The 57,671-nt window shown below is 54.8% G+C and carries 57 protein-coding genes, 1 tRNA gene and 1 other annotated feature (1 of these 59 running past the window's edge); of the genes, 40 read left to right on the forward strand and 18 right to left on the reverse strand.

From position 1 onward, the window contains the following. Positions 1-183: 183 nt before the first annotated feature. From ychF to B2U90_RS08265, 5 genes are all read right to left on the reverse strand, one after another. Positions 184-1,290, reverse strand: a complete 1,107-nt coding sequence (gene ychF / locus B2U90_RS08245; RefSeq protein WP_292017563.1) for a redox-regulated ATPase YchF — start codon at positions 1,288-1,290, stop codon at positions 184-186. 25 nt (positions 1,291-1,315) lie between these two features. Beyond that, a complete protein-coding gene (locus B2U90_RS08250) occupies positions 1,316-2,557 on the reverse strand; it encodes an LL-diaminopimelate aminotransferase (protein WP_113855364.1) in 1,242 nt (413 codons plus the stop codon). A 251-nt stretch (positions 2,558-2,808) separates the two neighbouring features. Beyond that, positions 2,809-4,026, reverse strand: coding sequence for an ABC transporter permease (locus tag B2U90_RS08255; protein WP_059076037.1), 1,218 nt, complete (start codon positions 4,024-4,026; stop codon positions 2,809-2,811). Then, the gene (locus B2U90_RS08260; protein ID WP_059076038.1) at positions 4,016-4,720 is read right to left on the reverse strand and encodes an ABC transporter ATP-binding protein; all 705 of its coding nucleotides are present in this window, start codon (positions 4,718-4,720) and stop codon (positions 4,016-4,018) included. The genes B2U90_RS08255 and B2U90_RS08260 overlap by 11 nt, the downstream gene beginning before the upstream one ends. Before the next feature lie 15 nt (positions 4,721-4,735). Continuing rightward, positions 4,736-5,872, reverse strand: coding sequence for an efflux RND transporter periplasmic adaptor subunit (locus tag B2U90_RS08265; protein ID WP_292017564.1), 1,137 nt, complete (start codon positions 5,870-5,872; stop codon positions 4,736-4,738). 229 nt (positions 5,873-6,101) lie between these two features. On the opposite strand from B2U90_RS08265, the gene B2U90_RS08270 reads away from it, so the two are divergent. The 7 genes from B2U90_RS08270 to B2U90_RS08300 all read left to right on the forward strand — a co-directional run bounded on the left by B2U90_RS08270 (position 6,102) and on the right by B2U90_RS08300 (position 13,094). Beyond that, complete coding sequence (locus B2U90_RS08270; protein WP_292017565.1) at positions 6,102-7,802, forward strand: subtype B tannase; 1,701 nt, start codon at positions 6,102-6,104, stop codon at positions 7,800-7,802. A 277-nt stretch (positions 7,803-8,079) separates the two neighbouring features. After that, positions 8,080-9,102 (forward strand): anaerobic sulfite reductase subunit AsrA, encoded by a 1,023-nt coding sequence (gene asrA / locus B2U90_RS08275; RefSeq protein WP_113855368.1) that lies wholly within the window; start codon positions 8,080-8,082, stop codon positions 9,100-9,102. Then, complete coding sequence (gene asrB, locus B2U90_RS08280) at positions 9,092-9,901, forward strand: anaerobic sulfite reductase subunit AsrB (protein ID WP_075581915.1); 810 nt, start codon at positions 9,092-9,094, stop codon at positions 9,899-9,901. Before asrA ends, asrB begins: the two co-directional genes overlap by 11 nt. 13 nt (positions 9,902-9,914) lie before the next feature. Beyond that, positions 9,915-10,964 carry a sulfite reductase subunit C gene (gene asrC, locus B2U90_RS08285; RefSeq protein WP_075581916.1) on the forward strand — a complete coding sequence of 350 codons (1,050 nt, stop codon included), beginning with the start codon at positions 9,915-9,917 and terminating at the stop codon, positions 10,962-10,964. A gap of 10 nt (positions 10,965-10,974) precedes the next feature. Continuing rightward, positions 10,975-11,736, forward strand: coding sequence for a formate/nitrite transporter family protein (locus tag B2U90_RS08290; RefSeq protein WP_059076044.1), 762 nt, complete (start codon positions 10,975-10,977; stop codon positions 11,734-11,736). A 105-nt stretch (positions 11,737-11,841) separates the two neighbouring features. Beyond that, positions 11,842-12,585: a hypothetical protein gene (locus tag B2U90_RS08295; RefSeq protein WP_292017566.1), complete on the forward strand. Its 744-nt coding sequence runs from the start codon at positions 11,842-11,844 to the stop codon at positions 12,583-12,585. 179 nt (positions 12,586-12,764) lie between these two features. Next, positions 12,765-13,094 (forward strand): ArsR/SmtB family transcription factor, encoded by a 330-nt coding sequence (locus tag B2U90_RS08300; RefSeq protein WP_292017567.1) that lies wholly within the window; start codon positions 12,765-12,767, stop codon positions 13,092-13,094. A 108-nt stretch (positions 13,095-13,202) separates the two neighbouring features. Here B2U90_RS08300 and B2U90_RS08305 read toward each other — a convergent pair whose 3' ends face one another. From B2U90_RS08305 to cysK, 4 genes are all read right to left on the reverse strand, one after another. Beyond that, positions 13,203-13,862: a Crp/Fnr family transcriptional regulator gene (locus B2U90_RS08305; RefSeq protein WP_075581919.1), complete on the reverse strand. Its 660-nt coding sequence runs from the start codon at positions 13,860-13,862 to the stop codon at positions 13,203-13,205. Positions 13,863-13,867: 5 nt separating this feature from the next. Continuing rightward, positions 13,868-15,178 carry a glutamate-1-semialdehyde 2,1-aminomutase gene (hemL, locus tag B2U90_RS08310; protein ID WP_292017568.1) on the reverse strand — a complete coding sequence of 437 codons (1,311 nt, stop codon included), beginning with the start codon at positions 15,176-15,178 and terminating at the stop codon, positions 13,868-13,870. 21 nt (positions 15,179-15,199) lie between these two features. Then, positions 15,200-16,456 carry a glutamyl-tRNA reductase gene (gene hemA, locus B2U90_RS08315; protein WP_292017570.1) on the reverse strand — a complete coding sequence of 419 codons (1,257 nt, stop codon included), beginning with the start codon at positions 16,454-16,456 and terminating at the stop codon, positions 15,200-15,202. 143 nt (positions 16,457-16,599) lie between these two features. Then, the gene (cysK, locus tag B2U90_RS08320; protein WP_113855373.1) at positions 16,600-17,532 is read right to left on the reverse strand and encodes a cysteine synthase A; all 933 of its coding nucleotides are present in this window, start codon (positions 17,530-17,532) and stop codon (positions 16,600-16,602) included. Between the two features lie 305 nt (positions 17,533-17,837). Here cysK and B2U90_RS08325 point away from each other — a divergent pair, with 305 nt between their 5' ends. The 7 genes from B2U90_RS08325 to B2U90_RS08355 are packed head-to-tail and all read left to right on the forward strand — an operon-like array spanning position 17,838 to position 22,144. After that, a complete protein-coding gene (locus B2U90_RS08325) occupies positions 17,838-19,316 on the forward strand; it encodes a putative sulfate exporter family transporter (RefSeq protein WP_075581922.1) in 1,479 nt (492 codons plus the stop codon). A gap of 52 nt (positions 19,317-19,368) precedes the next feature. Continuing rightward, a complete protein-coding gene (locus tag B2U90_RS08330; protein WP_075581923.1) occupies positions 19,369-19,590 on the forward strand; it encodes a hypothetical protein in 222 nt (73 codons plus the stop codon). An 11-nt stretch (positions 19,591-19,601) separates the two neighbouring features. Then, positions 19,602-19,811, forward strand: a complete 210-nt coding sequence (gene thiS, locus B2U90_RS08335) for a sulfur carrier protein ThiS (RefSeq protein WP_059076053.1) — start codon at positions 19,602-19,604, stop codon at positions 19,809-19,811. Beyond that, positions 19,808-20,629, forward strand: a complete 822-nt coding sequence (locus tag B2U90_RS08340) for a HesA/MoeB/ThiF family protein (RefSeq protein WP_059076054.1) — start codon at positions 19,808-19,810, stop codon at positions 20,627-20,629. Before thiS ends, B2U90_RS08340 begins: the two co-directional genes overlap by 4 nt. Continuing rightward, positions 20,626-21,072, forward strand: a complete 447-nt coding sequence (locus B2U90_RS08345; protein ID WP_059076055.1) for a M67 family metallopeptidase — start codon at positions 20,626-20,628, stop codon at positions 21,070-21,072. The genes B2U90_RS08340 and B2U90_RS08345 overlap by 4 nt, the downstream gene beginning before the upstream one ends. Beyond that, a complete protein-coding gene (locus B2U90_RS08350) occupies positions 21,045-21,908 on the forward strand; it encodes a 4Fe-4S dicluster domain-containing protein (protein WP_059076056.1) in 864 nt (287 codons plus the stop codon). Before B2U90_RS08345 ends, B2U90_RS08350 begins: the two co-directional genes overlap by 28 nt. Beyond that, positions 21,905-22,144, forward strand: coding sequence for a sulfurtransferase TusA family protein (locus tag B2U90_RS08355; RefSeq protein ID WP_292017571.1), 240 nt, complete (start codon positions 21,905-21,907; stop codon positions 22,142-22,144). The genes B2U90_RS08350 and B2U90_RS08355 overlap by 4 nt, the downstream gene beginning before the upstream one ends. 61 nt (positions 22,145-22,205) lie before the next feature. Here the strand turns inward: B2U90_RS08355 and hemB are convergent, their stop codons facing one another. Genes hemB through B2U90_RS08375 form a run of 4 tightly spaced genes read right to left on the reverse strand, consistent with a single transcriptional unit; the run spans position 22,206 to position 26,310 of the window. Further along, positions 22,206-23,204, reverse strand: a complete 999-nt coding sequence (gene hemB / locus B2U90_RS08360) for a porphobilinogen synthase (RefSeq protein WP_292017572.1) — start codon at positions 23,202-23,204, stop codon at positions 22,206-22,208. After that, positions 23,194-24,720 carry a uroporphyrinogen-III C-methyltransferase gene (gene cobA / locus B2U90_RS08365; RefSeq protein WP_292017573.1) on the reverse strand — a complete coding sequence of 509 codons (1,527 nt, stop codon included), beginning with the start codon at positions 24,718-24,720 and terminating at the stop codon, positions 23,194-23,196. Before cobA ends, hemB begins: the two co-directional genes overlap by 11 nt. Then, a complete protein-coding gene (gene hemC / locus B2U90_RS08370) occupies positions 24,717-25,664 on the reverse strand; it encodes a hydroxymethylbilane synthase (RefSeq protein WP_292017574.1) in 948 nt (315 codons plus the stop codon). The genes cobA and hemC overlap by 4 nt, the downstream gene beginning before the upstream one ends. Next, a complete protein-coding gene (locus B2U90_RS08375) occupies positions 25,654-26,310 on the reverse strand; it encodes a precorrin-2 dehydrogenase/sirohydrochlorin ferrochelatase family protein (protein ID WP_292017575.1) in 657 nt (218 codons plus the stop codon). Before B2U90_RS08375 ends, hemC begins: the two co-directional genes overlap by 11 nt. A gap of 313 nt (positions 26,311-26,623) precedes the next feature. Here B2U90_RS08375 and B2U90_RS08380 point away from each other — a divergent pair, with 313 nt between their 5' ends. From B2U90_RS08380 to B2U90_RS08390, 3 genes are read left to right on the forward strand one after another with little or no spacing between them, the layout of a single operon-like run. Next, positions 26,624-27,463, forward strand: coding sequence for a D-alanyl-D-alanine carboxypeptidase family protein (locus B2U90_RS08380; protein WP_292017576.1), 840 nt, complete (start codon positions 26,624-26,626; stop codon positions 27,461-27,463). 26 nt (positions 27,464-27,489) lie between these two features. Continuing rightward, positions 27,490-28,197, forward strand: coding sequence for a response regulator transcription factor (locus tag B2U90_RS08385; protein ID WP_059076063.1), 708 nt, complete (start codon positions 27,490-27,492; stop codon positions 28,195-28,197). Positions 28,198-28,221: 24 nt separating this feature from the next. Further along, positions 28,222-29,091 carry a DMT family transporter gene (locus B2U90_RS08390; protein WP_292017577.1) on the forward strand — a complete coding sequence of 290 codons (870 nt, stop codon included), beginning with the start codon at positions 28,222-28,224 and terminating at the stop codon, positions 29,089-29,091. Positions 29,092-29,334: 243 nt separating this feature from the next. Here the strand turns inward: B2U90_RS08390 and B2U90_RS08395 are convergent, their stop codons facing one another. From B2U90_RS08395 to B2U90_RS08405, 3 genes are read right to left on the reverse strand one after another with little or no spacing between them, the layout of a single operon-like run. Then, complete coding sequence (locus tag B2U90_RS08395; protein ID WP_292017578.1) at positions 29,335-29,778, reverse strand: hypothetical protein; 444 nt, start codon at positions 29,776-29,778, stop codon at positions 29,335-29,337. Positions 29,779-29,781: 3 nt separating this feature from the next. Beyond that, positions 29,782-30,570, reverse strand: a complete 789-nt coding sequence (locus B2U90_RS08400) for a DUF1700 domain-containing protein (RefSeq protein ID WP_292017579.1) — start codon at positions 30,568-30,570, stop codon at positions 29,782-29,784. Between the two features lie 7 nt (positions 30,571-30,577). Continuing rightward, complete coding sequence (locus B2U90_RS08405) at positions 30,578-30,859, reverse strand: hypothetical protein (protein WP_059076067.1); 282 nt, start codon at positions 30,857-30,859, stop codon at positions 30,578-30,580. A gap of 232 nt (positions 30,860-31,091) precedes the next feature. Between B2U90_RS08405 and B2U90_RS08410 the strand changes: the two genes are divergently transcribed. From B2U90_RS08410 to ilvD, 22 genes are all read left to right on the forward strand, one after another. Then, a complete protein-coding gene (locus tag B2U90_RS08410) occupies positions 31,092-31,304 on the forward strand; it encodes a DUF951 domain-containing protein (protein WP_059076068.1) in 213 nt (70 codons plus the stop codon). Between the two features lie 131 nt (positions 31,305-31,435). Beyond that, a complete protein-coding gene (locus B2U90_RS08415) occupies positions 31,436-32,653 on the forward strand; it encodes an ATP phosphoribosyltransferase regulatory subunit (RefSeq protein ID WP_059076069.1) in 1,218 nt (405 codons plus the stop codon). 1 nt (position 32,654) lies between these two features. Next, positions 32,655-33,287 (forward strand): ATP phosphoribosyltransferase, encoded by a 633-nt coding sequence (gene hisG / locus B2U90_RS08420; RefSeq protein WP_059076070.1) that lies wholly within the window; start codon positions 32,655-32,657, stop codon positions 33,285-33,287. 26 nt (positions 33,288-33,313) lie between these two features. Then, complete coding sequence (hisD, locus tag B2U90_RS08425) at positions 33,314-34,606, forward strand: histidinol dehydrogenase (RefSeq protein WP_292017580.1); 1,293 nt, start codon at positions 33,314-33,316, stop codon at positions 34,604-34,606. Next, entirely contained in the window at positions 34,596-35,681 is a 1,086-nt protein-coding gene (hisC, locus tag B2U90_RS08430; protein WP_075581933.1) for a histidinol-phosphate transaminase, read from the forward strand. Before hisD ends, hisC begins: the two co-directional genes overlap by 11 nt. Beyond that, positions 35,617-36,258: an imidazoleglycerol-phosphate dehydratase HisB gene (hisB, locus tag B2U90_RS08435; RefSeq protein WP_372237432.1), complete on the forward strand. Its 642-nt coding sequence runs from the start codon at positions 35,617-35,619 to the stop codon at positions 36,256-36,258. Before hisC ends, hisB begins: the two co-directional genes overlap by 65 nt. A 1-nt stretch (position 36,259) precedes the next feature. Continuing rightward, entirely contained in the window at positions 36,260-36,874 is a 615-nt protein-coding gene (hisH, locus tag B2U90_RS08440; RefSeq protein ID WP_075581934.1) for an imidazole glycerol phosphate synthase subunit HisH, read from the forward strand. A 4-nt stretch (positions 36,875-36,878) separates the two neighbouring features. Continuing rightward, positions 36,879-37,595 (forward strand): 1-(5-phosphoribosyl)-5-[(5-phosphoribosylamino)methylideneamino]imidazole-4-carboxamide isomerase, encoded by a 717-nt coding sequence (gene hisA / locus B2U90_RS08445; RefSeq protein WP_150824779.1) that lies wholly within the window; start codon positions 36,879-36,881, stop codon positions 37,593-37,595. Beyond that, positions 37,596-38,360: an imidazole glycerol phosphate synthase subunit HisF gene (gene hisF / locus B2U90_RS08450; protein WP_059076076.1), complete on the forward strand. Its 765-nt coding sequence runs from the start codon at positions 37,596-37,598 to the stop codon at positions 38,358-38,360. Continuing rightward, on the forward strand, positions 38,360-39,076 hold the full coding sequence (hisIE, locus tag B2U90_RS08455; RefSeq protein ID WP_059076077.1) for a bifunctional phosphoribosyl-AMP cyclohydrolase/phosphoribosyl-ATP diphosphatase HisIE: 717 nt from the start codon (positions 38,360-38,362) through the stop codon (positions 39,074-39,076). The genes hisF and hisIE overlap by 1 nt, the downstream gene beginning before the upstream one ends. 17 nt (positions 39,077-39,093) lie before the next feature. Beyond that, positions 39,094-40,218 (forward strand): HAD family hydrolase, encoded by a 1,125-nt coding sequence (locus B2U90_RS08460; RefSeq protein ID WP_292017581.1) that lies wholly within the window; start codon positions 39,094-39,096, stop codon positions 40,216-40,218. A 310-nt stretch (positions 40,219-40,528) separates the two neighbouring features. Then, positions 40,529-41,710: an amidohydrolase gene (locus tag B2U90_RS08465; RefSeq protein WP_292017582.1), complete on the forward strand. Its 1,182-nt coding sequence runs from the start codon at positions 40,529-40,531 to the stop codon at positions 41,708-41,710. A 198-nt stretch (positions 41,711-41,908) separates the two neighbouring features. Beyond that, positions 41,909-42,152: a binding site (T-box leader), on the forward strand. A gap of 37 nt (positions 42,153-42,189) precedes the next feature. Further along, positions 42,190-43,044 (forward strand): 4Fe-4S dicluster domain-containing protein, encoded by an 855-nt coding sequence (locus B2U90_RS08470; protein WP_059076080.1) that lies wholly within the window; start codon positions 42,190-42,192, stop codon positions 43,042-43,044. 87 nt (positions 43,045-43,131) lie between these two features. Further along, entirely contained in the window at positions 43,132-43,956 is an 825-nt protein-coding gene (locus B2U90_RS08475) for a MetQ/NlpA family ABC transporter substrate-binding protein (protein ID WP_292017583.1), read from the forward strand. Positions 43,957-44,393: 437 nt separating this feature from the next. After that, positions 44,394-44,732 (forward strand): hypothetical protein, encoded by a 339-nt coding sequence (locus B2U90_RS08480; protein WP_150824640.1) that lies wholly within the window; start codon positions 44,394-44,396, stop codon positions 44,730-44,732. A gap of 325 nt (positions 44,733-45,057) precedes the next feature. Then, positions 45,058-45,732, forward strand: coding sequence for a tRNA (guanosine(46)-N7)-methyltransferase TrmB (gene trmB / locus B2U90_RS08485; protein WP_170087251.1), 675 nt, complete (start codon positions 45,058-45,060; stop codon positions 45,730-45,732). Next, the gene (locus B2U90_RS08490) at positions 45,716-46,972 is read left to right on the forward strand and encodes an FtsW/RodA/SpoVE family cell cycle protein (RefSeq protein WP_292017584.1); all 1,257 of its coding nucleotides are present in this window, start codon (positions 45,716-45,718) and stop codon (positions 46,970-46,972) included. Before trmB ends, B2U90_RS08490 begins: the two co-directional genes overlap by 17 nt. A 21-nt stretch (positions 46,973-46,993) precedes the next feature. Beyond that, positions 46,994-48,259, forward strand: a complete 1,266-nt coding sequence (uraA, locus tag B2U90_RS08495) for a uracil permease (protein WP_059076641.1) — start codon at positions 46,994-46,996, stop codon at positions 48,257-48,259. Positions 48,260-48,271: 12 nt separating this feature from the next. Further along, the gene (hydE, locus tag B2U90_RS08500) at positions 48,272-49,381 is read left to right on the forward strand and encodes a [FeFe] hydrogenase H-cluster radical SAM maturase HydE (protein WP_292017585.1); all 1,110 of its coding nucleotides are present in this window, start codon (positions 48,272-48,274) and stop codon (positions 49,379-49,381) included. Between the two features lie 443 nt (positions 49,382-49,824). Then, positions 49,825-49,913, forward strand: a tRNA-Ser gene (locus tag B2U90_RS08505). Between the two features lie 449 nt (positions 49,914-50,362). Beyond that, positions 50,363-51,868, forward strand: coding sequence for an IMP dehydrogenase (locus B2U90_RS08510; protein WP_059076649.1), 1,506 nt, complete (start codon positions 50,363-50,365; stop codon positions 51,866-51,868). A 224-nt stretch (positions 51,869-52,092) separates the two neighbouring features. Next, positions 52,093-53,817, forward strand: a complete 1,725-nt coding sequence (gene ilvD, locus B2U90_RS08515; RefSeq protein ID WP_292017586.1) for a dihydroxy-acid dehydratase — start codon at positions 52,093-52,095, stop codon at positions 53,815-53,817. 67 nt (positions 53,818-53,884) lie between these two features. Here the strand turns inward: ilvD and B2U90_RS08520 are convergent, their stop codons facing one another. Together B2U90_RS08520 and B2U90_RS08525 are read right to left on the reverse strand one after the other, a co-directional pair. Next, a complete protein-coding gene (locus B2U90_RS08520; protein ID WP_292017587.1) occupies positions 53,885-54,982 on the reverse strand; it encodes a metallophosphoesterase in 1,098 nt (365 codons plus the stop codon). A 157-nt stretch (positions 54,983-55,139) separates the two neighbouring features. Continuing rightward, positions 55,140-57,155, reverse strand: a complete 2,016-nt coding sequence (locus B2U90_RS08525; protein WP_292017588.1) for a transglycosylase domain-containing protein — start codon at positions 57,153-57,155, stop codon at positions 55,140-55,142. A 376-nt stretch (positions 57,156-57,531) separates the two neighbouring features. Here B2U90_RS08525 and ppsA point away from each other — a divergent pair, with 376 nt between their 5' ends. Beyond that, positions 57,532-57,671, forward strand: the 5' portion of a protein-coding gene (gene ppsA, locus B2U90_RS08530) for a phosphoenolpyruvate synthase (protein WP_292017589.1). The gene runs 2,260 nt beyond the window's last position; the window shows 140 of its 2,400 coding nt (coding positions 1-140); its start codon is at positions 57,532-57,534; its stop codon lies off the right edge, out of view.

The raw sequence follows: 57,671 nt of genomic DNA on the forward strand, positions 1-57,671 counted from the left end.
ATCCCCCACCTAAGAGGTGGAGGATGAAGGCGGATTAGGTTAAATCATTTTCTATAAACTACAAACTATACAGTAAAAGGGACTTACGTATGATAGTAGAAACCTTCATGCGTAAGTCCCTTGCTGTTGGTGTTGACGCAGGACAGGAATATTCTGCCTGCCGGAGCAGGCAGGGATGACCTATCAGACGTTAAACCGGAAGTAGGTGACATCGCCATCCTGCATGACGTAGTCCTTGCCTTCCAGGCGGACGAGGCCTTTTTCCTTGGCGGCCTGTTCACTGCCGCAGGCAATGAGGTCATCGTAGGAAACGATTTCAGCGCGGATAAAGCCCCGTTCGATATCGGTATGGATCTTACCGGCTGCTTTCTGGGCTTTCGTGCCGTTGACGATGGTCCAGGCGCGGACTTCGTCGGCACCGGCCGTAAAGAAATTGATAAGGCCCAGCATGGCGTAGCTTGCTTTGATTAGTTTATCGAGACCGGCTTCGGGAAGTCCCAGTTCTTCCAGGAAGACCTGGGCTTCATCATCGGGCAGTTCGGCGATTTCCGCTTCGATTTTAGCAGAGACGGCGACGACTTCCGACCCTTCTTTTTCGGCAAAAGCCCGCAGTGCCTGTACGTGGGGATTGGAATCGGGATCCGATGCTTCGTCTTCGGCCACGTTGGCGATATAGAGAATCGGCTTGAGCGTCAGCAGGTTGAGATCGTGGACCTGTGGCAGTTCATCCTTGGTGAGTCCTGCCTTACGGGCCGGTTCGCCATTTTCCAGGCAGGCCAGTACTTTTTTCAGTACGTCGTATTCGGCTTTGGCCGTTTTATCGCCGCACTGGGCGACTTTGGCGATGCGGTCGGCCCGTTTCTGTGTCGTTTCGATATCGGCCAGGCACAGTTCCGTGTTGATGACATCGACGTCGCGTACAGGATCAATGGAACCCGATACGTGGGTGATATTGCTGTCTTCAAAGCAGCGGACAACTTCGGCAATGGCATCGGTTTCGCGGATGTGGCTGAGGAATTTGTTCCCCAGACCTTCACCTTTGGATGCCCCGGCGACGAGGCCGGCAATATCGACGAAACGGGTGACGGCCGGAATGGTGCGTTTGGGATGGTACATGTCGGTCAGAACCTGGATGCGGTTATCCGGGACTTCGACGACGCCGACGTTCGGTTCAATCGTGCAGAATGGATAATTAGCCGCTTCTGCGCCGGCTTTGGTAATGGCATTGAACAAGGTGCTCTTGCCTACGTTCGGCAGTCCGACAATGCCTATTTCCAGATTGGTACTCATGAGTGAGCAGTCCTTTCTCTATTTCTTATTTTATGATGTGCAGATCGGCAATGCGTTTTACGGCAGCGATAGTGTTTTCCCGTGTGCCGAATGCCGTAAGGCGGAGGTAGCCTTCACCGTGGGGACCGAATCCGGAACCCGGCGTGGTGACGACGTGGGCTTTTTCCAGCAGGAGGTCGAAGAAATCCCAGCTCTTCATGCCGTTAGGTGTCTGTACCCAGGCATAAGGGGAGTTGGTCGCGCCATATACGGTGTAGCCGGCTTCGGTCAGGCCGTCGCGGATGATATGGGCGTTTTCCATGTAGTAATCGACATCAGCCAGGCACTGTTTCTGGCCTTCCGGGCTGTAGTATGCTTCGGCTGCGCGCTGTACGACGTACGGTGTGCCGTTGAAGAAGGTGCACTGGCGGCGATTCCAGAGTGGATTCAGTTCGACAGCGGAACCATCGGCTTTATAGGCTTTGCAGGCATGGGGAACGACGACATAGGAGCAGCGCGTACCGGTGAAGCCGGCGCATTTGGAGTAGGAGCGCAGTTCGATGGCTACGTCTTTGGCGCCTTCCACTTCGAAAATGCTGTGGGGAACGTCCGGTTCGGTGATATACGTTTCATAGGCCGAATCGTAGATGATGACAAAATTGTTTTCCTTAGCAGCCCGGACCCAGTTTTCCAGTTCTGCTTTGCTCATGGCTGTACCGGTCGGGTTGGACGGGTTGCAGAGGTAGACAATATCGACCTTTTCTTTCGGCGGCTGGGCTTTGAAGCCGTTTTCCGGCGTGCAGGGCAGATAGACGACGCCATCGTATCTGCCTGTTTCGGCATGGTATACACCGGTGTGACCGCACATGACGTTGGAGTCAAGGTATACGGGGTAGACCGGATCGGCTACGGCAAAGGTCAGGTCGCTGCCAAAGATTTCCTGGATGCAGGCAACGTCGGTCTTGGAACCGTCACCGACGAAGACTTCGTCCAGTTCCAGGTCGATGCCGCGCGTTTTATAATCTCCGTCAATGATGGCCTGACGGAGAAAATCATAGCCTTGTTCGGGACCATAGCCGCGGAACGTTTCGGCTTTTCCCATTTCATCGACAGCTTTATGCATCGCTTCGATAATGGCCGGAGCCAGCGGGCGGGTTACGTCGCCGATACCGAGACGGATGATGTCCGCGTCGGGATGGGCCTTGGAATAGGCTGCAACTTTTTTGGCAATGGTAGCAAAGAGATAATTGCCAGGAAGTTTTAAGTAATTTTCATTTACGTGAGCCATAAAATGACCTCCTTTTATATGCGATAATGAGTATATATTGGCTATACAACACTATTCATTGTACTACATTCGCCATCGCTTGAAAAGGACAGAGGGTACTTCCGGATGATGAGAAATTAAAATCACTGTAATTTGTCTCAGTGTTCAATGAAAAACGCTGCCACACAAAGAAATCTCTGTTTCGTGTGGCAGCGCTCTTTGCTGCTTGGCGTTCGTCGTGGTTAAGGCCGGGGCCGTCGTACTCTCCTTCACTATTCGTAGCGCAGGGCTTCGATGGGATCGAGGCGGGCCGCTTTCCGCGCCGGATAGATGCCGAAGAACAGGCCGATGCCGACGGAGAAGCTGAAGGAAATGATGATCGGTGCCGCCGTGATGACCGTCTGGAAGAGTCCGGCTTTTGCAATGGTAAGGGCGATGCCGACGCCGCAGGCGATGCCCAGCAGGCCGCCGATGACACCGATGACGACCGATTCGATGAGGAACTGCATCATGATATTCTGGAAGGTGGCGCCCAGGGCCTTGCGGATGCCGATTTCCCGCGTCCGTTCTGTGACCGATACCATCATGATGTTCATGATGCCGATGCCACCGACGATAAGGGAGATAGCGGCAATGCTTCCCAGAAACAGGGTCAGCATAGTCGTCGTGCTGGTCATGGTTTCCATGAGGCTGGTCAGGTTGCGGACGGTGAAGTCATCTTCCTTGTCCCCTGTGATGTGGTGGCGCTGGCGCAGCAGTGTTTCCACTTCACTTTGCACCTGTTCGATTTTATCAGAGCGGGAGACCTGGATATTGATGGAACGCACGTAGGTGATGCCCAGAAGACGTTCCTGAGCAGTCGTGAGAGGCACGATGACCATGTCGTCCTGGTCCTGGCCCATGGAAGACTGGCCCTTGCTTTCCAGTACGCCGATGATACGGTAAGGCTGGTTGTTGATGCGGATTGTCTTGCCGACGGGATTGGATGTATCGAACAGATTGGATGCGACCGTCGTCCCGATGACGGCAACGCGGTTGCGCGATTTCAAATCATTGTTGGTGATAAAGGAACCGCTCTGGACGTTGAGAGAGCGGATGTGGAGGTATTCCGGTGTCACGCCGTATACGGAGGTGTTCCAGTTCTGATTGCCGTTTACGACCTGATAGGAACTGTTGACGGTCGGCGAAACATAGTCGATATTTTTGATTTTCTTTTTGATGGCTTCGGCGTCGTCGTATTTCAGTTTCTGGCCGGAACCGGCGGCCGATCGGACGCCCCCCTTATTGGTCGAGCCCGGTGTGACGATGAGCATATTGCTGCCCAGGCTGGCAATGGAATTGGTGACGTTCTGGCGCACGCCCATGCCGATGGAAATCATGGCGATGACGGCGCCGACACCGATGATGATGCCCAGCATGGTCAGGATGGAGCGCAGTTTATTGGACAAGAGTGCCGTAACGGCAATCTGTACGCTTTCACTAAACAACATCCATGACGACCCCCTTTCCGGCATCTTTGGTAATCATGCCATCACACAAGAGGAGCTGCCGGTTGGCACAGGCGGCGATTTCCGGTTCGTGCGTGACCAGGATGATGGTCTTGTGTTCTTCATGAAGGGCTTCGAAAAGACCCATGATGTCCCGTGTCGATTTCGTATCGAGGTTGCCTGTCGGTTCGTCGGCCATGATGATATGGGGATTGTTCACCAGTGCTCTGGCAATGGCGACGCGCTGACGCTGGCCGCCGGAGAGTTCGTTGGGTTTATGATGGGCCCAGGTTTCCAGGCCGACTGCTTTTAACTTTTCCATGGCCCGCTGGGTCCGTTCTTTGTGGCCTACGCCGGCATAGACCAGGGGCAGGGCCACGTTGTCGAGAGCGGAGATGCGGGAGAGGAGATTGAAATTCTGGAAGACAAAGCCGATATGCTGGTTGCGGACGGAGGCCAGTTCGTCGTCGCTCAGGTTGGCTACTTCTTTGCCGCCCAGCCGGTACGAGCCGGACGTCGGCCTGTCGAGACAGCCGAGGATATTCATGAGTGTCGATTTACCGGAACCCGACGGTCCCATGAGGGCGGCAAATTCCCCCTCTTCGATATTCAGGGTAATGCCGGCCAGGGCGGCAAAATCTTCCCCGCCGATGTGATAAATCTTTTTGATGTCGGTTAATTCAATGACATGATTCATGGTGATGCCTCCTGATTACATGGGCGGCGGTCCCTGTCGTCTGTTGGAATTGGATGACTGGGAAGAAGATTTGGATGGGGCATTATAGGAAACGGAAACGTTGTCTCCCTCAGAAAGGCCCGACAGGATTTCCACGTATTCATCGCTGTAGATCCCCGTCGTGACCGGAACCTGTTCGGTCTGGCCGCTGGTATTGACGCGCAATACGTAGGATCCGTTGTCGTTGGTCTTGAGGGCGGCGATGGGGACGACCAGAGCATCCTCTTTTTCGGCCGTGTTGATTTCTACCCGGGCGGTCATGCCGAGGCGCAGTACGTCATCGGGGTCATCCACGTCGAGGGTGACATAGTAATAAATGACGCTGGCCGATGAAGAAGACGAACTGGATGAGGTACTCGTGCCATTCGTATCCCACGTATTGCTCGTATCAGTCTGGGAAATCTTGGACACGTGAGCCGTAAAAGTCTGATTGGTATAGGTATCGACGGTGAAGGTGGCATCCTGGCCGACTTTGATATTGCCGATATCCGTTTCATCTATTTTAGCCATGATCTGCTTTTTGCTCGTATCGGCGATGCGCATGATGACCGTCGGGTTGCTGTTTCCCTGTACGGCCATGGTACCGGCTGGCTTGGGTTCCCCGACGACGACGCCGCTCATGGGGGCGGTGATCGTCGTTTCTGCCAGATCCGATTCGGCGGCGCTCAGATTGGAAAGGGCCGTTTTGTATTCATATTCGGCATTATCCAGTGTCTGTTTGGTACCGGCACCCTGGTCATAGAGCATCTTATACCGTTCGTAGTCGAGGCGCGTATTGGTGACTTTATACTGGGCCTGATCGTATTTGGCCTGATAATCCTTGCCATCCAGTGTGGCTACGGTCTGGCCGGCTGTGACCTGATCGTTTTCTTTGACCAGGACCTGACTGATACGGGCTGTGATTTTCGGTGAGACTTCGACAGAATCGACAGGGCGGATCGTACCGGTCGCAGAGACTTTGGATGTGAGATTCATGCGTTCTACCTGGGCCGTTTCGACGGCGGATGCCTGCTGGGCCTTCTGTTGTGTCTGGTAGTAATACCAGCCGCCGCCGGCACAGGCGGCAATGATAATGACAGCGATGGCGGCTGTGATTTTTTTATTCAGCTTCATGGGATCACCTTTTGAAAATAGGAATGAGTTACAATATAACGGAAACATACGTGGGGTACTGTATGTTTTATTAAGTATATCATAGAAAAAAGCAGTAAAAAAGACAGAACAGGCTGTATGGAAAAGATTACTAAAAATTGTGACAAATCTGTCTTTTTTCTATGGTATACTACATCATGGAACGAATTAAATATAATTCTCAATATATAAAATATCCGGAGGGATAGGTATGAAGAAGCAGCTCACGACAGCCGTGGTGGCAGCGATGTTGTGCACCGGGGCCGTATATGCAGCCGATACGACCGGGACCACTGCCGTTCCGGCACAGCAGACAAGGCAGCAATTACAGCAGACACAACAGACAACGCAGCAATCGCAGCAGACCTATAGTCTGGATCTGGATGTGTCGGATTATGCTGTCGATACGATGCAGTACGAGGGGAAACACATCGTGTTCCGGGCCTATGAAAATAAAGTCTACGTCGCACACCCCGTCGATACGACATATCAGTCCATGAATATCTACGTGCCGGAAGAATACTTTGAAGGAAAATCCGTCCATGGGTATACGGCGCAGACGGCCCCCATATTCCTGCCCAATACCGTCGGCGGTTATATGCCGGGCAAGGCAGGACAGCCGTCAGAATACGATCAGCGGCAGGGCGGTCCTAACGCCATACTGGCCGCCCTGGCACGGGGCTGCGTCGTAGCGGCTCCCGGTGCCAGAGGCAGGACGAATCAGGCTGCCGATGGCACCTATACAGGCAAGGCCCCGGCGCTTCTGGTCGATATGAAAGCTGCCATCCGCTACCTGCGCCACAATAAAGGGGTCCTTCCCGGCGATACAGAAAAAATCATTTCCAATGGTACCAGTGCCGGCGGCGCCCTTTCGGCCCTCATCGGGGCGACGGGGAACAGCAAAGAGTACGAACCGTATCTCAAAGCCATGGGGGCAGCAGAGGAACGGGACGATATCTTTGCCTCCAGTGATTATTGCCCTATTACCGATCTGGAACATGCCGATATGGCCTATGAATGGGTCTTTGGAGACGTGACGGACTATCATCAGAATAATGCCATAGGGGCGATGCCTGCATTTCTCCAGGCCGGCGGTCAGACGATTCCCATGGGGCCGGGACCGGTCGTTGCCAGCCCGGGCAGTACGGACAGCAACAATCAGAATATGCTCGTCCTGGACCGGCCTGCCGATGCACCGGCAGAAGAACAGAAAGGCACGGAAATGAGCGACCAGCAGAAAGTCGTTTCCGCCGTCCTGCGCAAGGCCTTTCCTGCCTATGTGAACAGACTGCACCTTACGGCTCCTGACGGAACAGCTCTGACTCTGGACAAGAACGGCGAAGGGACGTTTAAGGAATATATCAAGAAATTATACATGAAATCGGCCCAGACGGCTCTAGATTCAGGAACGGACCTGTCCGGTATGGACTGGCTGACCATCCACAATGGCGTTGTAACCGATATGGATCTGGGAAAATACGCCGTGTATGCAACCCGTCTCAAGGCAGCTCCTGCCTTCGACTCGCTGGACCTTTCATCAGGGGAAAACAGTGAATTCGGTAGTGCAACCATCAATGCCCGTCATTTCACTCCCTGGGGGAAGAAATATAATACAGCCGGTAAAGCATACCAGGCGGATAGTAAACTCATTCATCTCCTGAATCCGCTTTATTTCATCGGCAAACGGGATGTCACCACTGCTCCCCACTGGCGGATCCGCCATGGCAGCAAAGACCGTGACACGTCTCTGGTCGTACCGGCTATTCTGGCCCTGTGCCTGCAGCAGACCGGCCATGACGTAGATTTTGCCGTTCCCTGGGGACGGGGCCACGCCGGAGACTATGATCTGGACGAACTCTTTGCCTGGATCGACACCATTTGCGGGAACACACAGATTGTAAATAAATCGTAAAATAATGTAACATGTCTGCCAGATAAATCAATAAGAAATAAAGATTACCTATGTGCAAATTAAAATGATTAAGAATGAAATATAGATATAGGTAAACAGCAAAATGAGCTCTTTTCGTTGCCATAGCAACAGAAGGAACTCATTTTTTCTGATAGCATACACTTGTCAATACGATACCGTACTATTACGACATAGTATGTGAAATTTTTCTTTTGGTTATAAATTACAGTTTTTTTGTTATGGTTTCTTGTGAATACAAGAGAAAGAAGGTAACAGAATGGGGTATCAATTGAGCAGACGGGCTCTGGCCGACGCCTTTAAATCCTGGTCCGGGACGTACGATGTGTACGCTCCTACCGTATTTGCCGGTACGGGCCGGTTTTCCGAAACCGATGTCATCCGTTATGGCAAAGTGACCGATCCCGCCGATATCGTCTGGGACGCACGGTCTGATTATTCCTTTAAAGAAATCCTGATTCCTGTATGTCAGGTATTGTTCTACTTTACGGAACACAGCGTGCAGGAATCGGAATTTCCCAAAAAAGGAGCCATCATTTTCCTGCGCAGCTGCGATCTGCATGCCGTGAAACGACTCGATTATATGTTCCTCCAGAACGGGCCGGAAGATTACTACTATAAGACTCTGCGGGACAAGGTGAAATTCGTCGTCATGGGCTGTGACCATACCTTTGACGGCTGCTTCTGCGTGTCTATGGGTACCAACGTGAGCACCAATTATGATGCGGCTGTCAATTTTAAAGATGGCATGTATTATGTGGACTGTCCTGATGAAATCCTGGCGGCTGCCCTGAAAAATCATGCCGAAGGAACTTGCGACGTGACAGCCGATCACGTGGAAAAAGACGATGTGGAAGTCCATATCCCGGACAACCTGACATCGGCCATCGCCAAGAGTTCTATCTGGGATGAATACGACAAACGCTGCATCAAATGCGGCCGCTGCACCCTGGCCTGCCCGACCTGTACCTGCTGGTCTATGCAGGATATCTTCTACACGGAAAACGGCAAGGCCGGTGAACGGCGCCGTGTACAGACGAGCTGCATGTTCGACGACTATACGCTCGTCGCCGGCGGGGGCTGTTTCCGGCAGAAAGCGGGCGAACGGATGCGCTTCAAGGTACTGCACAAAGTCCTCGATTTCAAGAAGAGAGCCGGTTTTCAGATGTGCGTAGGCTGCGGCCGCTGTGATGCCATCTGTCCGGAATACATTTCGCTCACTCACTGCATTAATGAAAAGCTGCCCCAGGGCATGAAGGAGGTACTGGAAAATGGTCAATAATGAATATCTGCCTTTCCGTTCGGAAATTCTGGAAGTCATCAAACATGCCGAACTGGAATATACATTCCGCATGTCCTATGACCGCGGCGACGAACATCCGGTCAAGCCGGGCCAGTTTTTTGAAATTTCCATCCCGAAATACGGGGAAGCGCCTATTTCCGTCAGCGGTATTACGGACCATTCCCTCGATTTCACCATCCGCCGCGTCGGCTCGCTGACGGACGAAATCTTCGAAAACTACGTCGGCGATTATTTCTTCATGCGCGGACCCTATGGCAACGGCTTCGATGTCAATATGTTCAAGGGAAAGGAAATCATCCTCGTCGCCGGCGGGTCGGGCCTGTCGCCTATCCACGGCGTCATCGATTACTTTGCCGACCACATGGATGAATGCAAGAAGCTGACAGTCATTGTCGGCTTTAAATCGCCGGACGACATTCTCTTTAAGGAAGATCAGAAACGTTGGGCTGAAAAAGGAATTTCCCTCATCACTACCGTCGACCGGGCTCCCGAAGGCTATACGGGCCACGTCGGCATGGTTACCAAATACATTCCTGACCTGACTTTTGAAGACATGCCCAATGCCATCTCCGTCGTCGTAGGTCCACCGCCGATGATTAAATTCTCCATCCTGGAGTTGAAGAAAATCGGCTTCGACGTGGAAAATATCTGGCTGTCCGAATCGCGCAAGATGTGCTGCGGCCTGGGAAAATGCGGTCACTGCCGCATCGGCGACATCTATATCTGCCAGGACGGACCGGTGTTCAAATATACGAAAATCAGTTCGATGATTGACTAGGAGGGATATAGCCATGGATATGAATTGTGGTAAGTTAAAGAAATACGCTTTCCGGGTAACGAAGCATCGCGATGTGGCTTCGGCCCGTGTACGTGTCCCCGGTGGCTCCCTGAATGCCAAGATATTGGGCCAGATTCAGTATATTGCAGAAACGTATGGCAATGGCGACGTCCATCTGACCATCCGTCAGGGCTTTGAAATCCTGGGGATTCCCTTTGACAAGGTGGAAGAAGTCAAGAAAGCACTGCAACCGATCATTGATGAACTCGACATCAATCAGAGTGAACGGGGCGCTGGTTTTGAAGCGTCCGGTACGCGGAACGTCATGGCCTGCATCGGCAATCGCGTCTGCCCCTTTGGCAACTACGATACGACGGCACTGGCAAAACGCATCGAAAAGGCTATTTTCCCTAACGATCTTCACGTCAAGGTCGCTCTTACGGGATGTCCCAACGATTGTGATAAAGTGCGTATGCATGACTTCGGCATCATGGGCATGACTGAACCCCAGTTCGACCCCACGCGGTGTGTCAGCTGCGGCATGTGCGTCCGCAAGTGCAAACAGCTTTCCGTAGAAGCCCTGCATATGAAGAATTTCCGTCCGGTCCGCAATGTGGAAAAATGCATCGGCTGCGGCGTATGCGTCTGGGCCTGCCCGAACCGCGCCTGGACGCGCAGCAAGGAACAGTATTTCCGCATTACCCTCCTGGGCCGCTCCGGCAAAAAGAATCCGCGCATGGGCGTCGATTTCATTAAATGGGCCGATGCGGACAGCGTCGTAAAAATCGTTTCCAACGTATATGCCTTTGCCAAGAAATATATCGATCCGACGGCTCCCGGCGGCAAGGAACATATCGGCTACATGGTAGACCGTACCGGTCCGGAAGAATTCATCAAATTCATCCTTCAGGACGTACATCTGCCGAAGAAAGCAGAAATTTACCGTCCTCTCAACTGGTCCGGTATCCGCTATGTCGGCTTGAAATCGGAACCGTTCTATGTAGGCAAGGACGTAAACCCCGCCGATCTGGATGTGTTCCAGAAACCGTTGCCGCTCAAATAAGGAGAATCTCATGTACAACGACGAATACGCTGCATCGGCTGCCGGTGCGGCAGCGAAAGCCGGCATGCTCCGGAAGAACCCTCTGGGATATTTCCTTCTCTCGGCACTGGCCGGGGCCTATATCGGCTTTGGTATCCTCTTATCCTTTACGGTAAGCGGCACCCTGGGGGCTATGCCGTTCACGAAAATTGCCATGGGCCTGTCTTTTGGCGTCGCCCTGAGTCTGGTCGTCCTTGCCGGGGCAGAACTGTTTACGGGAAATGCCTTCGTCATGTTCAACGGCCTTCGCCTTAAAACCGTGACGGCCGGGGACGTGCTGAAGTTGTGGGTCGTCTGCTACCTGGGAAACTGGGCAGGTGCCATCATCCTGTCGCTGCTCTTTCTGGCGGCGGCTGGTCCGGTCGGGGCGACGGGCAAGGCTCTGGCTGCGGCGGCTGCCATGAAGATGAGCCTGCCGCCACTGGTGCTCTTTGCCCGGGGCATCCTCTGTAATGTCCTCGTCTGTCTGGCTGTCTGGTGCGGCTTCCGCACGAAAAATGACGTGGCCAAACTCATCATGGTATTCTGGTGTCTCTACGCCTTCTTTACCTGCGGGTTTGAACACAGCATCGCCAATATGACCGTCCTCACCGTCGGCATGCTGGCTCCCTTCGATGCCGCCGTCAGCCTCAGCGGCTATGCCTATAACCTGTTTTTCGTTACGCTGGGCAATATCGTCGGCGCCGTCCTGTTCCTGTCTATTCCCTATGGAATCGGGGCGCTGAAAAAATAAATTCCTACGGGCAGTACTGTCAGTGCAGTACTGTCCTGTTTGTTTATATGAACAGACGCCGTGCCTGCCAATGGCCGGACGGTATTCCTGTCTGAAGGAGGTTTTATGATGAGTACATATTATATTGCCAGTTGTGTCTTTACCTGGCATTATCCGGAGTTGAGCCAGATGATCCAGCAGTATATGACGGCCCATGGCATCCAGGTCGTGCGCTGCTGTGTGCCCAAATACAAATTGCCCCATTTTACGGGACTCATGCCCGATTCGTACAAAGAACAGTGGCAGGCCCTGCCGGACTCGGGAGATTTCCAGCCCGGTGATACGGTGTATTCCCTCTGTCACAACTGTTCGGCCATCCTGGAAGAATCGAAACCCGGCGTTATCGTTACTTCACTCTGGGAATACATCGCGGCGGACGGATCGTTTCCCTTGCCGGAACTTACGGGCCGGACGATGATCCTTCAGGACTGCTGGCGGGCCTTCGACCGCATGGGGGAACAGGATGCCGTCCGGACACTGTTGCAGCGCATGGGCGTTTCGATAACCGAATTGCCGGATAACCGGGAACAGACAAATTTTTGCGGCGTTTCCGTTCTGCGCCCGGCACCGCCGCGCAACCTGAAACTGGCACCGCAGCGCTTTTCCCGCAATGCCAATGCCCAGGACAAGTTCCGCCCGTATACGCCGGATGAACAGAAACAGGCCATGAGTGATTATTGCCAGCGCTTTCAGGGAAATGAAGTTGTATCCTATTGTCATTATTGTATGGAAGGGCTGCTTCTGGGAGGGGCCAGGGCGGTCCATCTGGCAGAGCTGCTGTTCCAGCACCGGGAAGCGTTCCGGATGTAAGGGACAGAATATTTGCCATCAGTCGCACGAAGAGGAGCGTATCCATACGGTGTTTTAACAGCAGGGATACGCTCCTCCATGTTTCTCTATATTGACAAACGTATTCAACAATAGTACACTACAGATAAAAGAGGTTATAAGTATCAATATCATTTATGTGTAGCGGGAGGCAGTATGACATGGAGTATGGAGAGACAGCGAAATTATTCAAGGCATTGGGTGATGAAAACCGCCTGTATATTCTTTCCATGCTGCAGCATGGCGAACGCTGTGCCTGTGTCCTGCTGGAACATGTGAATCTGTCCCAGCCTACCTTATCCCATCATATGAAGATATTGTGCGAAACTCATCTGGTGACGAGCCGCAAAGAAGGAAAATGGGTGTATTATTCTCTCAACCGCAATAAGGCTGGTCAGGCAGAACAGGCGCTTGCGGACCTGTTCCAGGAGAAAGAGCCCATATCCGATGCCGGCCGCTGCCAGATGGAATATCCACCGGAAACAAACTGAAAACGCCAAACCTCAGACCTCAAACATCAAACCCAAACGTCAGACTTCAAACATCAAACAGAGGCTGTCCCATCGTGCTTTTTTGCACAGTGGGGCAGCCTCTGTTTGTTATAAAAGAGTAAATGTATTTTTTTCGAAATCGATCCGGCCTTCCTGTTTCATCCGGGCCAGCTCCCGGGCAACCGCCGTGCGGTCGGCGCAGAGATAGTCGGCCAGCTGGGTGCGGCTCAGAGGCAGTTCGAAGGTACGGCTTTCCTGGCGCTCTGCCTGAAAAGACAGATAGGTCAGGATTTTGCGGCGCAGCGTTTTTTTGGAAACGATTTCCAGTTTTTCCATGAGCCGGGCATTTTTATCGGATACCATGCGCAGCATATTTTCGATGAGCTGATAGTGGAACGGGCAGGAGTTCTGGCAGGTATGGATGACCTTGCGGAAGGGCAGCGCCAGAATGCGGGTTTCACGGACGGCCTGGAAGGTGGCAGACGAGTGCAGGTTGGTCCCGCAGGCGAAGGTTTCGCCAAACAACTCGCCCGGCCCCATGGCAGACAGGATGGCCGTATCGCCCCAGGCGTCTTCGTGGATCATATGGATCCGCCCTTTAAGGATGATGCCGACATAGGGGACTTCATCCCGGGCCAGAATGGGGAATTCTCCCTTATGCAGTGTCTGGAAGCGGCCGCCGATGCATTGCAGCATGGCCTGCAGGTTGTCTGTGTGGATTCCGGAAAACAGAGACAGGTGGGACAGCATTTCATAATCGGGACGCATGGCGATCACCTGCTTTGACGATACGATGCGACAGCGGCAAAGGCCGTGCCGGCGGCTTCAATGGTCCGTCTGATGTCGTCATCGGTGTGGGCGCCGGAGACGAAACACGTTTCAAACTGGGACGGCGGCAGGTAGATACCCTGTTCCAGCATGGATTGGAAATAGACGGCAAAGGCGTCCTGGTCGGCGGCAGACGAGTCGGCGAAATTCTTCACATCTTTGTCGGTGAAAAACAGGCTGAACATGGAACCGGACTGGTGTACGCAGACGGCTACGCCCGCTTCGGCCGCTTTCTGACGCAGACCTTCCGTAAGGGTCGTCGTATGGGCCGTTACCCGCACCGTGTAAGACGGATCTTCCGTGATGATGCGCAGCGTTTCGATGCCTGCTGTCATGGCCAGGGGGTTGCCCGAAAGGGTCCCGGCCTGATAGATGGGGCCGGCCGGGGAGACGCAGTCCATGAGATAGGCTTTGCCGCCATAGGCCGCTGCCGGCAGGCCGCCGCCGATGATTTTGCCGAGGCAGGTCATGTCCGGCGTAATGCCATAATAGGCCTGGGCACCGTGGAGGGCCGTACGGAATCCGCACATGACTTCATCGAAAATGAGAATCGAGCCGTGGGCCTGGGTCTGGCTGCGCAGGGCCTGCAGGAACGATTCCTCCGGCAGGACCAGCCCCATATTGCCGGCAACGGGTTCGACGATGACGGCGGCGATGTCGTTGCCGAAACCGTCCATGATGCGGTTGAAGGATTTACTGTCGTTATAGGGAAGGGTAATGGTGTCGGCAGCCGTCGCAGCGGGAACACCGGGGCTGTCGGGCTGGCCGAAGGTGGCGGCACCGCTGCCGGCGCTGACCAGGAGACTGTCGGCATGGCCGTGATAACATCCCTGGAATTTGATGATTTTATCGCGGCCCGTAAAACCGCGGGCGACGCGCAGGGCGCTCATGGTGGCTTCCGTGCCGGAATTGACCATGCGCAGCTTTTCGATAGAGGGATAGATGCTCTTGATGAGGCGGGCAATTTCCGATTCGAGCAGGGTCGGCGCGCCATAGCTCGTGCCGCGGGCCGCCGCTTCCTGCAGGGCCTTGACGACGCGGGGATGGGCGTGGCCGGCGATCATGGGACCCCACGAACCGACGTAATCGATATAGGTGTTGCCGTCGATATCGGTGATGGAAGATCCTTTGGCCGAGGCGATAAATGGCGGTGTGCAGCGGACGCGTCCGTACGAACGGACGGGGCTGTTGACGCCACCGGGCATGAGGGACTGGGCGTCCTTAAATGCAGCTTGGGAATGAGTCAGTGTGAGCATGGATACATCCTCCTTGATCGGTTACAGTTTGAAGAAATCGGAAAGAGAGCGGACCGTTTCTTCTTCTTTATCGGTCCGGGCCGCGCCGACGGTCTGCATCATGGGATCGCGCAGGAGTTTGCGTACGATCATGTGGGTCATATTTTCGATGATGCGGTACTGTTCGTCTGTCAGGCCCGGTAATTTGTTCATGGCCCGGCGGAATTCCCGCTTCCGGGCCTGTTCTGCTTTTTCCGACAGGCGCAGGAGAGCCGGCCGTACGGGAAGGTAGCGGAAGCGCTGCAGCAGTTCCGCTGTCTCTTCCTGGACAATCGTTCCGGCCAGGGCGGCTTCGCGCTGCCGTGATTGTTCATTTTCCGCCACCGTCGTCGTCAGGTCGTCGATATTATACAGGGAAATGCCGGGAAGATCTGCGGCAGACGGCTCGATATCCCGGGGAACGGCGATATCGATGAGAAGCAGCGGACGCCCCTTGCGGGCCTTCATGATGGCGGCCAGCCGTTCTTCCGTCAGGACGTAGTGGGGCGCTCCCGTAGAAGTGACGATGATATCGGCCCGGGCAGCAGCCTCATTGCCCTTCTGGTAATGGACGGCCGTGCCGGAAAGAAGGGAGGCCAGCTTCTGTGCCCGTTCGATATGGCGGTTGACGATATACAGTTTTTTCAGACCTTTGCCTAAAAAATTGCGGGCCGCCAGTTCCGCCATCTGACCGGCGCCGAAGAGGAGCAGTGTCTTTCCGGTGACGTCTCCCAGGAGATGTTCTGCCAGCTGGACGGCAGCATAGCTTACGGAAACGGCGTTGTAGGCGATGTGCGTATCCGTCCGGACCCGTTTGCCTGTGGCGATGGCCTGATGGAACAGGAGGTTTAGGACGATTCCCGTGGCACCGCAGTCATGGGCCAGCAGATAGGCCTGCTTTACCTGACTGAGAATCTGGCCTTCGCCGATGATCTGGGAATCGAGGCTGGAAGCGACGCGCAACAGGTGGGCGATGCAGTCCCGCCCGGTATAGGTATAGAAATAGTCCGGCCGGATTTCTGGTTTACCATTCAGCAGGGAAAGAAAGAAATCCTGCAGTACGCAGGAAGGTGTACCTTCGGGACAGACAGCATAGATTTCACTGCGGTTGCACGTCGAGAGGATGACCGCTTCATGTATTGTTTGATACTGTCCGCTCTGCGACAAGGCCGTGCGGATGCGTTCCGGCGGCACAGAGAACTGTTCACGTACGGAAACGGGGACCGTCTTGTGATTCAGGCCCCAGACGAATAATTCCATAATAATCTCCTTATAGTTGTTCTTGTTATTAGTGTAGTCAATTCTTTATAACAATACAAGAGGAAAATAGAAAATGAGGCGGCCCTGATAAGCGTTAGTTGCTTAATGGGGCCGCCTTTTTTTGTTTGATGTCTGATGTTGGGTTAGCGCAAAAATCCGGGGATAGTCAGGTAACGGTTTCCCGAGTCGGGGAGGAGGGTGACGATAGTTTTTCCGCGATATGCTTCCTGCCGGGCATACGAAACGGCGGCAGCCAGGGCGGCTCCGCCGGAAATACCGGTCAGGATGCCTTCCGTGCGGGCGAACTGCCGGGCAGCCGTGAAAGCTTCTTCTGTGGTAATAGTCTTTACGTCATCGTATACGTGCGTATCCAGCGTGTCGGGAATAAAATTGGCGCCGATACCCTGGAGCATGTGCGGACCGGCATGACCTTCCGAGAGCAGAGGCGAATCAGCCGGTTCGATGGCGACGATGCGTACCGACGGGATGGTGCGTTTTAAATAATGACCGATGCCGCTCAGAGTACCGCCCGTGCCGACGCCGGCGAGGAACAGGTCAATCTGTCCGTCCGTGTCATCGTATAATTCCGGCCCCGTCGTTTCTTCGTGGATCCTGGGATTGACGGGATTGGTGAACTGGCCGGGAATGAAGGAGTGGGGAATTTCCCGGGCCAGTTCCTGTGCTTTTTCAATCGAACCGGTCATGCCCTTATACCCTTCGGTCAGGACGATTTCCGCACCGTAAGCGGCCATGAGGTTCCGCCGTTCGATGCTCATCGTATCGGGCATGACGAAGATGGCCCGGTATCCCTTGGCGGCAGCGGCAGCAGCCAGGCCTATGCCCGTATTGCCGCTGGTCGGTTCGATGAGGACCGAGTCCGCCTGGAGGATGCCCTGGTGTTCGGCGTCTTCAATCATGGCCAGGGCGACCCGGTCTTTGACGCTGCCGGCGGGATTCAGGTATTCCAGTTTAACGAGAAGGCGGGCTGCCAGATGGTGGCTGTCGTTGAAGCGGACCGGTTCCAGAAGGGGCGTATGACCGACGAGGCCGGTCATGCCAGTGTACACTTTTTTCATAGTATTACGTTCTCCTTTTAAAATATATAAATTTGGTAATGATTTGGATAATCCCTATTATATACCGAGATTACGCCATGTCAAATAATTAGAATTTAATTCTAAATTTTTTATTTCAAAGGACTGTAATCTCTTGACAGACGAAATATAAAAGTGTACTATTTGCGTAAACATTGCAATGCTTCTATGTACTCGTATTTCCTGACATCGAAACGGTGAGGGAGATCGAAAGGGAGCTGTCCGCTTGGTGACGGGACTGTCTCTTGTTCCATCATTTCATGTTTTTTATGTTAGAGGTGATATGTATGACCGATACTTCAATACCTGCACGGAGCCGTTCGGCTTTTCTTGCCAGTGAAGACTGGTGGGCCGTGTGGCTGGGATTATTCATTTTTGCCCTCGGTGCCGGACGCATCGGGGATGTCGATCTTCTGGGATGGGTTCCAAAATTCGGCGTCTGGATGGATCCGGTCAAAGCCGTGGCGGCCAATTCCCCGGCCTTTTCCTGGCTCGGCGGTGCCGGAACTGTCATCGCCGCCTATTTCTTTGTCCTCCTTCTTACGACTATAGGCGCCTGGTTCATGGGCGCACGGATCAAACGGTTCATAGCCAGCTTTTCTATCCTGTACTGGCTCACCATCGGAGCCAATATACTCGGCAACTATGCATATCTGGCAGCGACGCCGGATAAACGGGCGGCTTTTCACATCACCTGGTCTCTGAGCCTGGGTGAACTGGGATTCGTCTTTGCCCTTGTGGCAGGACTCATCATCGGAAATTTCTTTCCGTCGGCGGCCCGCTTCCTCTCGGTAGCAGCCAGACCGGAATGGTATATCAAGACGGGCATTGTCATCCTCGGTGCCAACATCGGCATTCAGGCCATCAGTGCCATGAGCCTGGCCGGAACGGTCATCGTCCGCGGCCTGTGCGCCGTCGTCGAAGCCTACCTCATTTACTGGCCTGTCGTCTATATCATCGCCCGCAAGTTCTTCCATTTCACACCGGAATGGGCGGCCCCCATGGCCTCCGGCATTTCCATCTGCGGCGTCGCCGCTGCCATTGCCACAGGCAGTGCCATCCGGGCACGGCAGATCATCCCGGCTATACTGGCTTCGGTCATTATCGTATTCGTCGCCGTGGAACTGCTGATCCTGCCCTTCGCCGCCGCCTTCTTTCTCTCCGGTGAACCGATGGTAGCCGGCTCCTGGCTGGGACTGGTCGTCAAGAGCGATGGCGGTGCCGTCGCATCGGGAGCCATCGCTGATTCGCTCATCCGCAGTCAGGTACTGGAACAGACGGGGATAGCCTATCAGGAAGGGTGGATTCTCATGGCGACGACGACAGCCAAAGTCTTCATCGATATCTTCATCGGCGTCTGGTCCTTTATCCTGGCCGTCGTATGGTCGGTCTGGCACCTGAGCAGCCGCGACGGCGTGAGCCGTCCTGCCGGCAGCGTTTCCAAACGAGAAATCTGGGACCGGTTCCCAAAATTCATCATCGGCTTCGTCGGACTCCTGGCGGTGGTCTTTTTCTCCGGACTCGTCCGTCCCGACCTGATTGCGGGACTCAAAGCCGGTGCCGGACAGGCTAATCTCATCCGGACAATCTTTTTCGGCCTCTGCTTTTTCTCCATCGGACTAGTGACCAATGTCCGCAAATTATGGCATGCCGGCCTGGGACGCGTGACCGGTGTTTATGCCGTAGCGCTCCTGGGATTCATCATCTGGGTCGGCCTCGGTATTTCCTGGCTCTTTTATCAGGGCATCGTCCCGCCGGCCATATAACATATAAGTACAATAAATAGGAATAGTTACCGTATGAAAGGTGTGATCATCTATGGCAAGTGAACTGACATCGCATCGGCTGCCACAGGCTGACGAATACTATTATAAACAGACGAACAATCACATTACCCCAAGGGATAACGAAATAGAAACAGGGGCGGACGCCGGGGCCTATTTTCCCCTCCAGCCCATCGAAAAGAAACTCTGCGCCTATACGTTCGGCCTGGGAATCATCCTGCTCTTTATTTTCGTGATTATATTTAAAGTATTATAGGAGGCATCAATATGACCATTCAGGTAAATGGGGAACCATTTCAGACAGAAATCCCGATCAGCGTGACAACGCTTCTGAAAGAAGCCCGGGTAGAAGCCCCGGAATATGTGACCGTCCAGCTCAATCAGCAGTTTATCCGCCGGGACGATTTTGATACGACCGTGCTCAGCGATGGCGATGTCGTCGATTTCCTGTACTATATGGGAGGCGGTTCCCGGTGAAACTGACGAACGAACAACTGGAACGGTATTCGCGGAACATCATCCTATTTGGCGGCAAGGGACAGAAGAAACTCCTGGCCGGCAAGGTGCTGGTCATCGGTGCCGGTGGACTGGGTGCACCGGCGGCTCTGTACCTGGCAGCGGCCGGCGTCGGTACTATCGGCATCGTCGATTACGATGTGGTCGATTTGTCTAATCTGCAGCGCCAGATCATCCATTCCACGGCATCGGTGGGCCAGCGCAAGGTCGATTCGGCCCGCCATACCCTGGAAGGACTTAATCCGGATGTGCACGTCGTCACCTATAATGAATGGGTCAATTCCCAGACGCTGCCCCAGATTATCGACGACCAGCATTATGATTTCATCATCGACGCGACGGATAATTTCCCGGCCAAGTTCCTCATCAACGATGCCTGCGTACTGGGAGGCCATCCCTTTTCCCATGCCGGCATCATCCGCTTCGGCGGTCAGACCCTGACCTATGTGCCGGGCAAAGGTCCATGCTACCGCTGTATCTTTGACACCATGCCGCCGGCCGGGGCGGTGCCATCGTGCAAAGAAGCGGGCATACTGGGAGCCGTTGGCGGCGTCATCGGCTGCATACAGGCCACAGAAGCCATCAAGTACCTCCTGGGACAGGGTGAACTGCTCACCGGTGCCCTTCTCACCTACGATGCTCTGACCATGCGATTCCGCAAGATTCCCGTTGGACATAATCCTCATTGCGCAATCTGCGGCGACGACCCGTCCATTCACGAGCTCATCGATTATAAGCAGCCTGTATGTGAAAGCAAAGTGGGAAAGGGGTCGCTATGATACATCTGACACGGTCTGATTATGAGGCCATGACGGCCTATGCCCGGGAACAGCTGCCCAATGAATGCTGCGGCCTGCTGGCGGGAAAACGAAGTGGTGGCGACGCATTCGTTGAGAAGGTATATTATCTGAACAATACCGATGCCAGTCCGGAACATTTTTCTATGGATCCAGCAGAGCAGTTTGCCGTCATGCGGGATATACGCCAGCGTAATCTGGCCCTCATCGGCAATTTCCACAGCCACCCGGCAACGCCGTCCCGCCCGTCCGACGAAGACAAACGGCTGGCCTTCGACCCGTCGCTGCGCTATCTGATTCTGTCGCTGGCGGAAAGCGGGCCGGTCCTGCGCAGTTTTCGTATCCGCGGCGGCGAGGCGATAGCAGAGCCACTACACATCGAAGAGGAGGAATCACATTGGCAGATGCAAATTTCAAGGAACTAAAAAAAGGCGGCTTCATGAAACAGAAGCAGAAAGATCGTTTCTCCATGAGGCTGAAAACCATTGGCGGACAGGTGACTATAGAACAGCTGGAAACGATCCGTCACGTCGCCGAAACCTATGGACACGGATATATCCATCTCACATCCCGGCAGGGCATTGAAATCCCCTTTATCGCCCTGGAAGATATCGATACGGTAAAGAAAGAACTGGCCAAAGGCGGCGTACAGAATGGCGTCTGCGGCGCCCGGCTGCGCACGATTACGGCCTGTCAGGGAAATGCCGTCTGCCCGTCGGGGCTGATCGACACCCAGCACATAGCCAGGGAATGTGAAGCCCGCTATGGCGGACGGGAATTTCCAGCCAAATTCAAAATCGGCATCACAGGCTGTCCCAATAACTGTCTGAAGACGGAAGAAAATGACCTGGGCATCAAAGGCGGCATCGAACCGCAATGGCATCATGATGACTGTATTTTCTGCGGCCTCTGTCAGGCCGTCTGCCCGTCTTCGGCCATTACAGTGGATAAGAAAGAAAAGACCCTTTCTTTTACGGCGGACCAGTGCCTGTTCTGTGGCAAGTGCGTTACTACCTGTCCGTCTTCGGCCTGGGTAGGAACAGCCGGCTATAACGTATCCCTGGGAGGCCTCTATGGCAAGCAGATCACTATTGGCAGGCATTTCCTGCCCCTCCTTCACTCGGAAGAAGAACTGTATCGCGTCATCGATGTAGTTCTCGACTTTTTTGAAAATCACGCCAAACCGGGAGAACGCTTTGCCAAAACGGTAGAACGGATTGGCTGGGACACCGTAGAACGACTCGTCCGGGAGGTATTATGAACATAGACAACACTATCGATATTACGGATGTCGTCTGTCCCGTGACCTATGTCAAAGTAAAGGTCGAACTGGAAGATATGGAACCGGGACAGGTCCTGTCCGTCCGGCTCAACAGCGGCGACGCTCTGCAGAACGTCCCGCGGAGTCTGAAAAATGACGGACACCGCGTCTTCGACGTGACAGACAACGAAGACGGGACTTACACGATTCTCGTCGAACGGGGACGGGACGACTAAAAAAAACGGATTCTCCTATGAAACAGCTGATTTCACAGGAGAATCCGTTTTTTACTAAACGTCAGACATCAAACGTCAGATGATCTTTTTCGCCGAGCCAGCGGGCGACGTCCAGAGCGTGATAGGTGATGATGATATCGGCACCAGCCCGTTTCATGGACAGGAGCGATTCCAGGACGATCCGTTTTTCGTCGATCCAGCCGTTTTGGGCGGCCGCTTTGACCATGGCGTATTCGCCGCTGACGTTGTAAACGGCGATGGGGCGGTCGATGCGGTCCCGGGCCTGACGGACGATATCGAGATAGGTCATGGCCGGCTTGATCATGATGATGTCAGCCCCTTCATCGAGGTCGAGGCTGATTTCCTTCATGGCTTCCCGGGAATTGGCCGGATCCATCTGATACTGGCGGCGGTTGCCGAACTGCGGGGCCGAGTTGGCCGCATCGCGGAAGGGGCCATAAAAGGCCGAGGCGTATTTGACGGCGTAGGACATAATGGAAACGTTCTGGAAACCCTTTTCATCGAGGGCTGTGCGGATGGCGGCGATGCGGCCGTCCATCATGTCTGACGGGGCGATGATGTCGGCACCGGCTGCTGCCTGGCTGACGGCCGTCCGGGCCAGGAGCGGCAGGGTAGCGTCGTTATCGACGTAATGGCCGCAGAGCTTGCCACAATGACCATGGCTGGTGTACTGGCAGAGACAGACATCGCCGACGATGACCAGACCGGGCAGTTCTTTTTTGATGGCTTCCATGGCCCGCTGCACCGGGCTCTTCGGGTCCCATGCCGATGAGCCTGTTTCATCCTTGTATCCGGGCAGGCCGAATACTTCAATGGCCGGGATGCCGAGGGAGACGGCGAGGCGGGCCGTTTCTACGGCTTTATCGACTGACAGGTGATAACAGCCGGGCAGGCTGGGGATTTCTTCTTTTACATGACTGCCGGGAACGACGAAGATAGGGTAAATCAGGTCCGATACGGACAGGTGGTTTTCCCGAACCATAGAGCGGACGGGAGCGGAAATGCGCAGGCGGCGCGGGCGTAAGGCGTTATATTTCATGATGATGTCGTCTCCAATCGAGTATATTCTGAGTCAGGCCTTCTATGGTATAGGTCGAAGCCGTGAGAGCCGGTGTGAGTCCTTCGCGGGTACAGGCCGCGGCAGTTACGGGACCGATACAGGCCAGCGGTACCGGTTCCAACAGGTCGCGGCGGTCTCCCAGGAGGTCCAGAAGAGAAGTGACTGTCGAAGAACTGGTACAGGTGATGAGGTCCAGGGCGTGTTCTTCGAGAAGCGATACGAGGCGCTCTCTGTTTTCTGAAGCGGGTACCGTCCGGTATGCCGGGGCGATGGTCACTCTGGCACCGGCGCCGCGCAGGTGGTCCGGAAGGACGTTGCGTGCTTGTTCGGCCCGGACGAGCAGAACGCGGGAAGACGGGGAAATATGGGGCAGGAGGCTGTCGGCCAGCGATTCGGCCCGGTACTCAGGCGGCACGACGTCGGCCCGCAGACCATACGAGCGGAGCGCTTCTGCCGTGGCACTGCCGATGACACCCAGCCGGAGGCCTCCCAGGGCGCGGCTGTCTTCCTTAAATTCCCGGAGGCGGCGGAAGAAGTGGTGGACGCCGTTGCTGCTGGTAAAGAGCAGCCAGTCATACGAGGTCAGGTGGTAAATGGCCTGATCGAGGGTTGCATAGTGGTCTGACGGATCTTCCAGGCGGATGGTAGGGATTTCGATGCACGATGCGCCCAGTTCTTCCAGCCGGGCCGACAGGGCCGATGCCTGGCGGCGTGTACGGGTGATGCCGACGGTGAGACCGAAGAGGGGCCGTTTGTCGAACCAGCGCAGGCGGCCGCGGCAGCGGACGACGTCGCCGACAAGAAAGATAGCCGGCGGCGTGATGCCCTGTTGGGCGGCTTCATAGGCAGCGCTTCCCAGGGTCGTCACGATAGTCGTCTGGTCGCTGCGGGTGCCCCAGCGGATGATGGCCGCCGGCGTATCGGCGCTGCGGCCACAGGAGATGAGCCGTGCCGTGATGTCGGGCAGGTTGCGGACGCCCATGACAAAGACCAGTGTATCTGTACCGGTCGCCAGTTTTTCCCAGTCGATGGCCGATCCGTTTTTCTTCGGGTCTTCATGGCCGGTAATGACGGAAAAGGAGGAAGCCATGCCCCGTTCGGTCACGGGAATGCCGGCATAGGCCGGTACGGCGATGGCCGAGGAAATGCCCGGCACGACTTCAAAGGGAATGCCCGCATGGAAAAGAGCGGCTCCTTCTTCACCGCCCCGGCCAAAGACGAAGGGATCGCCCCCTTTGAGGCGCACGACCGTACGGCCTTCCCGGGCCTTGGCGATGAGCAGGTCGTTGATTTCTTCCTGACGCAGCGTATGATGACCGGCGGTCTTTCCGACGTAAATGCGTTCGGCCTGGGGCGGAGCGAAGTCCAGCAGCCGTTCGTCGGCCAGATGGTCGGTGACGACCGTATCAGCCCGTTCCAGCAATTCCTTTCCCCGGAGGGTGAGCAGGCGCCAGTCTCCGGGACCGGCGCCGACGAGATAGACGGTTCCTGTCATAATGTATCTCCTTTTATGGTAGTTCGAAGTGAGTGGAGCAGGGCTTCGCCACCGCCGGCCAGCATGTCTTTGCCGAGCTCATAGCCCAGTTTCCGGGCATCGGCTGCCGGCGCTGTGGCCTGCCGGTTCAGGCAGGTGCGGCCGTCCGGTGAGGCGATGAAGGCCCGCAGGACGAGGTCTCCTCCCTGCCAGGAGGCAAAGGCTCCGGCCGGAATCTGGCAGCTGCCGCCGATGGCTGCGGCGCAGGCCCGTTCAGCCGTGACGGCTGCTGCCGTCCGCTCGTCGTGGATGGCCTGCAGCAGCCGGAGGACCGGTTCGTCATCCGAACGGGCTTCGATGGCAAGAGCCCCCTGTCCGGCGGCGGGCAGGAACTGATCCGGCGGCAGCAGGCTGGTGATACGGTCCGAAAGGCCCAGGCGGATGAGGCCGGCTGCGGCCAGGATGATGGCGTCGTAGTCCCCGTCATCGAGACGGGACAGGCGCGTATCGACGTTGCCCCTGAGGTCAGAGACCGTAAGGTCCGGCCGCAGGTGCAGCAGCTGGGCCTTTCGGCGCAGACTGGATGTACCGACGACAGCGCCTCTGGGAAGGTCAGAAAGACTCTGATAGCGGCAGGAGACGAAGGCGTCCTTTTCATTTCCCCGGGCCGGGACCGCTGCCAGAATCAGTCCGTCCGGCAGTTCCGATGGCATATCTTTCAGACTGTGTACGGCCAGGTCCAGCGTGTGGCCATAGAGACCGCGCTCGATTTCTTCCGTAAACAGGCCCTTGCCGCCGATGGCGCTGAGGGGCCGGTCGATGATGCGGTCGCCGCGGGTAGTGACACATTGCAGGGTAATGGTAAGGCCGGGACAGGCCTTTTGCAGGAGCTGGCGGACGTAACCGGCCTGCCACAGGGCCAGACGGCTGCGGCGGGTGCCGATGACGAGAGAATCAGGAAGCATGGGGACCTCCTTTCCCGATGAGCCAGAAGGCCAGTTTCTGCCAGAGTACCTGTTCGGCTTCGGCCATCTGGCCGCCGAGGGCTTGTTCCATGAGTTCGTCTGTAAGCGACGAGCGCCAGAAGGCCTGCCGGTCTTTGCCGGATGGAATCTGGGAGCGCACTTCTTGACGGATGACGGCCAGACGGTCCAGCCACCGGGACCAGTCGGGGGTGATTTCCTGTTCCAGATGATGACGCATCCAGCGGGTAAAGGCCGGTGATTTCCCATTGCTCGATATGCTGCAGAGGATATCGCCGCGGCGGACGACGGACGGCGTCGTCCAGTTGCTTTCCTGTGGGGCGTCGCAGACATTGACCAGCTTGTGCTGGCTAAGGGCTGCAGCGGCACAGGCGCTGTTGGTTTCGCTGTCGTTGGAAGCGCAGATAATCAGATAAAAAGGGCTTTCGTCGCCGTCTTCGTATAGTTTCTTCAGCCAGGTGATGTCTCCCCGGTCGGCCCGTTCCTGAAGAGGCGGACAGAGCGACGGCGACAGGACGGTGACGGCCGCGCCGGCGTCGAGCAGACCCTGCACTTTCTGGGCAGCTACGGCGCCGCCGCCCAGGATGAGACATTCCTTGTCATCAAGGATGAGATTTATAGGGTACATGAACGATAGGTCCTTTCTGTGCATGTGTATAATGGATTTATAAAAATATGGCACATACTTATTATTATAGCACATCTTTATAGAATTGCGCGTTGCTGGAGCAACAATCCGCAAAAATACTGACCGGTGGCAGTATCGGACGGTGTGACAGAGAATAGATATTTTTTATTGACAATCCTACCGATTTGCATAATAATATGTGAGAGATTATAAAAAATATAAACTGTACCAGCATGCTTTCTGGTATTGAAAAAATCGTTTTGTTAGAGTCTGGATACAATCAGACACAAAATGATCTAAAAGGAGAGATTGGATGTTTTCTGCTTGTAAAAAATTACTATGCTCGTTGTTTGTCATTCTGCTTGCTTCCGTCGGCGGCACGGCCGGATCCGTTCAGGCTGATGTACCGCCTACGTCGGCCGAAGCGGCCTGTCTGATCGACGCCGATACGGGACGCATCCTGTACCGGGTCAATCCCGATAAATGGGTCCATCCGGCCAGTACGACGAAAATCGTGACCATGATCACTGCCCTCGATCAGGGGAAAGACAAGCTCGACAAGCCATTGTACATATCCTGGGGAGCAGCCAATACGGAACCATCCTGCCTGGGCATTGCCCCGGGAGACCAGATTACCCTGAAAGAAGCGATGCGGGGGATGATGGTCGTTTCCGGCAATGATGCGGCCGTAGCCGTAGCGGAAACGGTCGGCGGCTCTGTCGCCGGATTTGCCGACATGATGAACGCCGAAGCCGTCAAGATGGGGGCGACCCATTCCCACTTCGTCAATCCCAACGGGCTGACCGCAGCGGGACATCATACGACGGCCGTCGATATGGCCCGTATGGCCGCGTATGGACTCAAGCATTATCCTGAATTTGCCTATACGGTGGCTCTGCCGTCGTATCAGATGCATTATATAGACGGTCACACCAAATATGTCACGACGACCAATCATTTCCTGACCAGTGGCTATGAGGGAGCCAGCGGAGTCAAGACGGGATATACCCAGGCGGCCGGAGACTGCCTGGTCGCCTCGGCGACCCGCAACGGACACACGCTGGTAGTAGCCCTGTTCAATGATGACGATCGCTGGGAAGATGCGCCGGCCATCCTGGACTATGGCTTCCGACGCATCCAGACAGGTCGCTGACCGTTAGCACGAGAGGGGGAAAGACTATGAAACGCATATTAGTCATAGAAGATGATGAATTAATTGCCGCGCTGGAGCGGGATTTTCTGCAGAACAATGGATTTGAAGTCACGGTGGCCCGCGAAGGCCGGCCGGGACTCCGGGCACTGGAACAGATGGCTATCGATGCCGTCGTCCTCGACGTCCACCTGCCCGATATAAACGGCTTTGACCTGTGCCGTGCCATCCGTGAAAAATACGATATTCCCGTCATTTTTGTGACAGCCAGCGGCAGTGACGAAGACCAGATCAGAGGGCTGGCCCTGGGTGCCGATGACTATATCATCAAACCGTTCAATCCGTCGGTCATGGTAGCCCGCATCAAGGCCCATATGGTGATGCATGAACACCTGCTGGCCGGGGCACACCTGACGAAAGATGAAGCCGTGCCGGACATCCAGAGCGGAGATTTGCGCATCTATATCCGCCGCCGGCAGGTATTCCGGGGACAGACGGAAATCCCGCTGACAGGGAAAGAATTCAATCTCCTGTTATATCTGGCCCAGCATCCCAATCAGGTTCTTTCAAAAAAAGAACTGTTTGAAAAAATATGGCATCTCGACGCCCTGGGAGAAATGGCTACGGTCACGGTCCATGTCAACCGCCTCCGGGACAAGATGAATATAGTGGAACCGGAATTTACAGCCATTGAAACCGTCTGGGGCAATGGCTACCGCTTCCGTCTCGAAAATTAAATTTCCTGAAAAGGGGTGAAGCTTATGACGGTGGGAAAAGCGAACGCCTGTGTGCTGGCTGCCGGCGCCATGTGGGGAACGATCAGTATTTTTATCCGCCACCTCGACGGAGCCGGGTTATCGGCATTGCAGGTCTGCCTGATCCGTACCCTGCTGGCGTGGCTCATTACCGGGGCCTTCCTGGCCATCCGCTCACCGCAGCTGCTTTCCATCCGCCTGCGCGACTGCTGGTACTTTATCGGTACGGGCGTCATCAGTTATGCCTTATTCAGTACGTGCTATTTTATGGCTGTCGCCATGAGCCAGGTGTCGGTAGCGGTCATGCTGTTGTATACATCGCCTGTTTTTGTCACCCTTCTTTCAGCGGTGATCTTCCATGAACGGATGACGCGCCGGAAATGGCTGGCCCTGGTGTGTACCGTTACGGGCTGCGTTCTCGTGGCAGGCGTCTTCCAGGGGCATCTGGCCGTACCGCTTCCAGCACTGGCCCTGGGGCTGGCGTCGGGATTTCTCTACGCCCTGTATTCCATTTTTGGCCGCTTTGCCCTGAACCGCTACGACCCGCTGACCGTTACCTTTTATACCTTTACCTTTGCTACGGCAGCGATGCTTCCTCTGGGCCATCCCGGCTATATCTTTGAAGTCCTGATGGGAGACCCATCCCTCTGGCTCTGGGTCGCGGGAATCGCCATCGTCTGCTCCGTCCTGCCATATTTTCTCTATACGGTTGGACTCCAATATATGGAATCGGGAAAAGCCGCCATCATGGCGACCATCGAACCCTTCGTAGGATCGGCTGTGGGCATCTTCTTCTTTGCCGAACCCCACGGCCCGCTGAAACTCATAGGCATGGCCCTCATCCTGGGATCGGTCATCATACTGAATAAGAGATAGTGAAAAGATAGTTTGATGTTTGAAGTTTGAAGAAAAAGCATAGAAAAAGATAGTTAAAAGCGAACCCCCTGGGAGCTGTCTGCTTTTGGACAGCTCCCAGGGGGGTTCGCTTTGTGTTAGTTTTTAGGTACGAATGTCGGTTTGAAGTGCCGTATAGCATGGCGTCCTCTGCTTATCGCAGGGACGGCAAAGATTCGCTATCCGTCGAACCGCTCTTTTCATCAAACCTCAAACTACAAACTATCATCTTCTATTCCCGTTCGTATTGCTGTTTTTCTGGGTCTGATTGCTCTGACGGGTCTGCTGCTGGCGCAGTTGTTCCCGTTCTTTATCGAGGCGGGCTTTTTCCTGGGCTAGTTCACGGCGGTGGGTTTCGACTTCCGCCCTGGCCCGTTCGTCGGCAGCGGCCTTTTCTTTTTCGGCTTCGGCCTTGGCCTCGAGGTCGCCAAATTCTTCCTTGAATTTGGCTTCGTAGAGGCTGGCCTTTTCCGGATACATGGTGCGCAGTTTGTTCAGGAGGGTCATTTTGGCGTCATCGCCACGGTCGCCCAGGGTCTTCAGTGCCTGGTATTCTTCGTAATAGGCCAGCCACTGGCGCATGCGCGGGGCATCCGTACTGGTATAGGAGCTGAGGCTGAGGAAAGCAAAGACGGCCGTCAGCACCAGACAGATAATGGTTTTGGCCATGATTCAGGCCCTCCTTTCTTTCGGACTTTTGGCGGCGGCGTGCAGGGCCGAGGCGGCCGAGCTGGCTGTCATGCCGGCAAAGAGGATTGTCAGGAGAAGGAAGATCATCGTCTTGCCGGAAATGGGCGGCATGGGGACGAGGCCGAAAAAGAGGTACGACGGCATGGCGACGAGGAACAGGCAGGCGATGATGGCCAGAAAGAGGACGGCGTAGATCATGCCGCTCAGGACGGAGAACAGCGTCCCGATGATATCAAGTACCGGCCGGGCTGCGGCCTTTCCGGCGCGGCTGAGGGAATCGTCCTTATCCCATTCAAAGTCTTCCCCTGTAGACGGTCTGCGGCTGCGTCCCCGGCGCCGCGGTCTGCGGCTGTCGTAATATCCGTCATCATCATAAGAACGGCGATTCTGCGGCGGATTTCCGTTATCGTAAAAGGTATCGTCCCAGCTCTTGCCATCGCGGTAATACTGCTGGCTCTGGGCACGGCGGCGCAGCCGGTCCGGATCCTTTTCCCAGTCGTAGGGCGCGGCATTGCGGCGCTGGCTCCGGGGCGTATCGTAATCATCGCCGGGAAGACGGGGATTGTCTTCGGGGATGATGGGCTTGCCGATGTAATAACGGTAAATATTTTTTGGTGAACCGAGTTTGACACATATTTCCTCTTCCGATTTCCCTTCTTTGGCACCGAGGCGGAACTGTTCTTCACAGTCCTCGATGATGCCCTTCAGGTCGTCTTTATCGGCCTTGCGGAAATAGTATTTCAACAGGTCCATAAATTCAGACTTTCGCATGGATTCCTTACCTCTGTTTTAACACATACTCTTCGTAACGCTGATGAAACCGGGCGCCCCATTGCCAGCAGACGACTCCCAGGACCATGATGGCCAGGATGAGGAGCAGAATGACGGCGGCCGGGACGTGGGGCAGGAAAGAAATCGCTGCCAGCGGCTCTTTTTCCATTGCAATACAAAAAGCGACCCAGGCCAGAAGGGCCACGCAGACGGCGGTACAGCAGCCGCCCAGCGTATACAGCATGAGATAGGCTGCACGCAGGGTCCGGGGACGGGGTGAATCTGCCATGATAGGACTACCTCCCAGAAATATAATCAGAAATGAGCGTATTTTTCCTTGTATGGCGTACGCTGCTCACACTATACTATCACATAACGGCCTTCCTTTCCAGTATTCCGTGGAAAGGGGCCGGCATCCTGTCTGCCGGGAGAGTCGTTTTCCCTTTGGCTTGCATCCCGCCCGTATTTGAAGTAACATAATGTATCATAGACTGCACGAGGCAGTAAAGGAGGTACTTGTTATGGCAGATTTTGTCCGTTATCAGATCGGGGATGTAGTCCAGCTCAAAAAATCCCACCCCTGTGGTTCCAATGAATGGGAAGTGCTGCGCATCGGCGTCGATTTTGTCATCCGCTGCTGCGGCTGTGGCCACCGGGTCATGGTGCCGCGCCCGAAATTTGAAAAATCGGTCAGGAAAATCATCCGTCGTGCCACACCGGAACAAGATGGGTAAATTTTTTGAAAAAGGGCTTTTTATTTGCTGTGATTTGTGCTACAATTCTAATCAGTCGTTCTTCATTGCTTTACCTCAGTAAAGCGATAAAGAAATAAAGCAAATACATAGTATGCAAGGAGTGCATAAAGATGCTCAGTAATACACTGGATGGAGTCAAGATGCTCCATCACGATGAAATGCGGAATTATGACCGCATCCAGGGGAAACTCGTGTCGGTCATCATGAATCACGGCTGCAAAATCATCGAAACGCCGAGTTTTGAAGATTATGATGTATACCAGCATTACTTTCCCCAGCTGCGCCAGCAGATGGTCAAGACCATCGACACGGACGGCCGGGTCCTGGTCCTGCGGCCCGATGTGACCGTACCTCTCGTCGAAACGGCAGCGCGGGAATTTCCCCGGGCCAACCAGCTCCTCAAATTCGGCTATGTCAGCACCGTATTCCGGGAATATTTCGGCCGGTCCACCTATGGCAAGGATTTCCTTCAGGGCGGCATTGAAATCCTCGGTGATCCCAGTCCCGAATGCGATGGGGAAGTCATCGTCATGGCGGCGGAAATCCTCAAAGCCGTCGGCGTGGAACATATCCGCATTGACATGGGGACGGCGGCCTATACCCAGGCCCTGTTCGACGGACTGCCCCTGGAAGAAGCTCAGAAGCAGACACTGCGCCAGTATATGGCAGAGCGCAATCTCGTCGCCTTTGGCAAGTACCTCTCGGGTCTGTCCCTCGATAGCGAAGCCCGCAAGGCCCTGGAAGCCATCCCGGTCCTCTTCGGTCCCTATGCGGAAACGCTCAGCAAGGCCCGCGGCTACTGCATCAACAGCGGTATGCGCAATGCCCTGACGCGGCTGGAAAAAGTTTACGACTACATCCTCTATGCCGGTTATGCCGACAAGGTACAGCTCGATTTCGGCTTTACCAGCACCCTGGGATATTATACGGATATGGTGTTCAAAGTCTACGTGGACGGCGCCCTGTACGATGTCATCGACGGCGGCCGCTACGACAAATTATCGGCCCAGTTCGGTGTAGACCGGCCGGCCTGCGGATTTGGCATGAACATCAACCTTCTCTACGAATTCATGAGTGACGCCGGCCTTCTCGAAGACGCCCAGCCCAGTTTCCAGCTGGCCGTCTCCTATACGGACAGTGACCAGACGCTGATCCGCGACCTCATGCAGTGGCGTCAGCGGGGCTTCCGCGTCGCCGCCTATCCCGACTCGTCCTTTATCGACAGCGGTGATTACAGTATCCACGCCGTATACCGCAATCACAGTTATTATAAAGACGGCCGCGAAATGAGCGCACACGATCTGGAAGACATGATGAGGGGGCTTTGAGATGTCCATACATATAGCGCTCGCCAAGGGGCGCATCCACAAAGTAGTTATGAAATATCTGATGGAAAGCGGCTATGAATTTCCATCTTATTCGGAAGACAGCCGCAAACTCATCTTTGAAGATGCCGGCCATACGCTGAAACTGACACTGGTCAAATCGCCCGATGTGGCCGTCTACGTCGAACGGGGCGCTGCCGATATCGGCATCGTCGGGGAAGATGTCCTCATCGAAGACAATGCCGGCGCCAACGTCTACGAAGTACTCGATATCGGCATCGGCCGCTGCAACATGGCCGTAGCCGGCGTCAAGGGAAAGAAAGTGGATATGTCCCGGCGCATCACGGTCGGGACGAAATACCCGCGCATCGCCCGGAAATATTTTGAAGAAAATCATCACAGCGTCGATATCATCAAACTCAATGGCTCAGTCGAACTGGCACCGCTGGTCGGCCTGTCCGATGTCATTGTCGATATCGTCGAAACGGGGAATACCCTGCGGGCCAACGGGCTGGAAGTCCTGGATTATTTCATGGATTTCAGTGCCCGCATGATCTGCAATCCCGTTTCCTTTAAGATGAAATATGATGAAATACATACGCTGATCGATGTCATCAAGAAGAAAGAAATCCGATAAGACCGCTACCAGAAGGGGAGATATACATGGAATGGATAGAAGTGCCCGATGACGGGCTGACGCTGCAGGAAATACGGAATATCACCAAACGGAGCCAGGCAGAAAACGCCGGTATCCGCCAGAGTGTGGAAGATATCCTCACGGCTGTACAGGAAGAAGGCGACCGGGCCGTGCGGGAGCTGACAGAAAAATTCGATGGTGTGCGCCTCGACAGTTTCCTGGTCACGGCAGAGGAAATCGAGGAAGCCGCCCGCAAAGTCGGGCCGGAATTCATGGATATCCTGACGGAAGCGCGGGATAATATCCGGGCCTATCACGAACGGCAGAAACAGGAATCGTGGATGGATACCTTCCGCGACGGTGTGCGCCTCGGCGCCCGCTATACGCCCATCCAGCGGGTCGGCGTATACGTGCCGGGCGGTACGGCAGCCTATCCCTCGACGGTCCTTATGGATGTCATCCCGGCCGAAGTGGCCGGTGTGCCATCCATCGCCGTCTTTACGCCGCCTGCCAAAGACGGGTCAGTCAATCCCTACATCCTGGCTGCCGCCCACGTAGCCGGTGCTACGGAAATCTATAAAGTCGGCGGCGCCCAGAGCATCGCCGCTGCCGCCTTTGGCACGGAAAGCATCCCGCCGGTCTTTAAAATCGTCGGCCCCGGCAATGCCTACGTCGCCATGGCCAAGCGCCTCGTATTCGGCACCGTCGGCATCGACATGATTGCCGGTCCCAGCGAAGTGGGCATCCTGGCCGATGAAAACGCCAATCCCGTATGGGTGGCAGCAGACCTTCTGGCCCAGGCCGAACACGACCGCCGGGCCGCCGTTTTCCTGGCTACGCCGAGTGCTACTCTGGCATCGGCCGTCGAAGGGGAAGTGGAAAAACAGCTGGCAGAGCTGCCCCGGAAGGATATTGCCGCTGCATCCGTAGCCGACCACGGCAAAATCTTCATTACCAAAGACCGGCAGCAGGCCATCGATATCATGAACCTCATCGCCCCGGAACATCTGGAAATCGATTTCCCCGATGCTGAGCAGTATGTGGATCAGATCCAGAACGCCGGCGCTATTTTCATCGGATCCTATACGCCGGAACCGATCGGCGACTATTTTGCCGGTCCGAATCATACCCTCCCGACCATGGGGACGGCGGCCTTTTCCTCGCCCCTGGGAGTCTATGATTTCGTAAAACGGAGCAGTCTCCTGTCGTATAATAAAGAAGCCTTTGACAAAGTGGCAGAAAAAGTCATCCGCTTCGCCAATGTAGAAGGATTGCAGGCTCACGGCCTGGCTGTAAGGAGGAGAATCGATGAAAACTGAATGGCTGCGTCAGACCATACGCGATTTTGAACCGTATAAAGTACCGGAAATACAAGAACATACGATTATTAATGCCAATGAAAGCCCCTATAATATCCTCGACTTCCCGTCGGTCCGGGCCGATTTCCTGAAAGGTCTGGATGAAATCAAAAGTTACCGCTATCCCGACCCTTACGCCGAAGACCTGCGCAAGGCCCTCGCCGGGTACGTCCACTGCCGTCCCGGCCAGATTCTGGCTACCAACGGCGGCGATGAAACGATCAGTCTCATCCTGAATACGTTTATCAACCCCGGTGACACCGTGCTGGTCCATACGCCGACCTTTGACATCTACGGCATCGACGCCACGGTCCTGGGCGCCCGCGTCGTCCACGTACCGGACGATGACGGATACTGCCGCAATGCGGAAAAACTGCAGCAGGCCATCGCCGACATGCAGCCGAAAGTGACCTTCGTCTGCAATCCCAACAACCCGACGGGCAGCATCTGGCCCGTTGCGGTCATTGAAAAACTGCTGCAGACGGCAGACAATATCGTCGTCGTCGATGAAGCCTATCTGGAATTTTCCGGACAGGACAGCGTCATTCCCCTCATGGACCGGTACGACAACCTCATCGTCATCCGCACCCTGTCCAAAGCCTTTGGCCTGGCCGGATTCCGTCTGGGCTACGGCGTGGCCCGGGAAGACGTCATCGACGCCCTGTCGCTGACCAAACTGAGCTATCACCTCAACAGCGTTACCCAGCTCATGGGCTGCGTGGCCATGAAACACTGTGATGAAATCCTCGGGCACAACGTCCCGCCGACTATCGGAAACAGGGACTATCTGGAACGGGAACTGAGCGGCTTTGATGGCGTCACGGTCTATCCCAGCGCGACCAATTTCATCCTCGTCCGCGTCCCCGACGGTCCGGCCCTCATCGCTGCTATGAAAAAAGCCGATATATGCGTCCGCTTCTACAGCGCCAAAGACCTGCAGAACTGCATCCGCCTCACCGTGACGACCCGCGATGTGGCCGACCGGATCCTCGCCGTGTTCCGCAGCCTCTACAAGGAGGTGGCCGGCCGTGCGTAATGCGTCTGTCAACAGGGAAACGGCAGAGACACAGATTGCCGTTTCGCTCGAACTCGATGGGGAAGGGACCTTTGTCGGCTCGACGGGCATCGGCTTTTTTGACCACATGCTCAATCTCCTGGCCTGCCACAGTGGCATGGACCTGTCGCTTCACGTCCACGGCGACCTCGACGTCGACACCCATCATACACTGGAAGACCTGGCCATCGTCCTGGGCGATGCCCTCACGCAGGCCCTGGGCGACAAGAAAGGCATCAACCGCTATGGCATGTTCTACTGCCCCATGGATGAAGCCCTGACGCGGGTCGTCATCGACCTCAGCGGCCGTCCCTATCTGGTCTATGATGTGAAACTGGCGGTCGAACGGATTGGCACCTTTGAAACGGAAATGCTGCAGGATTTCCTCTACGCCCTGGCTGTCCACGGCAAAATGAACCTGCATGTGACCAATCTGTACGGCACCAATGCTCATCACATCGTCGAATCGGTATTCAAGGGTCTGGGCCATGCACTCCGTCAGGCCGTTGCCATCGAAGGCAATGCCGACAGCGTACTTTCTACCAAAGGGGTGTTATAAGATGAAAATAGCCATCATTGATTATGAAATCGGCAATCTGGCCAATGTATACAATGCCTGGCGCCGCCTCGGCCAGGATCCGGTCATCACCCGCGATCCCCAGGTCATCCGCGACGCGGCCCTGGTGGAACTGCCCGGTGTCGGCGCCATCCGCGACGCCATGGCCAATCTGCAGAAATTCGACCTCATTCCGCTTTTGACCGGACAGGTACAGGCGGGAAAGTTCTTTATGGGCATCTGCCTGGGCATGCATGCACTCTTTGAAACCGATTATGAAGGCGGCAAATACGACTGCCTGGGTTTCCTTCCCGGTGAAGTCGTACCATTTCAGACGAAACTCAAAGTACCCCACATGGGATGGAACGAACTGGAATTTCATCAGCCCCACTGGCTGCAGAAAAATCTTCCCGCCCATCCCTATGTCTACTTCGTTCACTCCTACCACAAGACGCCGGCCGATACGCCCGACGTCATCGCGACCGCCGATTACGACGGACCGGTCCCGGCTATCTGCGGCAGGGACAACGTCCTGGGCATGCAGTTCCATCCGGAAAAGAGCGGTCCCGTCGGGGCACAGCTCCTGCAGAATGTCTTAGATTACGTACAGAAGGGATGATAGTATGATCGTACTTCCGGCTATAGATATACAAAACGGCCATGCCGTCCGCCTGCGCCAGGGCGTAGAGACAGACAGCACGACCTATTTTGATGATCCCGTCGAAGCCGCCCGGAAATGGGCCGACGGGGGAGCTCAGTTTCTCCACGTCGTCGATCTCGACGGAGCCTTCAAGGGCGACCGCTGCAACGCTTCGGTCATCGGCCGCATCTGCGACGCCGTCGATATCCCCGTAGAAGTGGGCGGCGGCATCCGCAGCGAAGAAGCCATCAACACCTATCTCGAACAAGGAGTGGCCCGGGTCATCATCGGCTCCAAGGCCGTCGAAGACGAAGCCTTTACCCGCGAAATGGCAAAGAAATACGGCTCGGAGCTGGTCGTTTCCATTGATGCCAAGGGCGATACGGTCGCGACCCGCGGCTGGGTGGAAGGGAGCGACAAGAAAGTCCTGCCCTTTGCCAGTTTCCTCATTTCCATTGGCCTCCGGACCATCGTCTACACGGATATCAGCCGCGATGGCATGCTCACCGGCCCCAATCTGGACATGATGGAACAGCTGCAGCATCTGCCGTACATCCGCCTCATCGCCTCGGGCGGCATCAGCAGCATAGAAGACCTGAAGACGCTGCAGAATATGGGCGTCTACGGGGCTATTACAGGCAAGGCCCTGTACGAAGGCCGGATTACGATGGAACAGATCCGAAGTCTGGGGGGACGGTAAATGCTGGCAAAACGTATTGTACCATGCCTCGATGTGCGCGACGGACGCGTCGTCAAAGGCAAACAGTTCAAGAATATACAGGACGTAGATGACCCGGTGAAACTGGGGAAATTCTACTCCGATCAGATGGCGGACGAACTCGTTTTCTACGATATCACCGCTTCATACGAAAAACGTCATATCTTCATCGATGTCGTCCGGGCCGTAGCGGAAGAAATCAACATTCCCTTTACCATCGGCGGCGGCATCAGCAGTATCGACGATTTCCATCAGGTCCTGCGGGCCGGTGCCGACAAGGTTTCTGTCAATTCGGCAGCTGTACGGCGGCCGGAACTCATCCGTGAAGCGGCAGAACGCTACGGCAGCCAGTGCGTCGTCCTGTCCATCGATGCCAAGCGCGATGGTCAGGGCAGCTGGCAGGTCTACGTCGATGGCGGCCGCAAGAATACCGGCCTCGATGCTATCGCCTGGGCCAAGCAGGGCGTTGCTCTGGGAGCCGGGGAAATCTGCATCAATTCTATGGATTCGGACGGTGAAAAATCGGGCTTCGACCTGGCCCTCAACCACCGTCTGTCCACGGAACTGCCCGTGCCCATCATCGCCTCCGGCGGGGCCGGCACGATGAAAGATTTTAAGGACGTCTTCGACGCCGGTGCCGATGCCGCTCTGGCTGCATCGGTATTTCACTTCGGCCAGATCGCCATCCCGGACCTCAAAGCGTATCTTCAGGGCGAAGGAATTCCCATGAGAGGGGCAGAAAAATAATGGAATATGTAGATATACAGAATATCAAATTTGATGAAAAAGGCCTCGTGCCGGCTATCGTACAGGAAGGCCGGAGCGGAAAAGTCCTGATGATGGCCTACATGAACGAAGAATCGCTGAAAAAGACTCTGGAAACGGGGCGGACCTGGTTCTACAGCCGCAGCCGCCAGAAACTCTGGAACAAAGGCGAAGAATCGGGCCATTTCCAGGACGTGCAGGCTATCGCCGTCGATTGTGATGCCGATACGCTGCTCATCACCGTCAATCAGACGGGAGCCGCCTGCCATACGGGGCACAAATCGTGCTTCTACCGGGGCCTTGCCGGCAAAGACGAAACATCTTATGCGGGCAGCCTGTCCATGATGGCCGACCTGCAGGATGAAATAAAGGAAAAACGGGTCCATCCGACGGAAAAATCCTATACGGCCTATCTCCTGCAGACGGGCATCGATAAAATCGGCAAGAAAATCGGCGAAGAAGGGGCAGAAGTCATCATCGCCGCCAAAAACGCCGATCCCGTGGCAGGAGAACAGAACGAAGAAGCGGACAATCTGCGCCTGGAAGTGTGCAAGGAATCGGCCGACCTCCTGTATCATCTGGCCGTGCTCTGGGAAGATACGGGCGTGACCGTCAACGATGTCATGACCATCCTCGAAGGGCGGAGCCATGTCAAAGGCAATAAAAAAACCGTCGGCCATCAGGACAAGACATTTTGATTACAAGGTGAAATAAAATGAAGAAAGTAATTTTTGATGTCGATGGCGTGCTTCTCAGCGAAAAACGCTATTTTGACGTATCGGCCCTGACTCTCTGGGAATGGTACAACAGCCCTTTGTACATGGGGCTGTCCCAGGAACCGGTCCGGGCCAATCTGACAGAAGAGGAAATACGGGACCTGCGGGCCCGTTACTGGAAAGACGATGAAATCCTGCAGTGGCTCAAAGGCCATGGCGTCAACGACAACTGGGATATGGTCCATGCTCATATTTTCGTGACACTCTGGCTCATGCTGGAACAGTATGCGGCGACGACAGGACAGATCCGCCGCCTCTCCTTTGACACCCTGCGCGGCGTCCGCCTGGCAGGCATTTTCCTGAAAAACTGCGACATGCCTACGGCCAGCGATGTACTGGATGTCCTCAGGGATACCGTCCCCGACGGCGCCAGCAAAGACCAGGTCTTTGAATACCTGGGCAAAGCCGCCGGCGAATCGAAGGGCGGACAGGCCCTCGTACCTTATGCATCCCTCGACTCCTCTCTGTGGCATCTCCACGTGGACTGCTTCCAGAACTGGTATTTCGGCGACGACCTGTACCGGGAAACGTACGGCAGGGAACCGGATAACCCTGGCAAGAGCGGTTTTCTCACCAACGAAGCCCCCCTGGCCGATCCGGATGATATCCGTCACCTGTTCCAGGAACTGAAGCGCCGCGGCTATGACATCGCCATCGCCACCGGCCGCAGCCGCCGGGAAATGGAAATTCCCTTCCGCCACTACGGCTGGTACGACGAATTCGACCCGCTCTACATCTCGACTTCGACCGACGTCGACGAAGCGGCGGCCCTGCTCCACCGCTCCCTGGACAAACCCAATCCCTTTGCCTATTACCTGGGAGCCTTCGGCCATTACCCGGACCGCTACGCTGATTACGCAGATCATCCGGATACGTTCAAACAGGGGACCTATTACGTCGTAGGCGACTCCCTGGCCGACGTATGGTGTGCCAGATCCATGGGCGCCGTCATGATTGGCACCCTCACCGGCCTCGACGGCCAGAACGCCCGGGCCATGTTCGAAGCAGAAGGAGCCGACCACATCGTAAACAACGTCATGGATATACTGGACGTATTGAAGTGAAAAGATAGTTTGAGGTTTGAAGTTTGATGAAAAGGCCCCTTTAGACGCCGTTGGCGCCAGCTTCCCCTCACGGGGACGCCATGCTACACAGTGCTTCGAACCGACTATTTTTATACAAAACTTAGCGATTAAGCACCGCGACGACTGGCGTTTTACGTCAGGCATCGTCGGCGGGTCCGTCAGATGCAAGGAGGATGGAAGGAGGCGTAGCGGGGCTACGCTGACTGACGACGACGTGGCAGATGATGGGCACGCTGACGAGGCATAGTAAAAAAGCCAGACGCCGCGGTGCGCAGAAAGGGTGGTTGTTGTGAATCAGATTCAGGAACTGGCAAAGAAATATCAGGATACGGTCGTATCGTTGCGGCGGGAGTTCCACCGCCATCCGGAACTGAGTTTCCAGGAAGTGGAAACGACGACACGGATTGCTGCCGAATTGGACAAACTGGGGATTCCCTATGAAATCAACCCGGAAAAGAATACGGGCCTCGTCGCCTGCCTCAAAGGCGGAAAACCTGGCAAGGCCGTAGCACTCCGCGCCGATATCGACGGGCTGCCGGTCAAAGAACTGACAGGCCTTCCCTTTGCTTCGGAAAACGAAGGCAAAATGCATGCCTGTGGTCATGACAACCACATCGCCATGCTCCTTGGGGCGGCGTACATCCTCCACGAAGTACAGGACCAGATCTGCGGCACGGTCTATTTTGTTTTCCAGCCGGCAGAAGAACTCTGCGCCGGTGCGGAATACATGCTGCGCTTCGGCGACTGGTATGATAAAATCGGCTCCATGTACGCGGCCCATGTCTGGTTCGACATGCCTGCCGGCAAGGTCAATATCCAGGCCGGCCCCCGCTTTGCCGCCGGCACCCATTTCTACATCGACGTTCACGGCACGGGCTGCCACGGATCGCTGCCTCATCAGGGCATCGATGCCTCGGTCGTAGCGGCGTCCATCATGCTCAATATCCAGACCATCGTATCCCGCCGGGTCAGCCCCCTCGATTCGGTTGCCCTGACCATAGGCACCGTCCGGAGTGGCACGGCCTTTAATATCGTCTCCGGCGAAGCCCATATGGAAGGGACATGCCGTTATTTCCTGCCGGAAACGGGCAAACTGCTGGAAACGATGCTGAGCGATATGGTCCACGATACGGCTCATCAATACGGTGCTACCGCCGATTTCCACATGGATCTCATCGCCCCGCCGACTATCAATGACGCAGCCTGTGCCGGACTGGGAGCCAAAGCGGCGGCCAAAGTCGTAGGCGAAGACAACGTCGTCCCCATGGAACACACCATGGCCTGCGAAGATTTTGCCTTCTATACGGAAAAGAAGCCCTGCTGCTACGGCATCGTCGGCATCCGCAATCCCGAAAAAAATGCCATGTATCCCCAGCACAGCAACCGCTATACCGTCGATGAGGACGTGTTGGGAAACGGCGCCGCTATCTTTGCCCAGTATGCCCTCGACTGGCTGGAAGCCAATAAATAATAGAATTACATTCCATCCATCATCTCCTTGTAAATCCGGGGGATGATGGATTTTTTATTTCCTGCCATAGAAGACAGAATATGACAGAAAATAAGAGACTTCACTCAGATACGGGCAGAAGAAATAAAATTAGAATAAAGTTCTAAAATTGTATTGACAGAGCCCGGTGCCTATGGTAAACTTACACCATCAACTGAACAACAGGCAATGAAGAGAAGAGTACAGAAGCAGGAATGGCCCAGAGAGTCTCCACATGGTGGGAGGAGATGCAAGACAGCTTCTGGAAGATGGCCTCTGAGCCGGCAGGTCGAATAGTGAGACCGCCCGGGTGCACCCGTTACTGTGCTGGAGTATTGAGGGCCTGTGGCCTGCGTACTCGAGAAGGCCGGCTTTGTGAAGAGCCGGTGAAATTGGGTGGTAACACGGTACTTCCGTCCCTTTGCGGGGATGGAAGTTTTTTTTTATGATGAGGTGACACGATGGAACAGCAGAAACAGACAGGGCAGCAGCGAAGTGCCCTGAAACAACGGATCAAACGGCAGGCCCTGCGTCTGGGGGCCAATATTGTGGGATTTGCCAGCGTAGACCGCTGGCCGCAGCAGGGAGAAGTGGCCGAAGCGTACTGGCCCCAGTCCATCTGGCCCTGGAGCCGGACGGTCATCGTCCTGGGCGTACAGATTTACCTTCCCATGATTGAAACGACGCCATCGGTCGTCTATTCCGAATGTTACAATACGACGAACCGTCTCCTCGATGACACGGCATACCGCCTGGCCAACAAGCTCAACCAGTGGGGTTACCGGGCTCATTGGTTTCCCCGCGACTGCTACGGCGACATTTCCGTCCTGGTCAAAAAACCGGAAGCAGCCTTTTCCCACGTCTTTGCCGGAAAATACGCCGGCCTGGGGACGCTGGGACTCAATCACACCCTGATCACGCCCGAATACGGCCCGCGGGTGCGCCTCGTATCGGTCATTACCGACGCTGACGTACCGGCCGACGCCATGCAGGAAAAAGACTTGTGCATCCAGTGCAAGCGCTGCGTCTTCAACTGTCCGACCCATGCCTTTACGCCCCGGAACGACCGGCTCATCGCCGATATGGCCAAAGCGCGCTGTGCCGGCTATCATCAGAAACTCAAGACGGAATTCCGCTATCCCTGCGGCGTCTGTATTGCCGTTTGTCCCGTAGGGGCCGACCGCAAACGCTATGGCATGCATTCCGTCACAGCAGACGGGGCGGCACACTGCCGCGATTTCGGATCGGCCAACGCCGTAGAAGGCCGGGGCGTGCCGGAAGAAGCACAGAAAATCATCGATACGGCCATCCGCTGATTCCCTGCATACGGGGATGCGCACTGCCGTATCCTTGCAAATATAAAATATACCGATTTTGTATACAAATAAAAGGAGGAATATGACATGCATATTCAATGGAAAAAAATCATCACCCTGACTCTCACCGCCCTGGCCCTGACCGCCGTCCTGGCAGGCTGTGGCAGCACTCAGAATGGCAGTGCGGAAAAGAAAGAAATCACCGTAGGCGTCAACCCCGGATCGGGGGAACAGATCATGGAACAGGTCGCCAAGGCCGCGGCCAAAGACGGCCTGACCGTCAAAGTCAAGGTATTCTCGGACTACATCACACCCGATAAAGCCCTGGCCGATGGCGATATCGACCTCAACTCCTATCAGCACGTGCCGTTCCTCAATACGTTCAATGAAAAAAATGGTACTGATCTCGTCCCCATCGGCGATACTTACCTGGCACCGATTGCCCTCTATTCCCACCGCTATACGGATATCAAAGACGTACCGGACGGCGCCCGCATCGCCATCCCCAACGACCCCAATAATGGCAGCCGGGCTCTGCTGCTCCTGAGCAAACTGGGCTGGATCACCCTCCGGGATGGTGCCGATCAGACCAAACTGACGACCCAGGACATCACCTCCAATCCCAGGCACATCGACATCGTAGAACTGGAAGCCGGCCAGCTGCCCCGTTCCATCGATGATGCCGACGGCGCCATCATCAACGCCGGATACGCCATCACCGCCGGCCTGCGCATCAGCGACCGTATCGCCACCGAAGACGATACCAGCCCCTATGTCAACGTCATCGCCGCCCGGGCCAAAGACAAAGACAACCCGGCATATCAGAAATTTGTCAAAGCCTTCCAGTCTCCGGAAGTCAGACAATACATCGAAGAAAACTTCAAAGGCGAGCTCCTGCTGGCCTGGAAGTAAGAGACAGCCCTTTCCTGTTCGTACGGGAAAGGGCTGTTGTTTGTAGGTTGGAAAAGATAGTTTAACGTTTGATGAAAAGGCCGCAGGCCGTCCGTCGAAGAGGGAAAGGCTGGCAGCTGGTGGCCAGTGATTAGTGGTTAGCAGGAAGGGCAGCAGTCATCAGTCATCAGCCAGTAGCCGGTTCGACGGACCGGGTATCTTTGCCGTCTCTGATAAGGGAAGGAGGGCCACGAAGTGGCGGAAGGGTTCTTATTTCAATAAAGAGTTCATTCTGAGTCCGATTGTCCGTTCGACGTGCAGCATCCTCGGACTCAGAAATTGGGGCTCATATGATAAAAAGGCCGGGCCCGATGGATTGACACATATGTTCGATGAAGGTATCATATTATGTAACAATACGAGTGATTGAACGGTTTACAGAATAGGAGGAGTGGCGTATGGGACGGTACAATGTAGCTGTCATTGGCAATCGTAAAAACATAATAGATAGGATGTGTGCATTAATACCGGATTATATTGACTATTTTGAGGAAGAAACTTGCCGTGTCATACGTGTCGTCGGAAGGCATACTATTATTTCCTGGCCTAAGTCAGGGAAAGCGAAGCAGATTGTACCCCTAGAAGAGCTGAATCCCCAGAATGAACATGAAAAATTGTACCTCGCGGCTGTGGTGGATCAATACGATAATTTTCTCATGGATGCTGACGATGGTAAGAGACGGCTGTTAGAAATGAATCACCGTGATTGGCTGTATGTGTTTGAATGTCATATGTAGAAACTTACTGATATATTCCTGATAATCATTTGCATATTTGGAAATGAGGTGACAGGTTTGGCGTTATGATGCAGGTCTCGTGGGGCTGCTCTGGAAGTGGTATTATTTATCGTATTGTTTCCCGTCCATGACATTATGAGTATTGCCTTTTCCCAGGTACTGGAGTTTATTGTGGGAACAGAGGGGAAAGGTCATGAGCATCTGACGCCTGCCTGCCCTCCCCGTCTTGACAGTGTCTTTTATATTACCTATAATAATACAAGTAAATTTATGTCTATGGCTGATTTCGTGTGATGGAATCAGCCTTTTTTAAAGGAGTTATGCTATGCGTTTACGAAGAAAACCCTGGATTGACGATGCCATCCGCGAGTATGATTCGTTTGTCCATCTGTCCGGAGCGGAGGAATATAAAGGCCGCTGGCGGTCTGTGTTTGCCCGCCCCGATGTGCCGCTCTGGGTCGAGCTGGGTACGGGAAAGGGGAATTTCATTTCCCAGATGGCCGTGCTGCACCCGGAGGTGAATTTTATCGGGATCGAAATCCAGACGGGGGTCCTGTATTATGCCGGAAAGAAATGCGCTGAAGCGGAAGTTTCCAATGTACATCTGCTAAAGTATGATGTGGCAAAAATCGAGGATATCTTTGCTCCCGGTGAAGTGGACCGGTTTTTCATCAATTTCTGTGATCCCTGGCCCAAGTCGCGCCACGCCAAGCGCCGTCTGACGTACCGTCTGTTTCTGGACCGCTATGCCCGGCTGCTGGCTCCGGGAGGCATGGTATTGTTCAAATCCGATAATGCCGGTCTGTTCGATTTTACGCTGGAAGAATTCCGCCAGCGGAACTGGCCGTTGTCAGAGGTGACCTATGATCTGCATCATAGTGATATCGTCAATGAAGCGATGACGGAATACGAAGCGAAATTCAGTGCCAAAGGGCAGCCGATTTTCCATTGCGCCGCCACCCGCCCTGCGGAGGTGAAGGCTGATGAATCCGCACACTAAGGAGATGCGCCGCAATTTCTGGATGCTCCTCATTGCTTTTTTTCTGCTGATCATCATCGGCACGTCCAATGTGTTCAGTTCGACTTTTGTCGAGGATATGGCAGAAGGGGGCAGTGCCTACGGCCATCTCATCCGGCAGGGTGTGTATCTGTCCCTGGGACTGGTACCGGCCTTGTTTGTCTACAAAAAGGACTATCATATGTGGAAGAAATGGTCGGTCCGCCTGTTCGTCTTTACGGTTATCCTGCTTGTTGCCGTGCTGGCGGCGGGAATCGTCGTCAACGGCGCCCGGCGCTGGCTCGGGGCAGGAGGATTTACCTTCCAGCCTTCGGAAATCGCCAAGCTGGTCGTCATCCTTTTTACGGCTGACAAGCTGGCGCCACTGTGGGATAAGAAAGGCCATATCGAATTTTTCTCGCCCCTGTCGGCGTTTTTCCCGTCCCCAACAGGGAAAGAGCCGCGGTGGAAACGGATCCGCTTTGTGCCCCATCCGCTGCTGCTGCCGCCGCTTCTCCTGGGCATCCTCGTGTTCCGCCAGCCCGATGCCGGCACGGCTCTGGTTATTTTATTCCTGCCGCTTGTTATGTTCTGGGTGAGCGGAGCCAGTATCCTCAAGGCCAAGGTGCCTCTTCTGGCGACTCTTGCCGTAGGCATCGTGTACCTGCTCTCGGCGCCATACCGCATGAACCGCATTATTTCCTGGTATGATCCCTGGTCCTATGAAAAGACGCTGGGGTATCAGACCGTGCAGGGGCTCATCGCTATCGGTTCCGGCGGCATTATGGGGCAGGGGCTGGGTGAAGGTATCAGCAAGTTCAGTTATCTGCCCGAAGCCCATACGGACTTTGCCTTTGCCGTCCTGGCCCAGGAATGGGGGATGCGCGGTTCTATATTTATGCTGGTCCTGTTCAGTATGATTATTTATTTCGGCTGCAACTGTGCCTGGAATACGCGCGATACCTTTGGAAAATTGCTGACCGTAGGGATTACCATGTACTTTGGCGGTCAGGGAATGATCAATCTGGCCATGGTCAGCGGCATCCTGCCTGTCGTCGGTGTACCGCTGCCGTTTATCAGCTATGGTGGCACGTCGCTTTTGCTCAACATGATTGCCGCGGCGCTGCTCCTCAACATTGCCCACCGCAATTACCGCGAGGCCGTCATCGACGCCCGCCTGCGGGAGCAACCGGCCCTGCATTCGATGAAAGAGGAGACGCGCAGCCGTTTTCCTCTGCGATGATATTGATTAGGAGGCTTTTTCATGGAACGAAGAATTATACAGGTAGATGAACGATTGCCGATTCTGCCGACAATCCCTCTGAGTCTGCAGCATTTGTTTGCTATGTTTGGATCGACCGTACTGGTGCCGTTCCTGCTCCACGTCGATCCGGCTACGGCCTTGTTTATGAATGGCATCGGCACGCTCTTGTACCTGACCATCTGCAAATGGCGGCTGCCGGCCTATCTCGGCTCCAGTTTTGCCTTTATTTCCCCGGTCCTGGCCGTATGCGCTACGCCGGGCATGACCTACGGTGATGCCCAGGGCGGGTTCATCGTTTTCGGCCTGTCGTTCATGATACTGGCGGCGATCGTCGATAAAGTGGGGACGAAGTGGATCGACATCCTCTTCCCGCCGGCTGCCATGGGTGCTATCGTAGCCATTATCGGGCTGGAACTGGCACCGCTTGCCATGACCATGTCGGGCTACCTCGGCGATGCCCAGGGGATGAGCAATGAAACGGCCATGATCATTTCTACCTTTACTCTCATCGTCACTATTCTGGCGACGCTCCTCGGCCGGGGCTTCATCGGCATCATCCCTATCCTGATCGGTGTCGTGTCCGGCTATATCCTGTCGTATTTCATGGGCGTCGTCGATCTGACGGCTGTGGAAGAAACGCCCTGGTTTGCCGTGCCGACGTTCTACAAGCCGGAATTTAATTTCAGTGCCATCATGATGATCATGCCGGCCTTGTTCGTCGTCTTTGCCGAACATCTGGGACACCTCTTTGTCACCAGTGATATCGTCGGGCGGAATCTCATCAAGGATCCGGGCCTGCACCGCAGTCTCTTTGCCGACGGCCTGTCCAACGTCATTTCCGGTCTCGTCGGTTCGACGCCGAATACGACTTACGGGGAAAATATGGGCGTCATGGCCATCACCGGTGTATACAGTACGTGGGTCATCGGCGGTGCCGCCGTCTTTGCCATCCTGTTTTCCTTCATCGGCAAGATTGCTGCTCTCATCCATGGCATCCCGACGCCGGTCATGGGCGGGGTGTGCATCCTGCTCTTTGGCTTCATTGCCGCATCGGGCATCCGCATGCTCGTCGAAAAGAAAGTCGATTATACCCGGTCCAAGAATCTGATCCTCACGGCTGTCACCATGATTACGGGCCTGTCAGGGGCAACGATTGCCGTCGGTCCGGTACAGCTGAAAGGGATGGGTCTGGCTACGGTCGTTGCTATGATTCTCAGTCTGGCGTTCATCGTCTTTGAAAAGACGGGACTGGAAAACCGCAATTAAAGGAGGATGTCTATGGCAGTATCACCGGCGCTGCGTGCGCTGCTGGCCAAAGGGCCGGCTATGGACCGGTATGATCTGGTGACGCTTCTCGGCCTTACCGATGCCGATGACCGGCAGGCCCTGTATGATGCGGCCTATGCCGTAAAAGCGGAAACCGTCGGCCGGGTCGCTTATTACCGGGGACTCATCGAATTTTCCAACCGCTGCATCAAGAATTGCCGCTATTGCGGCATCCGCCGCGATAATGCGGAGGTAGAGCGGTTCGATACGGAACGGGACGATATCCTGGCCATGGCCCGCTGGACCTATGAGGCCGGCTATGGGTCGCTGACTCTTCAGTCAGGCGAACGGCAGGATGAGAAATTTATTTCTTATATAGAAGACCTGGTGCGGGACATCAAGAAGATTGGAAATGGTGGTCTCGGCCTGACCCTGTGCGTAGGGGAACAGACGGAAGAAACGTACCGCCGCTGGTTTGCCGCCGGCGCCCACCGCTATCTGCTGCGCATCGAGACCAGCAATCCCGCTCTCTATGCCCGGCTCCATCCCCGGGACGGCCATCACGAATGGACGGTGCGCCGGGATTGTCTCCGCGCACTGGGCCGGATCGGCTATCAGGTGGGGACGGGGGATATGATCGGCCTGCCGGGGCAGACTCTGGAAGATCTGGCAGACGATATCCTCTTTTACCGGGATATGAATATCGACATGATCGGCATGGGGCCTTATGTCGTCCATCATCAGACCCCGATTGGAAAGGAAGTCCTCGCGGCCGGATGCGATTCCCAGGCGGATAAACTGCACCGTCTCCATCTGGGCCTTGCCATGATTGCTGTGACGCGTCTCTTTCTGAGGGATGTCAATATCGCGGCGACGACGGCCCTGCAGGCTCTCCATCCCCTGGGACGGGAACTGGGACTCAGGGCCGGCGCCAATATCCTCATGCCCATCGTGACGCTTCCCCGGTTCCGTTCCCAGTACCTTCTCTACGACAACAAACCCTGCGTCGATGAACAGGCCGAACAGTGCCGCAACTGCCTGAGCGGCCGCGTGGCATCAGTGGGGGATACGGTAGGTCTGGGGCAGTGGGGCGATGCTCCCCATTTCTTTCACAAAAAATAACCTTTCTTTTTTTCCCGTTCTATGGTACAGTGAATATGGAATCCCTGGTTATGGTAATCGGGGTTCTTAAAATAGTATCTCCTGTACGCGCGATTAGTGTAGGCGTACGGGTAGTAGCTGCGTGTGAATCAAATCTTTCACTGCAGGCGCTACTATTTTAGGGTGCCGGTCCTTTACATGGGTGTTCGCAGCGGAGCAACTCCACCTTTATTGTTGCTCCCTGCCTGCAAGTACACCGTTGGTGGATACGGGGGCGGAGGCTCACTCCCGCCAAAAGGATCTGTACCTTACCAAAGGCGGTCTTCTACGTGCGGCTTGTTTCGTACAGGCACGGTTAAACAGGAGACTGCCTTTTTTTGTTTTTTTGGCCGGCGCAAGGCAGATGGATCCTGTCTATTGCTATTTTGGAAAAGTTCTGCTATACTATTTTGGTAGCACTACATGGAAAGGTGTCCGAGTGGTTTAAGGAGCTAGTCTTGAAAACTAGTGATGCGGCAACGCACCGTGGGTTCGAATCCCACCCTTTCCGCCATTGATTTGTGGGAGCAATGAGAAATATTTCCTAACGTTTATAATCGCTTAATCATGCGGATTGTGGGCGATTTTGATGACGAAAGAATGTTTCCCATTGCTCTTTTTTTGCCCACTTTTTGCCCACTTTACGGCAGGAAAGGCCAGCCGTCGGCAGCTGGCGGTCAGCAGCCGGCTCTGCGGACAGAGATTCTTTGCCGTCCCTGTGAAGGGAAGGTGCCCGTCAGGGCGGAAGGTATGATGAAGAAAGGCCATCGGCGCTGCCAGAAAGAATGGGAGCTCTTGCTGTCAGCTTATAACAAACATGCATAAAATGGTACAATTATACTACTTGATTTTGTCCATACAGGGGGTATAATGATATAAATATCCCATATGGGGAAAAGAGAATGAGAGACCGGCAGATACAGGGTCCGGTTTAGAGTTGTCGTATTGATAAGGAGGATAAACATGGCTATTTATATCAACGAACCGTCACACACTTTTAATGAATATCTTTTGATTCCCGGGTATTCATCGAGTGAGTGTATGCCGGCGAATGTATCTCTCAAAACGCCTCTCGTAAAATATAAAAAAGGGGAAAAGCCCGCGATTGAAATGACGATCCCCATGGTTTCCGCTATTATGCAGTCCGTTTCCGGTGAAAAACTGGCCGTTGCCCTGGCAAAAGCTGGCGGCGTGTCGTTCATTTACGGCTCCCAGACCATCGAACAGGAAGCGGCTATGGTTGCCAAAGTCAAGGCCTATAAATCGGGCTTCGTACCCAGTGATTCCAACGTCAGCCCGGATATGACCATGGCTGATGTGGTAGCTCTCAAGAAAAAGACCGGCCATTCCACTGTCGCCGTTACCTCCGATGGCACCGTCAATGGCAAGCTCGTCGGTATCGTCACCAGCCGTGATTACCGCGTGAGCCGTATGGATCCGGCTACTCCCGTCAGAGATTTCATGACACCCCTTGAAAAGATGATTTATGCCAAAAATGGCGTTACTCTCGGCGAAGCCAATGACATCATCTGGGATAAGAAACTCAATGCTCTGCCAATCGTCAATGAAGACGGGACGCTCAATTCTTTCGTATTCCGCAAGGACTATGCCGATCATAAAGAAAACCCGGGCGAACTCCTCGACGAAAAGAAACGTTATATCGTCGGCGCCGGGATCAATACCCGCGATTATGCCGAACGGGTACCGGCCCTTCTGGCAGCCGGTGCGGATGCCCTCTGCATCGATTCCTCCGAAGGCTTCTCGGAATGGCAGAAGCTGACTCTCCAGTGGATTCGCCAGCATTATGGTGATTCGGTCAAAGTCGGGGCCGGCAATGTCGTAGACCGGGATGGCTTCAACTTCCTGGCTGAATGCGGCGCTGATTTCATCAAAGTCGGTATCGGCGGCGGCTCCATCTGTATTACCCGTGAAACGAAAGGCATCGGCCGCGGTCAGGCTACGGCTCTTATCGAAGTCTGCAAAGCCCGTGACGAATACTTTGAAAAGACTGGCGTATACATTCCGGTCTGCTCCGACGGCGGCATCGTATACGACCACCACATCACACTGGCCCTGGCCATGGGTGCTGATTTCGTCATGCTTGGCCGGTATTTCGCCCGCTTCGACGAAAGCCCGACGGAAAAAGTCATGATCGGCGGTACCTACGTCAAAGAATACTGGGGCGAAGGTTCCAACCGTGCCCGCAACTGGCAGCGGTATGACCTGGGCGGTGACAAGAAGCTGTCCTTCGAAGAAGGCGTCGATTCCTACGTCCCCTATGCCGGTCCGCTCAAGGAAAACGTGGAAAAGACAACCAGCAAGATTAAATCGACCATGTGCAACTGCGGTGCCCTGACCATTCCGGAACTGCAGCAGAAAGCCAAGATTACCCTCGTTTCGGCAACGTCCATCGTAGAAGGCGGCGCCCACGACGTCATCCGCAAGGAAAAGAATACGACAGATAAATAATCATGTAAATACCAACAGGCCTGTCCCCGCGACAGGCCTGTTTTGATGTTTGATGAAAAGGGGCGCAGTCCGTGGGTCCTTTTACATAGAAGCATAGTACAGCTCTTATCTTATACTCTAGTATACCAATTAATCATATAAATTGACAAAAACGCAAGTGAGAATTACCATATGGGTATACGAAAACGTATGGATTTACAAACAAATACAAAGGGGTGTTACATATGGATGTACAACGGAGTAAAGCGACGCGGAAAATCTGGCCGCAGGTCGATGCATTGAAACTGGCCATGAACTGGTCGGAACGGGATCTGGATAAGTTGCAGATTCTCGTTGATGATGTCCAGGGAGAAAGCCACCCGGGCAGTTATCATCTCGATGTCCTGGCCGAACAGGTCAGTCAGGGCGTACTGGAAAGCGGTGGCAAGGCGGCCCGTTTCCATGCGACGGATATCTGCGATGGCTGGGCGGAAGGCCATGACGGCATGAATTACATCCTCCTCAGCCGGGAAATCATTGCCAATCTCGTAGAAATCCACGGCAACGTCATTCCCTGGGACGGTCTGGTCCTGCTGTCGAGTTGTGACAAATCGGTGCCGGCCCATCTCATCGCGGCGGCCCGGCTGGATCTGCCGACGGTCCACGTTCCCGGCGGCAGCCAGCACGTCGGTCCCGATATGACAACGGCAGGCCTGTGCGGCCGGCTCTGTGCGCGGGAAAAACGGGGCGAACCGGTGCAGAAAGAAATGCGCAATTACAAACTTTCCAACTGCCCGACATGCGGCGTCTGTCAGTTTATGGGGACGGCCAGCACTATGCAGTGCATGTCGGAAGCACTGGGACTGGCCCTGCCCGGAACGGCCCTCATGCCGGCCATGTTTGCCGAAATCAAGCATTATGCCCGGGCGGCCGGCGATGCCGTCATGAATCTGGCGCGGCAGGGAATTACGGCTTCGAAGATCATGACCGAAGATGCCTTCATGAATGCCATCAAAGTCCACGCCGCTCTCGGCGGCAGTACCAATGCCTTCATCCACCTGCCGGCGGCGGCTCACGAACTGGGCATTACCATCGACCCTGAAGTATTTGATGAAGTAAACCGCAAGATCAAGCATCTGGTCAATGTACAGCCCAACGGTCCCTATGTAGGGGAAATGTTCTGGATGGCCGGCGGCGTGCCCATGGTCGAATGGCTGATCCGGGATCAGCTGAACCTCGATGTCATGACTTGTACGGGCAAGACTTTGGGCGAAAATCTGGAACAGCTCTGGGAAGACGATTTCTTTGCCCGCTGCCACGGCCATCTGCGCAATTTCGGCATCAAACCGGAAGACGTCATCACGCCGCCGGAACAGGCGAAAATGTACGGCTCTGTCGCCGTCATGAAGGGCAATATCGCCCCCGACGGCGGGGTCATCAAATACTCGGCGACCGTACCGGAAATGCACCATCATACGGGAAAGGCACTGGTCTTCAACTCGGAAGAAGCGGCCTATGACGCTGTCATCAAGCGGCAGATTCCCCAGAACAGCATCATCGTCATCCGCTATGAAGGGCCGAAAGGCTCGGGCATGCCGGAAATGCACATGACGACCGATGCCATCGTCTACGACCAGACGCTGAACCACTCGGTTGCCCTCATCACAGACGGCCGCTTCTCCGGCGCAAGTTCGGGACCATGCATCGGCCATATCTCGCCGGAAGCCGTCGAAGGAGGTCCTATCGCCCTCATTGAAAACGATGACCTTATCGAAATCGATATTCCCAACCGCCGCCTGAACATCGTTGGCGTCAAGGGAGAAAAGAAGACGCCTGAAGAAATCACGGCTATCCTGGCAGAACGGAAGAAGAACTGGAAACTGCCACAGCTCAAACCGAAATCCCCGGTCCAGCGCCTCTACTCCAAACTAGCCGTCTCCGCCATGGCCGGCGCCTACCTGGATGTGTGAGGGAAGGGCCGTTGGCCGGGATTTTTGATGGAAGGTTGTGTGATTTCATCAAACCTCAAACTACAAACTAAATCTTATTACTTTCTATTTTTATTATCACGATCTCCGGCGACGGGCCTGTCCGGAAGGGGAAGCCCCAGGAGCCGTAGCCGCTGGAGACGATGGCGTCTATGGTCCCGATGCGGCGGTTGCCGTAGTTGAGCAGGTACATCCTGTCCGTAATCCAGGTGACGGGGAAAAACTGTCCCCCATGGGTATGACCTCCCAGGTAGAGGTCATACCCTTTTTTTCCGGCTTTTTCTATGCGCAGGGGTTCGTGGTCCATGATGATGTTGAATTGTGACTGGTCGCAGTCCGGCACGGATTCTGATGGGAAATGGATGTAGTCGTTGAGACCGGTCAGGGTGATACCCGGGGCCAGTTCTGACCGGTCATGGCGCAGGAAGTGACAAAAGGAAAAAGCCGTTTCCTCTTCTTCTATATCGCCGTCAAAAAAGTCGTGGTTGCCAAAGACGGCCCAGACGCCCAGTGGGGCTTTGAGGTCCTGCAAGAGGCGGTAACTGCCGTCGCGGAGGACAAAGGCAAGATGGGCGTCGATGAGGTCGCCGCCGAAGAGGACGGCATCTGGCCGGAGCGCCATGACGCGGCGGACGAGGCGCCGCGTGTACCAGTGGCTCTGCAGGGGTCCCATGTGGATATCGGTAAGGAAGGCCAGCCGGACCGGCGTGACTGCCTTTTCCGTCTGAATCGCGACGTGACGGATGGCGGGGTGGACGGCTTTATAGATGCCCCGGGCCATGATGGCGAGGACCAGAAGCAGCAGCACGAGGGCAAGACTGTCCTGATATGCCTGCCAGAGCGGCTCATATCCCGTGAGGCGGCTTAAAAGGTACAGTACAGCATAGACGCAGGAGCCCATAGTGGCATAGATGGTAAAAATAAACCAGAAGCCGCCAATCCAGGAGAATCCTTTGGCGATGGGAACGGGAACGGAGTGGATGGCATTATAGGCTAGAGAGAAACAGAAAGGAAACAGGAGAAAACCCAGCAGAGACCAGCTGGAAACAGCAGGGGGCAGGGCGTTTTTATAGACATACCAGTTGGCTAGTCCCAGTACGGCGCCGAGGCAGCCAATTTTCCAGAAAAAGACGATGCGGTTGAACATGAGGGTACTCCTTTACAGGTTGCAGAAAAAGATAGTTTTACGTTAGTTTTACGTTTGATGAAAAGGCCTTAGGTCGTTCATCGAAAGAGGAAGGGCAGCAGCTTTTCCTTACAGCTAACATAAACGGAGGCTGCCCATGGTGGCAGCCTCCGTTATGTTACTGATTCTTATTGTTGCGGGCCGCCTGCTGTTTTCCCTGCGGCGTATCCTGCTTTGATTTTTCTTTTGTCGTCGTAGACTTTGTGCTCTTTTTTTCCGATGCCGTGCTCTTTGTCTCGCTGGCGCGGCTGGCTTTCTGCATGCCTGCCGGTACGGAGAAGTCTGACGAATCGCTGCTGGCAGCCTGTACCATGTAGTCGTGCCAGATACGGGCTGGTACGGTGCCGCCGTAGATTTCGCCCAGACTGTGGGCTCCCGTGTCGTCGCCGACCCAGACGGCGGTGACGATGGTCGGGGTGTAGCCGACAAACCAGGCATCTTTGTTGTCATCGGTCGTCCCGGTCTTGCCTGCTGCCGGCTGGCCGATGGCTGCGGCTGTACCGGTACCGCTTTCGATGACCGCTTCGAGCATGCTGGTCATTTCATAGGCTTCCCGTTCGGAGAGGACCCGCGTTTCTTCCCCTTTGCCGGAGCTGTTGTCTTCGATGACATTGCCGTTGCGGTCGAGAATCTTGGTGATGGCCACCGGTTTGACGTGGACGCCCTTATTGGCGAATGTACCGTAGGCGCTGGCCATTTCCAGAGGGATGACGCCACGGGTCAGGCCGCCGAGGGCCATGGCCAGGTTGTTGTCATTGGTACTGCCTTTTTCGACGAGGGTCGTAATGCCCATTTTCTTGGCATTGTTGATGATTTTGGATGTGCCTACCTTGTCGGCCAGCTGGACGGCGATGGTATTGACCGAATGGGCCAGGGCCTGACGGAGGGTCATCGTGCCGGAATAGGATTTTTCCGCATTCTGGGGGCTCCATCCGCCATAGGTGACTTTTTTGTCTTCCATGGTCGAATCGGGCGTCATGTCATCCTGCAGGGCCGTCATATAGACGAAAGGCTTAAAGGCCGACCCGGGCTGGCGGACGGCCATGCTGGCCCGGTTGAAGCTGTCCTGGCCGCGGCCGCCTACCATAGCCAGGATGTGGCCGTTGCGGGGGTCGATGGAGACCAGTGCGCCCTGGGGCTGGGTCAGGCCGTTTTTATCGGTGTAGTTGTCCGGCAGGTTTTTCATGGCCTGTACGGCAGCATGCTGTTTTTCCGTATCGAGGGTCGTGTAAATCTTGAGGCCTTCTTTGTACAGGGCATCGTCGCCGTACTTGGCAGCAACCAGCTGGGATACATAGTCGATGAACGATTCCGATTCGGAATTTTCCGCTGTCTGCTTGTTGTGGGACAGGTGGAGGTCGGCGTTTTTGGCTTCTGCCGCCTGATCGGATGTGATGTAGCCGTATTTTGCCATCTGGTCGAGGACGACGTTTTTACGGGATTTGGCTTCTTCCAGATTATTGAAGGGCGAGTAGTAATTCGGACTCTTGGGCAGGCCTGCCAGCATGGCGCACTGGGCCAGTGTCAGGTCGTTGACATCGCGGTCGAAGTAGGTCTTGGCCGCCGTCTGGATGCCGTAGGCGCCCTGGCCGAAATAAATCTGGTTCATGTACATTTCCAGGATTTCTTTCTTCGAGTACTTGTGCTCGATTTCCAGGGCCAGCATGGCTTCCTGTACTTTACGTTTCAGCGTCTGTTCCTGGGAGAGGAAGGCATTTTTTGCCAGCTGCTGTGTAATCGTACTGCCGCCCTGGGCGATGCCGCGGTTCGTCAGGTTGGTGACGATGGCGCGGAGAATGCCGATGGGGTCGATGCCGATATGTTCATAGAAACGGTTATCTTCGGCGGCGATGAAGGCGTTCTGCAGGTTGGCCGGCACTTTGTTAATATCGATGGGAAGGCGGTTCTGGTCGGAATGAAGAGTCGTGATCAGCCGTCCGTGACTGTCGAATACCTGGGATGAAACGGCTGGCCGCATGTTGTTGCTTACGGGCGGCAGACTCTGGTAAGCGGCAAAAATATAGCCAAAACCGAGTCCGGCTGCGACGACGAAAAGAAAGACAATGAGCACGCGCAGACTGTGCAGTGGTCCTTTCTTTTTGGCGTGTTTCGCCCGGCGTCTGGGTGTATACATATTTCTCCTGTGACTCCTTTTGTGATGAATTTGTTATTATAAACATCTATTATATATAAGACTTTACTAATTTCTAATTATAACACACCTCTGTCCGGTATGAATAGAGGAAAGGGGGCATTTTTGGCGGCTCCGGGGGATACGGGGGCGGAAGACGGCCTGTGTACATAGAGTGTACACAACTGAAGCAGGATAAACGATATACGGTGCATTATTGTATTATTCCAGGAGAACAATGATAAGTAGAATATCTTATATATCAAAAAATATACTAAATACCATAAATCTGTTGACATTCACAAGTAAATAATGTACTATAAATGAGAAATCACTAAAAATTAGCATATATGATTTGCACGCTTCAGGAGGTAGGAACATGGACAGAGATAAAGCATTTGTATTATGGTTTGATGAATTGCGCCGTGCCGATGTGGCACTGGTCGGCGGCAAGTCGTCGTCTTTGGGCGAACTGACTTCCCAGACCAAGGTCCCCGTACCCTATGGATTTGCGACGAC

Source organism: Megasphaera sp. UBA4233 (assembly GCF_002395615.1).
Classification (GTDB): Bacteria; Bacillota; Negativicutes; order Veillonellales; family Megasphaeraceae; genus Megasphaera; species Megasphaera hexanoica.

Coding starts and splice junctions, on each gene's coding strand:
- ychF (WP_292017563.1), bottom strand. CDS start 1,290: ATGAGTACCAATCTGGAAATAGGCATTGTCGGACTGCCGAACGTAGGC.
- B2U90_RS08250 (WP_113855364.1), bottom strand. CDS start 2,557: ATGGCTCACGTAAATGAAAATTACTTAAAACTTCCTGGCAATTATCTC.
- B2U90_RS08255 (WP_059076037.1), bottom strand. CDS start 4,026: ATGTTGTTTAGTGAAAGCGTACAGATTGCCGTTACGGCACTCTTGTCC.
- B2U90_RS08260 (WP_059076038.1), bottom strand. CDS start 4,720: ATGAATCATGTCATTGAATTAACCGACATCAAAAAGATTTATCACATC.
- B2U90_RS08265 (WP_292017564.1), bottom strand. CDS start 5,872: ATGAAGCTGAATAAAAAAATCACAGCCGCCATCGCTGTCATTATCATT.
- B2U90_RS08270 (WP_292017565.1), top strand. CDS start 6,102: ATGAAGAAGCAGCTCACGACAGCCGTGGTGGCAGCGATGTTGTGCACC.
- asrA (WP_113855368.1), top strand. CDS start 8,080: ATGGGGTATCAATTGAGCAGACGGGCTCTGGCCGACGCCTTTAAATCC.
- asrB (WP_075581915.1), top strand. CDS start 9,092: ATGGTCAATAATGAATATCTGCCTTTCCGTTCGGAAATTCTGGAAGTC.
- asrC (WP_075581916.1), top strand. CDS start 9,915: ATGGATATGAATTGTGGTAAGTTAAAGAAATACGCTTTCCGGGTAACG.
- B2U90_RS08290 (WP_059076044.1), top strand. CDS start 10,975: ATGTACAACGACGAATACGCTGCATCGGCTGCCGGTGCGGCAGCGAAA.
- B2U90_RS08295 (WP_292017566.1), top strand. CDS start 11,842: ATGATGAGTACATATTATATTGCCAGTTGTGTCTTTACCTGGCATTAT.
- B2U90_RS08300 (WP_292017567.1), top strand. CDS start 12,765: ATGGAGTATGGAGAGACAGCGAAATTATTCAAGGCATTGGGTGATGAA.
- B2U90_RS08305 (WP_075581919.1), bottom strand. CDS start 13,862: ATGCGTCCCGATTATGAAATGCTGTCCCACCTGTCTCTGTTTTCCGGA.
- hemL (WP_292017568.1), bottom strand. CDS start 15,178: ATGCTCACACTGACTCATTCCCAAGCTGCATTTAAGGACGCCCAGTCC.
- hemA (WP_292017570.1), bottom strand. CDS start 16,456: ATGGAATTATTCGTCTGGGGCCTGAATCACAAGACGGTCCCCGTTTCC.
- cysK (WP_113855373.1), bottom strand. CDS start 17,532: ATGAAAAAAGTGTACACTGGCATGACCGGCCTCGTCGGTCATACGCCC.
- B2U90_RS08325 (WP_075581922.1), top strand. CDS start 17,838: ATGACCGATACTTCAATACCTGCACGGAGCCGTTCGGCTTTTCTTGCC.
- B2U90_RS08330 (WP_075581923.1), top strand. CDS start 19,369: ATGGCAAGTGAACTGACATCGCATCGGCTGCCACAGGCTGACGAATAC.
- thiS (WP_059076053.1), top strand. CDS start 19,602: ATGACCATTCAGGTAAATGGGGAACCATTTCAGACAGAAATCCCGATC.
- B2U90_RS08345 (WP_059076055.1), top strand. CDS start 20,626: ATGATACATCTGACACGGTCTGATTATGAGGCCATGACGGCCTATGCC.
- B2U90_RS08355 (WP_292017571.1), top strand. CDS start 21,905: ATGAACATAGACAACACTATCGATATTACGGATGTCGTCTGTCCCGTG.
- hemB (WP_292017572.1), bottom strand. CDS start 23,204: ATGAAATATAACGCCTTACGCCCGCGCCGCCTGCGCATTTCCGCTCCC.
- cobA (WP_292017573.1), bottom strand. CDS start 24,720: ATGACAGGAACCGTCTATCTCGTCGGCGCCGGTCCCGGAGACTGGCGC.
- hemC (WP_292017574.1), bottom strand. CDS start 25,664: ATGCTTCCTGATTCTCTCGTCATCGGCACCCGCCGCAGCCGTCTGGCC.
- B2U90_RS08375 (WP_292017575.1), bottom strand. CDS start 26,310: ATGTACCCTATAAATCTCATCCTTGATGACAAGGAATGTCTCATCCTG.
- B2U90_RS08380 (WP_292017576.1), top strand. CDS start 26,624: ATGTTTTCTGCTTGTAAAAAATTACTATGCTCGTTGTTTGTCATTCTG.
- B2U90_RS08385 (WP_059076063.1), top strand. CDS start 27,490: ATGAAACGCATATTAGTCATAGAAGATGATGAATTAATTGCCGCGCTG.
- B2U90_RS08390 (WP_292017577.1), top strand. CDS start 28,222: ATGACGGTGGGAAAAGCGAACGCCTGTGTGCTGGCTGCCGGCGCCATG.
- B2U90_RS08395 (WP_292017578.1), bottom strand. CDS start 29,778: ATGGCCAAAACCATTATCTGTCTGGTGCTGACGGCCGTCTTTGCTTTC.
- B2U90_RS08400 (WP_292017579.1), bottom strand. CDS start 30,570: ATGCGAAAGTCTGAATTTATGGACCTGTTGAAATACTATTTCCGCAAG.
- B2U90_RS08405 (WP_059076067.1), bottom strand. CDS start 30,859: ATGGCAGATTCACCCCGTCCCCGGACCCTGCGTGCAGCCTATCTCATG.
- B2U90_RS08410 (WP_059076068.1), top strand. CDS start 31,092: ATGGCAGATTTTGTCCGTTATCAGATCGGGGATGTAGTCCAGCTCAAA.
- B2U90_RS08415 (WP_059076069.1), top strand. CDS start 31,436: ATGCTCAGTAATACACTGGATGGAGTCAAGATGCTCCATCACGATGAA.
- hisG (WP_059076070.1), top strand. CDS start 32,655: ATGTCCATACATATAGCGCTCGCCAAGGGGCGCATCCACAAAGTAGTT.
- hisD (WP_292017580.1), top strand. CDS start 33,314: ATGGAATGGATAGAAGTGCCCGATGACGGGCTGACGCTGCAGGAAATA.
- hisC (WP_075581933.1), top strand. CDS start 34,596: ATGAAAACTGAATGGCTGCGTCAGACCATACGCGATTTTGAACCGTAT.
- hisB (WP_372237432.1), top strand. CDS start 35,617: ATGTGGCCGACCGGATCCTCGCCGTGTTCCGCAGCCTCTACAAGGAGG.
- hisH (WP_075581934.1), top strand. CDS start 36,260: ATGAAAATAGCCATCATTGATTATGAAATCGGCAATCTGGCCAATGTA.
- hisA (WP_150824779.1), top strand. CDS start 36,879: ATGATCGTACTTCCGGCTATAGATATACAAAACGGCCATGCCGTCCGC.
- hisF (WP_059076076.1), top strand. CDS start 37,596: ATGCTGGCAAAACGTATTGTACCATGCCTCGATGTGCGCGACGGACGC.
- hisIE (WP_059076077.1), top strand. CDS start 38,360: ATGGAATATGTAGATATACAGAATATCAAATTTGATGAAAAAGGCCTC.
- B2U90_RS08460 (WP_292017581.1), top strand. CDS start 39,094: ATGAAGAAAGTAATTTTTGATGTCGATGGCGTGCTTCTCAGCGAAAAA.
- B2U90_RS08470 (WP_059076080.1), top strand. CDS start 42,190: ATGGAACAGCAGAAACAGACAGGGCAGCAGCGAAGTGCCCTGAAACAA.
- B2U90_RS08475 (WP_292017583.1), top strand. CDS start 43,132: ATGCATATTCAATGGAAAAAAATCATCACCCTGACTCTCACCGCCCTG.
- B2U90_RS08480 (WP_150824640.1), top strand. CDS start 44,394: ATGGGACGGTACAATGTAGCTGTCATTGGCAATCGTAAAAACATAATA.
- trmB (WP_170087251.1), top strand. CDS start 45,058: ATGCGTTTACGAAGAAAACCCTGGATTGACGATGCCATCCGCGAGTAT.
- B2U90_RS08490 (WP_292017584.1), top strand. CDS start 45,716: ATGAATCCGCACACTAAGGAGATGCGCCGCAATTTCTGGATGCTCCTC.
- uraA (WP_059076641.1), top strand. CDS start 46,994: ATGGAACGAAGAATTATACAGGTAGATGAACGATTGCCGATTCTGCCG.
- hydE (WP_292017585.1), top strand. CDS start 48,272: ATGGCAGTATCACCGGCGCTGCGTGCGCTGCTGGCCAAAGGGCCGGCT.
- B2U90_RS08510 (WP_059076649.1), top strand. CDS start 50,363: ATGGCTATTTATATCAACGAACCGTCACACACTTTTAATGAATATCTT.
- ilvD (WP_292017586.1), top strand. CDS start 52,093: ATGGATGTACAACGGAGTAAAGCGACGCGGAAAATCTGGCCGCAGGTC.
- B2U90_RS08520 (WP_292017587.1), bottom strand. CDS start 54,982: ATGTTCAACCGCATCGTCTTTTTCTGGAAAATTGGCTGCCTCGGCGCC.
- B2U90_RS08525 (WP_292017588.1), bottom strand. CDS start 57,155: ATGTATACACCCAGACGCCGGGCGAAACACGCCAAAAAGAAAGGACCA.